This window comes from Zoogloea dura, from assembly GCF_012927165.1.
In the GTDB taxonomy this organism is placed as follows: domain Bacteria; phylum Pseudomonadota; class Gammaproteobacteria; order Burkholderiales; family Rhodocyclaceae; genus Zoogloea; species Zoogloea dura.
The window spans coordinates 230,256-287,191 of sequence record NZ_JABBGA010000003.1; the positions used below are offsets into that span (position 1 = coordinate 230,256).

At 66.1% G+C, this 56,936-nt stretch carries 49 protein-coding genes and 1 tRNA gene (2 of these 50 cut by a window edge); 33 read left to right on the forward strand and 17 right to left on the reverse strand.

The annotated features are described in order from the left end of the window. The 4 genes from HHL15_RS05570 to HHL15_RS05585 all read left to right on the forward strand — a co-directional run. Nucleotides 1–2,950, forward strand: the 3' portion of a protein-coding gene (locus HHL15_RS05570; protein WP_169144841.1) for a response regulator. 581 nt of this gene lie to the left of the window's left edge; 2,950 of the gene's 3,531 nt are visible here — the last part of the coding sequence; the start codon falls outside the window, past its left edge; its stop codon occupies nt 2,948–2,950. Between the two features lie 145 nt (nt 2,951–3,095). After that, nucleotides 3,096–3,695, forward strand: coding sequence for a response regulator transcription factor (locus tag HHL15_RS05575; protein WP_169144842.1), 600 nt, complete (start codon nt 3,096–3,098; stop codon nt 3,693–3,695). Between the two features lie 27 nt (nt 3,696–3,722). After that, nucleotides 3,723–5,096, forward strand: a complete 1,374-nt coding sequence (locus tag HHL15_RS05580) for a sigma-54-dependent transcriptional regulator (RefSeq protein ID WP_169144843.1) — start codon at nt 3,723–3,725, stop codon at nt 5,094–5,096. Between the two features lie 16 nt (nt 5,097–5,112). After that, nucleotides 5,113–7,203, forward strand: coding sequence for a sensor histidine kinase (locus HHL15_RS05585; protein ID WP_169144844.1), 2,091 nt, complete (start codon nt 5,113–5,115; stop codon nt 7,201–7,203). Between the two features lie 92 nt (nt 7,204–7,295). Here HHL15_RS05585 and phnE read toward each other — a convergent pair whose 3' ends face one another. Genes phnE through HHL15_RS05605 form a run of 4 tightly spaced genes read right to left on the reverse strand, consistent with a single transcriptional unit; the run spans nt 7,296 to nt 10,647 of the window. Then, entirely contained in the window at nt 7,296–8,069 is a 774-nt protein-coding gene (phnE, locus tag HHL15_RS05590) for a phosphonate ABC transporter, permease protein PhnE (RefSeq protein ID WP_169144845.1), read from the reverse strand. Further along, the gene (locus HHL15_RS05595; protein WP_169144846.1) at nt 8,066–8,887 is read right to left on the reverse strand and encodes a PhnE/PtxC family ABC transporter permease; all 822 of its coding nucleotides are present in this window, start codon (nt 8,885–8,887) and stop codon (nt 8,066–8,068) included. Before HHL15_RS05595 ends, phnE begins: the two co-directional genes overlap by 4 nt. Further along, complete coding sequence (locus HHL15_RS05600; RefSeq protein ID WP_169144847.1) at nt 8,884–9,708, reverse strand: phosphonate ABC transporter ATP-binding protein; 825 nt, start codon at nt 9,706–9,708, stop codon at nt 8,884–8,886. The genes HHL15_RS05595 and HHL15_RS05600 overlap by 4 nt, the downstream gene beginning before the upstream one ends. A 57-nt stretch (nt 9,709–9,765) precedes the next feature. Then, nucleotides 9,766–10,647 carry a putative selenate ABC transporter substrate-binding protein gene (locus HHL15_RS05605; RefSeq protein ID WP_169144848.1) on the reverse strand — a complete coding sequence of 294 codons (882 nt, stop codon included), beginning with the start codon at nt 10,645–10,647 and terminating at the stop codon, nt 9,766–9,768. Between the two features lie 367 nt (nt 10,648–11,014). Here HHL15_RS05605 and fdnG point away from each other — a divergent pair, with 367 nt between their 5' ends. The 11 genes from fdnG to HHL15_RS05660 all read left to right on the forward strand — a co-directional run bounded on the left by fdnG (nt 11,015) and on the right by HHL15_RS05660 (nt 22,442). Further along, entirely contained in the window at nt 11,015–14,086 is a 3,072-nt protein-coding gene (gene fdnG / locus HHL15_RS05610; protein ID WP_169144849.1) for a formate dehydrogenase-N subunit alpha, read from the forward strand. Between the two features lie 14 nt (nt 14,087–14,100). Beyond that, nucleotides 14,101–14,997 carry a formate dehydrogenase subunit beta gene (gene fdxH, locus HHL15_RS05615; RefSeq protein ID WP_169144850.1) on the forward strand — a complete coding sequence of 299 codons (897 nt, stop codon included), beginning with the start codon at nt 14,101–14,103 and terminating at the stop codon, nt 14,995–14,997. Then, the gene (locus HHL15_RS05620; RefSeq protein WP_169144851.1) at nt 14,994–15,620 is read left to right on the forward strand and encodes a formate dehydrogenase subunit gamma; all 627 of its coding nucleotides are present in this window, start codon (nt 14,994–14,996) and stop codon (nt 15,618–15,620) included. The genes fdxH and HHL15_RS05620 overlap by 4 nt, the downstream gene beginning before the upstream one ends. A gap of 118 nt (nt 15,621–15,738) precedes the next feature. After that, entirely contained in the window at nt 15,739–16,671 is a 933-nt protein-coding gene (fdhE, locus tag HHL15_RS05625; RefSeq protein ID WP_169144852.1) for a formate dehydrogenase accessory protein FdhE, read from the forward strand. Nucleotides 16,672–16,684: 13 nt separating this feature from the next. Beyond that, nucleotides 16,685–18,112, forward strand: coding sequence for an L-seryl-tRNA(Sec) selenium transferase (selA, locus tag HHL15_RS05630; protein WP_235943242.1), 1,428 nt, complete (start codon nt 16,685–16,687; stop codon nt 18,110–18,112). After that, entirely contained in the window at nt 18,106–20,040 is a 1,935-nt protein-coding gene (selB, locus tag HHL15_RS05635) for a selenocysteine-specific translation elongation factor (RefSeq protein WP_169144853.1), read from the forward strand. The genes selA and selB overlap by 7 nt, the downstream gene beginning before the upstream one ends. Nucleotides 20,041–20,082: 42 nt before the next feature. Beyond that, nucleotides 20,083–20,179 (forward strand) — tRNA-Sec (locus HHL15_RS05640). 33 nt (nt 20,180–20,212) lie between these two features. Continuing rightward, nucleotides 20,213–20,689, forward strand: coding sequence for a glycine cleavage system protein H (locus HHL15_RS05645; RefSeq protein ID WP_169144854.1), 477 nt, complete (start codon nt 20,213–20,215; stop codon nt 20,687–20,689). Then, nucleotides 20,679–21,071, forward strand: coding sequence for a DsrE family protein (locus HHL15_RS05650; RefSeq protein WP_206198609.1), 393 nt, complete (start codon nt 20,679–20,681; stop codon nt 21,069–21,071). Before HHL15_RS05645 ends, HHL15_RS05650 begins: the two co-directional genes overlap by 11 nt. Nucleotides 21,072–21,084: 13 nt before the next feature. Then, on the forward strand, nt 21,085–21,681 hold the full coding sequence (mobA, locus tag HHL15_RS05655; RefSeq protein WP_169144856.1) for a molybdenum cofactor guanylyltransferase MobA: 597 nt from the start codon (nt 21,085–21,087) through the stop codon (nt 21,679–21,681). Nucleotides 21,682–21,824: 143 nt separating this feature from the next. Next, a complete protein-coding gene (locus tag HHL15_RS05660; protein WP_169144857.1) occupies nt 21,825–22,442 on the forward strand; it encodes a glutathione S-transferase family protein in 618 nt (205 codons plus the stop codon). Here HHL15_RS05660 and HHL15_RS05665 read toward each other — a convergent pair. The 4 genes from HHL15_RS05665 to HHL15_RS05680 all read right to left on the reverse strand — a co-directional run bounded on the left by HHL15_RS05665 (nt 22,430) and on the right by HHL15_RS05680 (nt 27,086). Then, complete coding sequence (locus HHL15_RS05665) at nt 22,430–23,338, reverse strand: DMT family transporter (protein ID WP_169144858.1); 909 nt, start codon at nt 23,336–23,338, stop codon at nt 22,430–22,432. The genes HHL15_RS05660 and HHL15_RS05665 overlap by 13 nt on opposite strands. Before the next feature lie 102 nt (nt 23,339–23,440). Further along, nucleotides 23,441–24,856: an NYN domain-containing protein gene (locus HHL15_RS05670; RefSeq protein WP_169144859.1), complete on the reverse strand. Its 1,416-nt coding sequence runs from the start codon at nt 24,854–24,856 to the stop codon at nt 23,441–23,443. Nucleotides 24,857–24,977: 121 nt separating this feature from the next. Next, complete coding sequence (locus HHL15_RS05675) at nt 24,978–26,786, reverse strand: GspE/PulE family protein (RefSeq protein ID WP_169144860.1); 1,809 nt, start codon at nt 26,784–26,786, stop codon at nt 24,978–24,980. A gap of 105 nt (nt 26,787–26,891) precedes the next feature. After that, nucleotides 26,892–27,086, reverse strand: coding sequence for a hypothetical protein (locus HHL15_RS05680; protein WP_169144667.1), 195 nt, complete (start codon nt 27,084–27,086; stop codon nt 26,892–26,894). Between the two features lie 156 nt (nt 27,087–27,242). Here HHL15_RS05680 and HHL15_RS05685 point away from each other — a divergent pair, with 156 nt between their 5' ends. The 5 genes from HHL15_RS05685 (at nt 27,243) to pbpC (ending at nt 36,362) form a co-directional block, all read left to right on the forward strand. Continuing rightward, nucleotides 27,243–27,506, forward strand: a complete 264-nt coding sequence (locus tag HHL15_RS05685; protein ID WP_169144861.1) for a ComEA family DNA-binding protein — start codon at nt 27,243–27,245, stop codon at nt 27,504–27,506. Nucleotides 27,507–27,598: 92 nt separating this feature from the next. Next, nucleotides 27,599–27,868: a hypothetical protein gene (locus HHL15_RS05690; protein ID WP_169144862.1), complete on the forward strand. Its 270-nt coding sequence runs from the start codon at nt 27,599–27,601 to the stop codon at nt 27,866–27,868. 101 nt (nt 27,869–27,969) lie between these two features. Next, on the forward strand, nt 27,970–33,108 hold the full coding sequence (locus HHL15_RS05695) for an alpha-2-macroglobulin family protein (RefSeq protein WP_328824994.1): 5,139 nt from the start codon (nt 27,970–27,972) through the stop codon (nt 33,106–33,108). 14 nt (nt 33,109–33,122) lie between these two features. Continuing rightward, entirely contained in the window at nt 33,123–33,998 is an 876-nt protein-coding gene (locus HHL15_RS05700) for a CPBP family intramembrane glutamic endopeptidase (protein ID WP_169144864.1), read from the forward strand. Nucleotides 33,999–34,040: 42 nt separating this feature from the next. Next, a complete protein-coding gene (gene pbpC, locus HHL15_RS05705; protein ID WP_169144865.1) occupies nt 34,041–36,362 on the forward strand; it encodes a penicillin-binding protein 1C in 2,322 nt (773 codons plus the stop codon). 37 nt (nt 36,363–36,399) lie between these two features. Here pbpC and HHL15_RS05710 read toward each other — a convergent pair whose 3' ends face one another. From HHL15_RS05710 to HHL15_RS05720, 3 genes are read right to left on the reverse strand one after another with little or no spacing between them, the layout of a single operon-like run. Next, nucleotides 36,400–37,533, reverse strand: coding sequence for a pyridoxal-phosphate-dependent aminotransferase family protein (locus HHL15_RS05710; RefSeq protein WP_169144866.1), 1,134 nt, complete (start codon nt 37,531–37,533; stop codon nt 36,400–36,402). A 54-nt stretch (nt 37,534–37,587) separates the two neighbouring features. Then, on the reverse strand, nt 37,588–38,061 hold the full coding sequence (locus HHL15_RS05715) for an SRPBCC family protein (protein ID WP_169144867.1): 474 nt from the start codon (nt 38,059–38,061) through the stop codon (nt 37,588–37,590). 28 nt (nt 38,062–38,089) lie between these two features. Beyond that, on the reverse strand, nt 38,090–38,995 hold the full coding sequence (locus tag HHL15_RS05720; protein WP_206198610.1) for a DMT family transporter: 906 nt from the start codon (nt 38,993–38,995) through the stop codon (nt 38,090–38,092). Between the two features lie 735 nt (nt 38,996–39,730). On the opposite strand from HHL15_RS05720, the gene earP reads away from it, so the two are divergent. From earP to HHL15_RS05745, 5 genes are all read left to right on the forward strand, one after another. Then, nucleotides 39,731–40,885 carry an elongation factor P maturation arginine rhamnosyltransferase EarP gene (gene earP, locus HHL15_RS05725; RefSeq protein ID WP_169144868.1) on the forward strand — a complete coding sequence of 385 codons (1,155 nt, stop codon included), beginning with the start codon at nt 39,731–39,733 and terminating at the stop codon, nt 40,883–40,885. 57 nt (nt 40,886–40,942) lie between these two features. Beyond that, nucleotides 40,943–41,503, forward strand: coding sequence for an elongation factor P (gene efp / locus HHL15_RS05730; RefSeq protein ID WP_169144869.1), 561 nt, complete (start codon nt 40,943–40,945; stop codon nt 41,501–41,503). A 179-nt stretch (nt 41,504–41,682) separates the two neighbouring features. Then, the gene (locus HHL15_RS05735; RefSeq protein ID WP_169144870.1) at nt 41,683–42,042 is read left to right on the forward strand and encodes a hypothetical protein; all 360 of its coding nucleotides are present in this window, start codon (nt 41,683–41,685) and stop codon (nt 42,040–42,042) included. 67 nt (nt 42,043–42,109) lie between these two features. Continuing rightward, nucleotides 42,110–42,655: a YaeQ family protein gene (locus tag HHL15_RS05740; RefSeq protein WP_169144871.1), complete on the forward strand. Its 546-nt coding sequence runs from the start codon at nt 42,110–42,112 to the stop codon at nt 42,653–42,655. Between the two features lie 110 nt (nt 42,656–42,765). After that, nucleotides 42,766–43,479: a superoxide dismutase gene (locus tag HHL15_RS05745; protein ID WP_169144872.1), complete on the forward strand. Its 714-nt coding sequence runs from the start codon at nt 42,766–42,768 to the stop codon at nt 43,477–43,479. 48 nt (nt 43,480–43,527) lie between these two features. On the opposite strand, the gene HHL15_RS05750 is transcribed toward HHL15_RS05745, so the two are convergent. Genes HHL15_RS05750 through HHL15_RS05775 form a run of 6 tightly spaced genes read right to left on the reverse strand, consistent with a single transcriptional unit; the run spans nt 43,528 to nt 50,499 of the window. Beyond that, on the reverse strand, nt 43,528–45,408 hold the full coding sequence (locus HHL15_RS05750; RefSeq protein ID WP_169144873.1) for an MFS transporter: 1,881 nt from the start codon (nt 45,406–45,408) through the stop codon (nt 43,528–43,530). Next, a complete protein-coding gene (locus HHL15_RS05755) occupies nt 45,405–46,637 on the reverse strand; it encodes an amidohydrolase family protein (RefSeq protein WP_169144874.1) in 1,233 nt (410 codons plus the stop codon). The genes HHL15_RS05750 and HHL15_RS05755 overlap by 4 nt, the downstream gene beginning before the upstream one ends. Next, nucleotides 46,634–47,182: a rhombosortase gene (gene rrtA / locus HHL15_RS05760; RefSeq protein ID WP_169144875.1), complete on the reverse strand. Its 549-nt coding sequence runs from the start codon at nt 47,180–47,182 to the stop codon at nt 46,634–46,636. The genes HHL15_RS05755 and rrtA overlap by 4 nt, the downstream gene beginning before the upstream one ends. Continuing rightward, nucleotides 47,172–48,005: a rhombotarget lipoprotein gene (gene rhlP, locus HHL15_RS05765; RefSeq protein WP_169144876.1), complete on the reverse strand. Its 834-nt coding sequence runs from the start codon at nt 48,003–48,005 to the stop codon at nt 47,172–47,174. Before rhlP ends, rrtA begins: the two co-directional genes overlap by 11 nt. 17 nt (nt 48,006–48,022) lie before the next feature. After that, nucleotides 48,023–50,164 (reverse strand): bifunctional acyl-ACP--phospholipid O-acyltransferase/long-chain-fatty-acid--ACP ligase, encoded by a 2,142-nt coding sequence (gene aas / locus HHL15_RS05770; protein WP_169144877.1) that lies wholly within the window; start codon nt 50,162–50,164, stop codon nt 48,023–48,025. Between the two features lie 23 nt (nt 50,165–50,187). Beyond that, nucleotides 50,188–50,499, reverse strand: a complete 312-nt coding sequence (locus tag HHL15_RS05775) for an ArsR/SmtB family transcription factor (protein WP_206198611.1) — start codon at nt 50,497–50,499, stop codon at nt 50,188–50,190. 176 nt (nt 50,500–50,675) lie between these two features. On the opposite strand from HHL15_RS05775, the gene HHL15_RS05780 reads away from it, so the two are divergent. From HHL15_RS05780 to atpD, 8 genes are all read left to right on the forward strand, one after another. Then, the gene (locus tag HHL15_RS05780) at nt 50,676–51,017 is read left to right on the forward strand and encodes an ATP synthase subunit I (RefSeq protein ID WP_169144879.1); all 342 of its coding nucleotides are present in this window, start codon (nt 50,676–50,678) and stop codon (nt 51,015–51,017) included. Between the two features lie 2 nt (nt 51,018–51,019). After that, nucleotides 51,020–51,856 carry a F0F1 ATP synthase subunit A gene (gene atpB, locus HHL15_RS05785; protein ID WP_169144880.1) on the forward strand — a complete coding sequence of 279 codons (837 nt, stop codon included), beginning with the start codon at nt 51,020–51,022 and terminating at the stop codon, nt 51,854–51,856. 69 nt (nt 51,857–51,925) lie between these two features. Continuing rightward, the gene (atpE, locus tag HHL15_RS05790; RefSeq protein ID WP_079434620.1) at nt 51,926–52,171 is read left to right on the forward strand and encodes a F0F1 ATP synthase subunit C; all 246 of its coding nucleotides are present in this window, start codon (nt 51,926–51,928) and stop codon (nt 52,169–52,171) included. Between the two features lie 35 nt (nt 52,172–52,206). Then, complete coding sequence (locus HHL15_RS05795; protein ID WP_169144881.1) at nt 52,207–52,680, forward strand: F0F1 ATP synthase subunit B; 474 nt, start codon at nt 52,207–52,209, stop codon at nt 52,678–52,680. Between the two features lie 3 nt (nt 52,681–52,683). Then, nucleotides 52,684–53,220, forward strand: coding sequence for a F0F1 ATP synthase subunit delta (locus HHL15_RS05800; protein ID WP_169144882.1), 537 nt, complete (start codon nt 52,684–52,686; stop codon nt 53,218–53,220). 11 nt (nt 53,221–53,231) lie between these two features. Further along, on the forward strand, nt 53,232–54,770 hold the full coding sequence (gene atpA / locus HHL15_RS05805; RefSeq protein WP_169144883.1) for a F0F1 ATP synthase subunit alpha: 1,539 nt from the start codon (nt 53,232–53,234) through the stop codon (nt 54,768–54,770). Nucleotides 54,771–54,791: 21 nt separating this feature from the next. After that, nucleotides 54,792–55,661: a F0F1 ATP synthase subunit gamma gene (gene atpG / locus HHL15_RS05810; RefSeq protein WP_169144884.1), complete on the forward strand. Its 870-nt coding sequence runs from the start codon at nt 54,792–54,794 to the stop codon at nt 55,659–55,661. Between the two features lie 27 nt (nt 55,662–55,688). Further along, nucleotides 55,689–56,936 carry the 5' portion of a F0F1 ATP synthase subunit beta gene (gene atpD, locus HHL15_RS05815; RefSeq protein ID WP_169144885.1) on the forward strand. The gene runs 129 nt beyond the window's last position, so the window shows 1,248 of its 1,377 coding nt (coding positions 1–1,248); it begins with the start codon at nt 55,689–55,691; its stop codon lies beyond the right edge, outside the window.

The following is a 56,936-nucleotide window of genomic DNA, read 5'->3' on the forward strand; positions in this document are numbered from 1 at the left end:
GTGCCTGCGCATCGACCCCTATTCAAAGCTCTACCGCATCCTCGAAGCCAGCCGCAACGGCGAGACCGGCGAAGCCTACATCGTTGGCGAAAGAGGCCTGCTCCTCTCACCCAGCCGCTTCGAAAGCAGCTTCGAAGGCGGTCCGAAACCCCTCCCGGGATGGAGCCTGTTCCGGCTCTATGCACGCATCCCGCCCCCCAACTGGATCAAGTCGGGCGGCCTCTCTCCTGCAACGATCGAGCACCCCCCTACGCGGGCGCTCGAGAACATCGAAAAGCATGGAGACAGCGTGTGGGTCGAGGAGGACTACCCTGGCTACCGCGGACGCAAGGTCATCGGCGCCGGCTTGTGGCTGCCCGAAAACCGGATGGGCATCGTGGTGGAGCAGGACATGGACGAAGCCTTCCGCTCATCGCGGATCGTGCGCCGGATCATCATTGCCCTGTTGGCGGGCAGTGCCCTGCTGATCGGCATCCTGTCCATCGTCGAATGGCGCTCGCGCCGGTCCGTCAGCCGCAGCGAGAAGCAGTTCGCGGCTTTCGCCGAGAACCTTCCCGCCGGCCTCTCGATGCGCTCCCGGGAAGGGCGCTACATGATCGCCAACCCGCTCTTCTATGCGATGTTCGACCTCCACGAGGGCCCCCTGACCGGCAGGCTCGACGCCGAGATCTTTCCCGCCGAACTGGCCCGCCGCCACGAAGCCGAGCTGGAGGAAGTCCTGCGCAGTGGACGCGCCTGCTCATCCACCAGCACCCGCCGCAATGGCAACCGTGAAGAAGCGGTGTTCACCTCCGTCCGCTTCCCGATCCGGGACGACCCGATGGGCCAGATCATCGCCGTGGGCACCATTGACACCGATGTCACCCAGTTGGTGAAGACCCAGAAGAACCTCGAGGCCCTGACCCGCCAGCTGGAACAGCGGGTCGACGACCGGACCCGCGAACTGCTCGCCGCGCGGGACCAGGCCGAGCAGGCCGCCACCGCCAAGGCCGACTTCCTGGCCAACATGAGCCACGAGATCCGCACCCCGCTGAACGCCATCATCGGCATGACCCACCTGGCCGAACACCTGGAGACCACGCCCAAGGTCGGCCACTACCTGAGCCGCATCCAGTCGTCGAGCCGCCACCTTCTGGGGCTGGTGAACAACATCCTCGACCTGTCCAAGATCGAGGCCGGCAAGCTCAAGGTCGAACACAGCGAATTCAGCCTCGATCTCCTGATGGACCACGTCAGCAGCATGGTCGGCAACACCGCCGAGGCCAAGGGCCTTGAGCTGCTCATCGATATCGAACCCGACATGCCCGACCAACTGGTCGGCGATGCCCTGCGGATAGGCCAGATCCTCATCAATTTCGCCAGCAATGCTGTCAAGTTCACCGAACGCGGCACCGTCTGCCTGCGGGTCAGGGCTGGCGAACGCCATGGCAGGCAGTTGCGCACCCGCTTCGAGGTCGAGGATGATGGCATCGGCATTGCCGCCGACGACATCGCCAGGCTGTTCGCCCCCTTCCAGCAGCTGGAGGACCCGCTCTCCAAGCGCTTCGAGGGCACCGGACTGGGTCTGGCGATCAGCCACAACCTGGCGCAGCTGATGGGCGGGCAGGTCGGCGTGGCGAGCAGCAAGGGGCTCGGCAGCACCTTCTCCTTCGAGCTCGACCTGGGGATCGGCGAACCTGCGGCGGCCCCCGACGAAGCGCCACGGCGCATCCTGGTGGTGGACGACCACCCGGAAGCCCGTCACATCCTCGCCCGTATCCTGCGGGGACTGGCAGCCGAAGTCACCGAAGCTGCCGGCGGCCAGGCAGCCATCCCCCTGGTCAGCGCGGCCGCCGCCCGGGGCCAGCCCTTTGACGCGATCTTCATCGACCTGCGCATGCCAGGCATGTCCGGCACCGAAACCGCCGCCGCGCTCGACGCCCTGACCCCGCCCGCATTCCGCGTCCCCCGCGTACTGCTCTTCACCGGCGGGCTGGACGCCACCTACGGCACTGAAGGTGCCGCCTTCGACGCGATCATGCGCAAGCCCGCCACATCCTCGACGGTCCGCGAAACACTCCATGGCCTGAGTCATCCCCGCGAACGCATCACCGCCAACCACGCCGGAGAGCGCTTCAGCGTGCTCCGGGGCCGGCACCTGCTGGTGGTCGAGGACAATCCGGTAAACCAGGAGGTCATCAAGGATCTCCTGGAAGCCGTCGGCGCCATCGCGAGCCTCGCCTCCAGCGGCGAAAAGGCCATCGAACTATTGACCCAACAGCCCTTCGATGCGGTGTTGATGGACATCCACATGCCCGGCAAGAACGGCTTGCAGACCACCGCCGAAATCCGCCAGATCCCCGCGCTGGCGGGCCTGCCGATCATCGCGCTGACCGCCAGCGCCCTCGAAGGCAACCGGGAATACTGCCTGTCCATGGGAATGAACGGCTACGTCTCCAAGCCCATCGATCCGAACGCCCTCTTCGCCACTCTTGCAGGCCACCTCACCGATCTGTCGCTGCCGTTGCCAGGCGCCCCGCACCCCGGACCGTCCCCCGCCATGCCGCCTCCGCCCGCATCCTGCCAGGCCCTCCGGTCGATTCCCGGCCTGGACCTCGACGCCGGCCTCGCCAACACCATGGGGCGGGAAGACATCTACCTCCGCCTGATCGCCAAGGTCCTTGCCGAACGCAGTGATATCGACGACCGGATCGCGGCGGCGCTGGCCGCCGGAAACCACGAGGCGGTGATCCATATCGCCCACGGCATGCGCGCCGTCCTGGGCACCCTGGGCGCCCGGCAACTGGAATCCCTGGCCATCGAAATCGAGGAGCAGGCCGTGCCCGGGCCGGCCATGGACGAACTCCTGGCCAGCTTCCGGACAGGTTACGCGAGCCTGCTGCTCGCCCTGCAGGGCGCCACGGCCACCGATCCACCGCCAGACAAGCCCATCCCGGCGGGGCCAGGCTGAGTCGAAAACAGCACTTTCGTGCAACTTGTCCATGCAAGCCGCGCCCGCACAGGCCATGATGCAAGAAGAAGCCCCCGCGACACGGCAGCATGAGTGCCGCGTGGAGCAGGCTGGACAGAGCACCCACCGCAACAGAGACACCCACATGAGCTTCGACACACCCATCATCTACATCATCGACGACGACGAGATCTCCCTGTGGATGCTCAAGGAGTTCGTGCAGGGGATCGGGGCGGATGTCCGCACCTACAGTTCCGCCATCGCCTTCCTCAAGTCCTACCGGCCCGGCCCTCACGAGTGCCTGATCTGCGACCTTCGCATGCCTGAGCTGGGCGGCCTTGATGTCCAGCGCCAGTTACTCGAAAAGGGCGACGCCCTGCCCATCCTCTTCGTCTCGGCCTACCCCGAGGTGCACGCCGCCGTGCAGGCCATCAAGCGGGGCGCCGTCGACTTCCTGCAGAAACCGGTGAACGGCAGCGTGCTGCTGCAGAAGGCGCAAAGCGCCCTGGCCTACAGCCGCGAGCTGCACTCGGCACGCCTCGCCCGCATCACCCGGGAGGCACGCCTCTCGCTACTCACGCCCAAGGAAAGGCAGATCGCCGAAATGGTGGTGGACGGCAAGTCCAGCCCACGGATCGCCGAGGAGCTGCAGATCAGCGTCCGCACCGTCGAGAATCACCGTGCCCGCCTGATGGACAAACTTCACGCGGGCACAGTGGTGGAGCTGGTGAAGCTGTTTCTCTGATTCCGGCCGCGTGGTTAAATCCGGCGCATGACGTCGCCCCCCACCGGTTCCACCGCCACCGCCCCCACCTCCCGCGAAGCCATCTGGTCCGACTACGCCGTGCTGGTGGTCGATGACGAAGCCGGAGTACGCAACTTCCTCGAACGTGCCCTGCGCGGCCGCGGCTGCCGGGTGGACGTGGCCGGATCCTCCGAAGAAGGCGCCGAGCGGCTGCGTGAGCACCACTTCGACGCCATCGTGCTCGACATCGCCCTGCCGGGCCGCTCCGGCATGGAATGGCTGCGCAGCCTGCGCAACCAGGGTTTCGCCGGCGATGTGATCCTGATCACCGCCTTTGCCGACATCGAGACCGCCATTGACGCCCTGCGCGCCGGCGCCTCCGATTTCGTGCTCAAGCCCTTCCGGGTCGACCAGATCATCAATTCCCTGCGCCGCTGCTTCGAAAGAGCCCGGCTGGACCGCGAGAACTTTGTCCTGCAGCGCCAGGTGGCCGGCCTGGGCGGCGAAGTCGATGGCCTGATCGGCCACTCGGCGCCGATGCGCGCCCTCTGCGACCTGATCCGGCGGGTCGCACCAACCCCCTCCACCGTGCTGATCCTGGGTGAATCGGGAGTGGGCAAGGAAGTCACCGCCCGGGCCCTGCACCAGATGAGCCCGCGCGCCGAGCGCTCCTTTGTTGCCCTCAACTGCGCCGCCGTCTCGCCCGAACTCATCGAGAGCGAGCTCTTCGGACACGTCCGGGGCGCCTTCACCGGCGCCCGCGACGCCCGCCGTGGCCTGTTCCACTACGCCAACGGCGGCACCCTGTTCCTCGACGAGATCGGCGAGTTGCCCCTGGCCATGCAGACCAAGCTGCTGCGCGCCCTGGAAGCACGCCGGATCCGCCCGGTCGGCAGCGAGACCGAGGTGCCCGTGGATGTCCGCATCGTCGCCGCCACCAACCGCGACCTGCGTGCCGAGGTTGCCGCCGGGCGCTTCCGCCAGGATCTCTTCTACCGCATCGAGGTGGTCACCCTGGTGATCCCGCCCCTGCGCGAACGCCAGGAAGACGTCGCCGAACTGATCACGCACTTCAACGCCCAGCTGGCCACCCACCTCGGCCTGCCCCCGCTCGAGATCACCCAGCTGGACCTCGCCCGCCTGGCCGCCTACGCCTGGCCGGGCAACGTGCGCGAACTGCGCAACCTGATCGAGCGCTCGCTGATCCTCGGCAGCCTGCCCCGCCACGACCAGGCCCAGGGCATGGCCGACCCGCTGCCCCTCAGCCTGGCGGAAGTCGAGAAGCGCCACATCCTGGCCGTCCTGGAGCAATGCGGTGGCAACAAGACACGCGCGGCGACCCTGCTCGGCGTATCGCGCAAGACCCTCGACCGCAAGGCCGTGGAGTGGAGCCTGGCTTGAGCCGGCCGGCACCACGATGATCGCCCGCCTCCTCGCCCGCCTCGGGCATTCCGTGCGAGCCAAGCTGCTCGCCATGGTGCTCGCCCCGCTGCTGCTGGGCGTCCCCATCCTGCTCACCCTGGTGTGGGTGTCAGGCAACGAGGGCTACCAGCGACTGGTCAGCTACAAGGTCGGCTCCGACCTGGTCACCGCCCACGAGTACTTCGCCCGCATGCGCCAGAACGTGGCTGTGGACATCGCCGCCCTGGCTGACAGCCAGCGCCTCGCCCGGGCCCTGGCCGAGACATCGCGGGACAGCCTGCCGGCCTACCTCGAGGCCGCCCGCCGCCAGGCCCGGCTCGATTTTCTCTACCTGCTCGACCCCCAGGGCAGGCTGCAGATGCTCAGCCTGCCGCCGGACAGCCCTCATGCCGACCGGACCCACTGGCCGGTGGTCAGGGCCGCCCTCACCGGCGAAGCGTCCGAAGGCATCGATGTGTTCGATGCGGCGCAGCTGGAAGCCATCGATCCCGCCCTGCGCCAGCGCGCCCGCCTGCCTCTGGTGAGCACGCCCAATGCCGTTCCCGACCCGCGCCGGGAGGAAACCCGCGGCCTGCTCATCCATGCAGCCCTGCCGGTGCGCGACGACAGCGGCCGCCTGATCGCCGTGCTGGAAGGCGGGGTACTGCTCAATGGCAACAGCGAGATGGTGGATCGCATCAACGCCATCATCTACCGGGACGGCACCCTGCCACTGGGCAGCCGCGGCACCGCCACCCTGTTCCTCAACGACACCCGCATCGCCACCAACGTGCGCCTGTTCGAAGGCGAACGGGCCCTCGGCACCCGCGTCTCGGCGGCCGTGCGCAACCACGTGCTGGAGGAGGGGAAGGTCTGGCTGGGCACAGCCTTCGTGGTCAATGACGACTACGTGTCCGGCTACGAACCCGTCCAGGACAGCTTTGGCGAGCGGGTCGGGATGCTCTACGTGGGCTTTCTCGAAGCCCCCTTCAAGGCGGCCATGCACAACGCCCTGTACATCCTGTTCGGGGTCTTCCTGGCGGTCAGCCTGCTCGGCAGCGTGTTGTCCCTGCGCTGGGCCCGCAGCATCTTCAAGCCGCTGGAAAAGGTGGGCGCCACCATCAGGCGGATCCGCGAGGGTGAGACCGAGGCGCGGGTCGGCCCGGTGGCCAGCCGTGACGAGATCGGCCAGCTGGCAGCCGCCTTCGACGGACTGCTCGGCAACCTGGCCGACCGGCGCGCAGAGCTGCAGCGCTGGGGTGACGAGCTCGACCGCAAGGTGGCGGAGCGCACCCTCGAGCTGCAGCACGCCCTCGCCACCCTGGAGCAGGCCCGCCGCCATCTCGCCATGACCGAGAAGCTGGCCGCCATCGGCGAGCTGACCGCCGGCGTCGCCCACGAGATCAACAACCCGGTGGCGGTGATCCAGGGCAACCTCGACGTAATGAAGGAGATCCTGGGGCCAGCGGCCGATCCGGTGCGGGAGGAAATGCGCCTGATCCATGAGCAGACCCACCGGATCTGGCTGATCGTCACCAAGCTGCTGCAGTTTGCGCGGCCTGGCGAATTCGCCGGCTACGCCGAAGCCATCGATCCCAACACGGTGATCGCCGACTGCCTGGTGCTGACCCGCCACAACCTCGACCGCCGCAACATCAACGTCAGCGTGACGCCCGAAGCCACCCGGCGGGTCGAGGTCAATCCCAGCGAGCTCCAGCAGGTGCTGATCAACCTCATCGTCAACGCCATCCAAGCCATGCCCGGCGGCGGCTCACTGCGCATCCACAGCACCGACTGGCAGATCGACGGCGAAACCGTCGGCGCGGTGATCGAAGTGTGCGACACCGGCGAAGGCATTGCCGAGGAAGACCTGTCGCGGATCTTCGACCCCTTCTTCACCACCAAGAAAGGCTCAGGCACCGGGCTCGGGCTGTCCATCAGTTATGCCATCATCGAACGCTACGGCGGCCACATCGCCGTCAGCAGCCGCGCTGGCGAAGGCGCCTGCTTCAGCGTGAGCCTGCGCAGCGAGGCCGTCTATAGCGCCGCGCCGAGTGCCCCCGGCTTCACCGCCCTGCGGATCGAGCCGGGTCGCGGCGCACAATGAAAGATGCCCCCACGCTCCCCGCTGGCGCGGCTCGCTGCCCCCCAAGGGGGCGCCTTTCATCTTGGGGCGGCCCGGCGATGAAACAGGCCTGATCAGCCCGCCATGCGCTGGCGCAACCAGGCGCTGGCCCCATCCACCGCGATGGCCATCGCCAGCATGGCCAGGATCACCGTGCTGGCCTCCGCCTCGTGGAACAGGGACAGGCTGTAATAAAGCAGCGCACCCAGCCCGCCGGCCCCGACGAAGCCGAGGATCGCCGCCATCCGGATGTTCATCTCCCAGCGATACAGGGCATAGGCCAGCCACTGCGGCGCCACCAGGGGCAGCACCGCGTAGAGAAAGGCCGCCAGGGGGCCGGCCCCCAGCCCCGTCACGGCCTGTGCCGGAGCACGCGGGGTGTTCTCCAGGGCCTCGGCGAAGAGCCGGCCGAGCACCCCGGTGGTGTGCAGGGCCAGGGCCAGGGTTCCGGCAAAGGGGCCAAGCCCGGCCGCCAGCACCATCAAGGTCGCCCATACCAGTTCCGGCACCGAGCGCAGCAGGTTGAGCACGAAGCGCGCCGCCTGGCGGGCCAGCGGCCCCTGCCGGCCCGCCGCGGGCAGCGCCAGGGTAACGCCGCCCAGCACCGCCAGCAAGGTGCTGAGCAGGGAGATCGCCAGGGTTTCCAGGGCTGCCCAGCCCACCTTGGCGAGAAAGGCCGGATCCGTCTCGGGAGGGATGAAGCGCCCCACGAAGGCCACCGCCTCGCGCGCCGCGGAGCCGGTGAACAAGGCCCCCAGCGGCATCTCCAGGAAGGCGAAGCTGCCGGCCGCCGCCGCCGCCAGCAGCACCAGGCCAAACACGCCGGCGGGGCTGATGCCGGCCCTCATGCCAACCTCCGGCGCAGGAACTCCGACAGGCCGTCGGCCGCCAGCACGAGGAGCAGGAAAGTCAGCAGGATGCTTGCCGCCTCGCCGCCATTGAGCATTTTCATGGACTGGTCCATCAACTGCCCGAGGCCGCCCGCGCCGACAAAACCCATCACAACCGAGGCGCGCACCGCACATTCCCAGCGATACACCGTGTAGGACACCAGCTCGCCGCCGGCATGCGGCAGGAGACCATAGAACAGGGCCGCCACCCGCCCGCTGCCGGCCTCCAGCAGGCCCCGGGCCGTGCGGCCATCGGTGGACTCGAGGATCTCCCCATACACCTTGCCGAGCATGCCGCCATAGGTGATGCCCAGGGCCAGCACACCGGCGCTCGCCCCCAGGCCGAAGACCCGCACGAACAGCAGGGCCCAGACCAGCTCGGGAACGCCGCGCAGCACCGCCAGCAGCGCCCGCACCAGGGCCCGCACCAGGGTTCCGATCCAGGCCCGGCGGCCGGGGCCGATGCGCGAGACGGACAGGCCCCGCGTCATCGCCAGGCCCAGGGGCACCGCCAACAGCAGCGACAGGGCGATACCGGCCGTCGCCATGGCCAACGTCTCGACCATGGCCTTGCCGAGCAAGGCCATGAAATCGTGGGACGTCTCCATCGGCAGGAAGCCGCGGATGAAGTGGCCCATGGCCCGCAGATTGCCCTCATCCAACAAGCGTACAGGCTCGAAATCGGCCAGCCGCAGCAGCGGCCACAGCAGCACCAGGGCGGCCAGGGTCCATCCCAGGCGGGGCAAGGCGGCGGGATCGCGGGGCACGGCGCTCATGCGCAGCGCAGGGGAGGCGGCGCCGCGGCGGCGGGCTGGCCGGCGTCCGGCAGCACGGCCAGGCCGGCCATCGGCACACTGCCCTCGGCGGCATAGAGCTCACGCAGCTGGGCCTCCCGCACCTGGCCGGCGGGCAAGTCGAACAGGACCTGCCCCTCCTTGACACCGATGACCCGGGGGAAATGGCGCAACGCCAGATCCACCGCATGCAGGCTGGCCACCAGGGTCACGCCGCGGCGGCTGGCTTCTTCGTTGAGCAGCGCGACGGTCAGCTCCGACAGGGCCGGGTCCATGGCCGACACCGGCTCATCGGCCAGGAACAGATCCGGCTGCTGGTACAGCACGCGGGCCAGGGCGACGCGCTGCAGCTGGCCGCCGGAGAGGCGGTCGCAACGTTCGTAGAGACGCTCGCCCAGGTCCAGGCGGGCCAGCTGGTGGCGGGCTCCTTCCGGGTCGAGGGGATACAGCAGCGAGGCCAGGGATTTCCACAGCGGCCACTGGCCCAGCCGGCCGGCCAGCACCGCCGTCACCACGCGCTGGCGCGGCGGGATGGGCGGCGCCTGATGCACCAGGCCGATACGCGCCCGCAGGCGGCGCAAGGTGGCCGGTGAGGCGTCCCAGGGATCGGTGCCGAGCAGCGAGAGCCGCCCCGTGTCCGGACGCAGGGCCGCCGCCAAGACCCGCAGCAGGGTGGTCTTGCCGGCACCCGAGGCGCCCACCAGCGCCACCCGCTCACCGCAGGCCACGCGCAGGTCCACGTCACGCAGCGCGCGAAAACCGTTGGCGTGGGTCAGCCCGACGCCCTTCAGGGAAAAACCCATGATGATCCTTGTCTTTGCCGGACGGCCCTACAAGCGGCCATCCGGCAGATGGCCGTGCTACTTCAGCAGGCCGGCGGCCTGGGCGGCCGTTTCGATGCCCTTGTAGTTCTCCGCCTTGGTGGGGATGAACTTGCTGGCGCGCTGCAGGGCCATGATCTCCTTGTGCGCCGGGTTGGCCGGATCGAGCTTCAGGAAAGCCTGGGTCAGCTTGGCCTGGATCTTCGGATCCAGGTCGCCACGCACCGTCCAGTTGTAATCGAAGTACGACGGGGTGGTGGCGAACACGCGCACCTTGGCCGGATCCACCTTCTTCTGTTCGACCAGCTTGTCCCACACCGAGGCGTTCAGCACCCCTGCATCGACCTTGCCCGCCTGCACAAAGGCCACGGTGGCGTCGTGGGCGCCGGAGAAGGCCACGTTCTTGAAGTCCTTGTCCGGATTGAGCCCTTCCTGGCCCAGGAAGTAGCGCGGCATCAGGTGGCCGGAGGTGGAGGAGGGCGCGCCGAAGGCGAAGGTCTTGCCCTTCAGGTCGGCAAAGCCCTTGATACCGTCGTTCGCAGTGATGAACTTCGAGGTGAACTTCGCGTCCTCGGCCCGCTGCACCAGGGGCACCGCGGTGCCGTTGGTGCGGATCTTCGCCTGCACGAAGGTGAAGCCACCCAGCCAGGCCATGTCGATCTTGCGGGTGGCCAGGGCCTCCACCACGGCCGCGTAATCGGTCACCGGCACGAAGTTGACCTTCATGCCGGTCTCGGCCTCCAGGTAGGCGCCGAGGGGGGCGAACTTGCGCTGCAGCTCGGTGGGCGCTTCGTCGGGAATGGCGGAGACCCGCAGCACATCCTCCGCCTGGGCAGCGAGGGGCAGGGCGCCGAGGCCAGCCAGGGTGGAAACAACACAGGCGCGCAGCAGCGCGCGCCGGGAGAACGGCACGGTAGTCATCGATTGCTCCTCAAAAGGCGCCGCAAGGCACCAGCCGCCGGGACGAGGGAGGACGGCCCCGGCTTGATATCGGCGCCGGAATCGACCGGCCCCGCAGAAAGTGCATCCAGGCAGTACGCAGACTGCGGGGCGGACTATAACGAGGGAGAAAGCAGGCGTGAAGGCCCATCTGTCACGGTTCCCCGACGTCATGGTGCGTCGGGGCATGCCACCGGGACATTTTGTCCACGTGAAAGACAAATTGTCCCGACCACCTCCCCGCAAGACGCGTTAAAGCCTTGATTTCGCATGGCCGCACCCTTGGCGCGGGCCTTGCTGGGCAGAACAACGCTGTCTTTTCATAACAACCGGAGGAGGAAGAGTCACCATGCAACTCTCCAGGCGCCAGTTCTTCAAGGTGGCCGCCGGAGGTTTGACCGGGTCGAGTCTGGTCGCGATGGGCTTCTCGCCCACCGCGGCCCTCGCCGAAGTTCGAACCTTCAAGCTCGCGCGCACCACGGAAACCCGCAACACCTGTCCGTACTGTTCGGTCGGCTGCGGCATCATCATGTACAGCCTGGGCGACCGGGCCAAGAATGCCCACGCCGAGATCATCCACATCGAAGGCGACCCCGATCACCCGGTCAATCGCGGCACCCTGTGCCCGAAGGGTGCCGGTCTGCTCGACTTCGTGCACAGCAAGAACCGGCTCAAGTACCCGGAAGTGCGCGAACCCGGCAGCAAGGAATGGAAGCGCATCGGCTGGGACGAGGCCTTCGGCCGCATCGCCAAGCTGATGAAGGAAGACCGCGACGCCAACTTCGTCGCCAAGAACGCCGACGGCGTGACGGTGAACCGCTGGCTGACCACGGGTTTCCTGGCCGCCTCCGCCTCCAGCAACGAATCCGGCTACATCACCCACAAGGTGGTGCGCAGCCTGGGGATGCTCGCATTCGATAACCAAGCGCGTGTCTGACACGGCCCGACGGTGGCAAGTCTTGCCCCGACGTATGGCCGTGGCGCCATGACCAATCACTGGACCGACATCAAGAATGCGGACGTGATCCTGATCATGGGCGGCAACGCTGCCGAAGCCCACCCCTGCGGCTTCAAATGGGTGACCGAAGCGAAGGCCAAGAACAAGGCCCGCCTGGTCGTCGTGGATCCGCGCTTCACGCGGTCCGCCGCGCTGGCCGACCTTTATGCGCCCATCCGCACCGGCACCGACATCGCCTTCCTGGGCGGGGTGATCCATTACCTGATCACCAACAACAAGGTGCACATGGACTACATCAAGTCCTACACCGACATGACTTACCTCGTGAAGGAGGAGTTCGCCTTTGCGGACGGCTTCTTCAGCGGCTATGACCCCGAGAAGCGCAAGTACGACAAATCGACCTGGGAATACCAGATCGGCGAGGACGGCTACGTCAAGACCGACCCCAGCCTGGAGAATCCGCGCTGCGTTTGGAACCTGATGAAGGCCCACTTCAGCCGCTACACCCCGGAAGTGGTCGAGAACATCTGCGGCACGCCCAAGGACAAGTTCCTGCAGGTCGCCGAGGTACTGGCTTCCAGCCACACCCCCGACCGGGTGATGACCATGCTCTACGCCCTGGGCTGGACCCAGCACAGCGTCGGCTCGCAGATCATCCGCACGGCGGCGATGGTGCAGCTCCTGCTCGGCAACATCGGGCGGGCCGGCGGCGGCGTGAACGCCCTGCGCGGTCACTCCAACATCCAGGGCCTCACCGACCTGGGACTGCTGTCCAACCTGCTGCCGGGCTACATGACCCTGCCGGGCGAGAAGGAAACCGACTACGAGCAGTACATCGCCAGGCGCGCCCCCAAGCCGATGCGGCCGGGTCAGCTCTCCTACTGGCAGAACTACGGCAAGTTCCACGTCAGTCTGATGAAGGCCTGGTACGGCGCTGCCGCCACCAAGGAGAACAACTGGGCCTTCGACTACCTGCCCAAGCTCGACAAGACCTACGACGTATTGCAGGTTTTCGAGCTGATGCACCAGGGCAAGATGAACGGTTACGTGGCCCAGGGCTTCAACCCGCTCAACTCCTTCCCCAACAAAGCGAAGGTCGGTGCGGCACTGGGCAAGCTCAAGTACCTGGTCATCATCGACCCGCTGGCCACCGAGACCTCCGAGTTCTGGCAGAACTACGGCGAATTCAACGACGTGGACCCGGCCAAGATCCAGACCACGGTGTTCCGCTTGCCGTCCACCTGCTTTGCCGAGGAAGACGGGGCCATCATCAACTCAGGGCGCTGGATGCAGTGGCACTGGAAGGGCGCCGAGCCCCCCGGCGAAGCCAAGTCCGACCCGGAGATCATGGCCGGCATCTTCCTGCGCCTGCGGGAGATGTACAAAAAGGATGGCGGCGCCTTCCCCGACCCCGTCCTCAACCTGACCTGGGCCCACAAGGTCCCCTTCGAACCCTCGTCCGAGGAGCTGGCCAAGGAGTACAACGGCAAGACCCTGGCCGACCAGACCGATCCGAAGGACCCCACCAAGGTCCTCAAGAAGGCCGGCGAGCTGCTCGACGGCTTCGCCCAGCTCAAGGACGACGGCTCCACCGCCTGCGGCTGCTGGATCTTCTCCGGCGCGTGGACCGAGAAGGGCAACATGATGGCCCGGCGCGACAACGCCGACCCCTATCACAACGGCCAGACCCTCGGCTGGGCCTTCGCCTGGCCGGCCAACCGGCGCATTCTCTACAACCGCGCCGCGGCCGATCCGGCCGGCAAGCCATGGGATCCCAAGCGCAAGCAGGTGTGGTGGGATGCGGCAGGCGGCAAGTGGGTGGGTTCCGACGTGCCCGACTTCAAGGTGGACTCCGCCCCCGAGGACGGAATGGGTCCCTTCATCATGAACCCGGAGGGCATCGCCCGCTTCTTCGCCCGGGGCATGATGAACGAAGGGCCCTTCCCCGAGCACTACGAGCCCTTCGAGACCCCCATCGGCGTCAATCCGATGCACCGCAACAACCCCAAGGCCACATCCAACCCGGCCGCCCGGGTGTTCAAGGGCGACATGGAAGCCTTCGGCACGGCCAAGGAGTTCCCCTACGCGGCCACCACCTACCGGCTCACCGAGCACTTCCACTACTGGACCAAGCACGTCGAGTCCAACGCCATCATCCAGCCCGAGCAGTTCGTCGAGATCGGCGAGGCGCTGGCGGCGGAGAAGGGCATCAAGGCCGGCGACAAGGTCAAGGTCAGCTCCAACCGGGGCTATATCAAGGCGGTGGCAGTGGTCACCAAGCGCATCAAACCCCTCAAGGTCGACGGAAAGACGGTCCACCACGTCGGGATTCCGCTCCACTGGGGCTTCAAGGGGGTGGCGAAGAACGGCTTCATCACCAACACCCTGACGCCCTTCGTCGGTGACGGAAACACCCAGACACCGGAGTTCAAGTCCTTCCTGGTCAACGTCGAGAAAGCCTGAGGAGAGAGATCGCCATGGCACTGCAATCACTGGATATCGCCAAGCGCTCGGCCACCACGACCGAGCCCCCCCAGGCGCGCAAGACCCTCGAGGTCGCCAAGCTCATCGACGTCTCCAAGTGCATCGGCTGCAAGGCCTGCCAGGTGGCGTGCATGCAGTGGAACGACCTGCGGGACGAAGTGGGGACTTGCGGCGGCACCTACGACAACCCGACCGACATGACCGACCAGAGCTGGACGGTGATGCGCTACGCCGAGGTCGAATCGGAGGAAAAGGGCCTCGAGTGGCTGATCCGCAAGGACGGCTGCATGCACTGCGAGGACCCGGGCTGCCTCAAGGCCTGCCCGGCGCCGGGCGCCATCATCAAGTACGCCAACGGGATCGTGGATTTCCACCAGGAAAACTGCATCGGCTGCGGCTACTGCGTGACTGGCTGCCCCTTCAACGTACCGCGCATCTCCAAGAAGGACAGCAAGGCCTACAAGTGCACGCTCTGCTCCGACCGCGTCGCGGTCGGCCTGGAGCCGGCCTGCGTCAAGGTCTGCCCCACCGGCAGCATCAGCTTCGGCTCCAAGGAGGACATGAAGGAGCTGGCCGAGGAGCGGGTCACCGAGCTGAAGGAGCGCGGCTTCAAGAACGCCGGCCTGTACGACCCGGCCGGGGTGGGCGGCACGCACGTCATGTACGTGCTCAACCACGCCGACAAGCCGAGCCTGTACAGCGGCCTGCCCGACGACCCGACGATCGCGCCCACCGTCTCCCTGTGGAAGGGCTTCGCCAAACCCCTCGCCATGGCCGGCATCGCCGCCGCGGCGCTGGGAGGCCTCTTCCACTATGTGATGAAGGGCCCGAACGAAGTGTCCAAAGAGGTTGAAGCCGAAGTCGAAAAGGAACTGGAGGCCGAAAAATGATCCGCGATCCGTCCGACCTGCAACGCTACAACGCGTCCGAAAGGGCCAACCACTGGGTCGTGGGCATCTGCTTCATCCTCCTCGCCCTGTCCGGCCTGGCGCTCTTCCACCCGGCCCTGTTTCCCCTCACCGGCCTGTTCGGCGGCGGGGTGTGGACGCGCATCCTGCACCCCTTCGTCGGGGTGGTCATGATGCTGTTCTTCGTGCTCATGTTCTTCCGCTTCAAGCACCTCAACCAGATGGGCGACACCGACTGGGAATGGGTCAAGCGAGCGAAGGAGATGGTGGACGGCGACGACCACAACATGCCGGAGATGGGCAAGTACAACGGGGGCCAGAAGCTGCTGTTCTGGTTCCTCGGCCTGGCCATGCTGGTGCTCTTCGTCTCGGGCATCATCATCTGGCGGGCGTACTTCTCCCACTACTTCCCGATCGGCGTGATCCGCCTCGGCGCGGTCTTGCATGCGGCCTTCGCAGCGGTGATGATCATCGCCATCATCGTGCACGTGTATGCCGCCATCTGGGTCCGCGGCACCATCCGGGCCATGCTCTATGGCACCGTGACCCGCGCCTGGGCCAAGCAGCATCACCGGGCCTGGTATCGCCAGGTGACCGGCAAGTAGCACAATCCGGGGATCCCCCGCCTGCGCCGGCCCGGCGCGGGCGGGTGCCTCACCCGATCGATTCCCGATCACCGGTTCATCGGGGCCGCATGACGGCCCCGGCCCTTTTTGGAACGCCATGCAACCCTTGCTCTCCCCGGAAGAAATCGCCACCCAGGCCCCCGGCGATGTCAGCCCCAACCGCCTGCCCGCCGGGCGCGTCTTCAGCCAGCGGGCCGAACGCCTGCGCGCCCTGGCCGGCGGCCATGCCATGGGTGACTTCCTGCTCTTCTGCGCGCGCATCGCTGATGCCCAGCAACAGGAGCTCGAGCGCCTCATCCCGCTTGCGCCCCGCCCCGACGCAGACACCCTCAAGCGCTGCCGCCAGCATGGCATGCCGCCCCTCGACGCCCAGGGCGCCGAACTGCCCGAGGCCTGGTTCGATGCTTTCACCCAACTCGTCGCCCGCCTGGAACCCTGGTCGCCGCCAGTCCTCCAGTCCGCCCTGATGAGCGTGCCGGGCCTCGGCCGCAGCGCCCTCGACGACCTGGCCCGTGGCATCCTGCGCTGCGACGAGAACCCCGACACCGTCATCGAACTGGCCCTCGCCCCGCTGGTGGGTGCGGCCCTGCAGGTCACCTGGACGGCCCGCGCCCTGGCCCTTGCCGAACACGACATCCCGGCCGGCTTCGAAGACAGCCTGTGCCCGGCCTGCGGCTCCCACCCGGTGGCCTCCATCGTGCGCATCGGCGAAGCCGGCCACGGCGTGCGCTACGCCACCTGCAGCCTGTGCGCCTGCGAATGGCACGTGACCCGGATCAAGTGCGTGCTCTGCCACAACACCAAGGGCATCGCCTACCAGGCCCTGGAAGGCGAGGAGGGCGCCCTCAATCCGGGGGTCAAGGCCGAGACCTGCCCCGAATGCCACGCCAGCCTCAAGATCGTGTCGATGGAGAAGGATCCCTTCGTGGACGCCTTCGCCGACGACCTGGCCACCCTCACCCTCGACATGCTGGTGGATGAAGCCGGCTTCCACCGCGCCGGTCGCAACCTCTTCCTGTTCACCCCCTAGGAGACTCCCCACGATGGCGTCCATGGTCCATGGCACCACGTCCGACGACAGCACCGCCTACCGCGCCCTGCCCAGTCTAGACCGCCTGCTCGCTGCCGCTCCCGGCCTGATCGAAAGCCACGGGCGGAGCGAAGCCACGCAGGCCCTGCGCCAGGTGCTGGCCGAGGCCCGCAGCGGCATCGGCGAGGGCCGACCGGCTCCTGACAGCCAAGCCCTTCTCGCCGCCGCCGAAAGTCACCTGGCGGCCCGCGCCAGCCCGCGGCTCAAGCGTGTCTTCAACCTCACCGGCACCGTGCTGCACACCAACCTCGGCCGCGCCGTGCTGCCCGAAGAAGCCATCGCCGCCATGGTGGCCGCCGCCCGCTCCCCCTGCGCACTGGAATACGACGTGGATACGGGCGGCCGCGGCGACCGGGACGACGTGGTCAATGCCCTGCTGCAGGAGCTCACCGGCGCCGAGGCCGCCACCGTGGTCAACAACAACGCCGCCGCCGTCTTCCTGCTCCTCAACACCCTGGCCCAGCGCAAGGAGGTCATCGTCTCGCGCGGCGAACTGGTCGAGATCGGCGGCGCCTTCCGGGTCCCCGACATCATGAAGCGGGCCGGCGCCCGCCTGGTCGAAGTCGGCTGCACCAACCGCACCCACCCCCGGGACTTCGAGGACGCCATCGGGCCGCGAACCGGCCTGCTGATGAAGATCCACACCAGCAACTACGCCATCGAAGGCTTCACCGCCAGCGTCGCCCAGGCCGACATGGCACGCATCGCCCATGCCCGCGGCCTGCCCTTCGTCGAAGACCTGGGCAGCGGCACCCTCACCGACCTGGAGCGCTGGGGCCTGCCCCATGAGCCCACCCCCCGCGAAGCCATCGCCAACGGTGCCGACCTGGTCAGCTTCTCCTGCGACAAGCTGCTTGGCGGCCCCCAGGCCGGCATCCTGGTCGGCCGCAAGGACCTGATCGCCCGGATCAAGAAGAACCCCCTCAAGCGCGCCCTGCGCGTCGGCAAGATCACCCTGGCCGGCCTGGAGGCCGTGCTGCGCCTCTACCGGGACCCGGACACCCTGGCCGAGCGCCTCACCACCCTGCGCCTGCTGACCCGCCCCCGCGACGAGATGCTGGCCCAGGCCGAACGCCTGCAGGCCTGCGTCACCGCCGCCCTGGCCGGTTGGCCCCTCACGGTGAGCATCGAGCCCATGCTGTCGCAGATCGGCTCCGGCAGCCTGCCGGTGGACCGCCTGCCCTCCGCCGGGCTGGTGTTCCGCCCCCAGGGCCGCAAGAGCGGCGTGCTCAACAAGCTCGAGGCCGCCCTGCGCGGCCTGCCTGTACCGGTCATCGGGCGCATCGCCGACAACGCCCTGCACCTGGACCTGCGCTGCCTGCCGGCCGCCGACGAGGCCAGCTTCGCTGCCCAGTTGGCCCAGGGCTTCAAGCCATGCTGATCGGCACCGCCGGGCACATCGACCACGGCAAGACCACCCTGGTCCGCGCCCTCACCGGGGTGGACACCGACCGCCTGCCCGAGGAAAAGCGGCGCGGCATCACCATCGAGCTGGGCTACGCCTACCTGCCGCAGCCCGGGATGAACGATACACCGGAGCAGGTGATCGGCTTCGTCGATGTACCCGGCCACGAGAAGTTCGTGCCGACCATGCTGGCCGGCGCCAGCGGCGTGGATTTCGCCCTGCTGGTGGTGGCTGCCGACGACGGCCTCATGCCGCAGACCCGCGAGCACCTGCAGATCCTCGAGCTGCTCGGCCTGGGTCGCGGTGCCGTGGCCCTCACCAAGGCCGACCGGGCCAGCCCGGAACGGCTCGCCCGGGTAAGCCATGAAATCGCCGCGCTGCTGGCCCCGACGAACCTGGCCGGTGCCCCCATATTTCCGCTGTCGGCGATCACCGGAGAAGGCGTGGCTGTGCTGCGCGACCACCTCTTCGACGTTGCCCGCAGCCTGCCGCAGCCCGCCGGCGAGGGTGGGTTCCGCCTCGCCGTGGACCGGGTGTTCACCCTTCCCGGCGCCGGCACCATCGTCGCCGGCAGTGTGCATGCGGGGCAGATTGCAGTGGGCGACACCGTCATCGTCGCCCCCGCCGGCACCACCGCCCGGGTGCGCAGCCTGCATGTGCAGAACCGCAAGGCCGAACAGGGCAGGGCGGGGCAGCGCTGTGCCCTGAACCTGGCCGGCCTGTCGGTGGACCAGGTGAAACGCGGCGACTGGCTCAGCGGGGCGGGCCAGGTGCTGCCCGTCACCCGGCTGGACATCGACCTGCAGCTGGCCATCGATGCCCCCAGGGCTCTGGCCCACGGCGCGGTGGTGCAGATCCACCATGGCACCCGCCACCTGCCCGGCCGCGTCGCCCTGCTCGATGCCAGCCTCGAGAAGAGCGGCCTGCCGCCGGGCAGGCGCAGCCTGGCCCAGGTGGTGGCCGACGCACCCCTGCACGCCTGCCGCGGCGACCTGGTCGTGCTGCGGGACAGCCACGGCCGCCACACCCTGGGCGGCGGACGCATCCTCGACCCCTTCGGCCCGACGCGCCAGCGCCGCCACCCGGAGCGCCTCGCCATCCTGGCCGCCCAGGCCCTGACCGACCCGGCCGGGCGCCTGCAGGCGCTGCTCGGGCAGGCCCCCCTCGGCCTCGATCTGGCTCAGCTGGCCGTCGCAGAGAACCGCCGCAGCGCCGATCTGCTCGCCCTGCTGCCCGCTGGCGCCTTCCACCTGACCGACAGGGCCGACTGGCTGATCGGCCACCAGCCGCTGCTCATCCTGGCCCGCCGCGTCACCGCCCGCCTGGCCGAACATCACGCCCAGCACGGCGACGAACCGGGCCTGGAGCGGGACCGCCTGCGCCGCATGGTCGCCCCTCAGGCTCCCGCTGCCGCCTTCACCGACTGGCTTGCACGATGGCTCGGCGAAGGCTTGCTGGCGCGTAGTGGCAGCGCCTGGCACCTGCCCGACCACAAGGTCGAACTCGACGCCCGCGACCGCCGGCTGGCCGACACCCTGCTGCCCTGGCTGCAGGACGCCGGCTTCGAGCCCCCCTGGGTGCGCGACATCGCCACCCGCCTGGGCCAACCCGAGGCCCTCACCCGCGACCTGCTCAAACGCCTGGCCACCCGCGGCGAAACCTGCCAGGTGGTGCGCGACCTGTTCTATACACCCGCGGCGGTCCGCCGCCTGGGCACCATCGCCAACGAGCTGATGGCCGAACACGGCGCCATCCGGGCCGCCGACTTCCGCGACCGCACAGGCCTGGGCCGCAAGCGGGCGATCCAGATCCTCGAATATTTCGACCGGGTCGGCTTTACTCGCAAACTGGGCCACGGCCATGGTGAGCAACACCGGATAAGAGGCGAACTCCCGGTTAATTGACAACAAATGCGTTAAAATACGCTAAACGTGCATTTATTTAACGGAAGGGACACGACCCCCGGTGGGGCGACTGGTCTTCAAAACCAGGAGGGGCCGTCAAACGGTTCCTGGTGGGTTCGACTCCCATTCTCTTCCGCCACCTTCTTTTGCCACCTCTCCTGCAGAGCACCCCATGGCCCAGCTGCGCGGCTGCGAATTCCCGGACGACCTGCTCTACCACCCGGACAGCCACCTGTGGTTCGCTCCCCTGGATGACGGGCGTTACCGGGTTGGTGTAACCCGCTTCGGCATCGCCCTGTCCGGCGAGATCCTGCTGTTCACTCCCAAACCCTGCGGTGTCGAACTGGACGCCGGACGCGGTTTCGGCCTGCTGGAAGCCGGCAAGACCGTGTTCCCGGTCAAGACGCCCTTCGCCGCCCGCCTGGTGCAGGCCAATGCCGGCCTCGACCCCTCGGCCCGGGCCATGAACCGCGCCCCCTTTGCGGCCTGGCTGGTCGAACTGCAGGCCTTGCAGCCACCGGCCCCTGAGCTCCTGCTGCCGTGGCCGCAAGCTGCCGGCCCGCTCACCGCGATCATGGAGCGCTACGCCTTCCGCGACCTGGCCGACTTCTCGGCCCCGCTGTTCCACGAGGATGATCGTGACTTCTGAAGCCCGCGCCGAAAAGCTGGCCATCCTCGTCTGGGCGGCCGACCCGGGCCGACCGGAGCTATGCGCCACACCTTTCTATTTCGCCGCCGCGGCCGCCGCCATGGATGTGGAGGTGGAGATGTACTTCACGGCCCGCTCAGTGGAGCTGCTGCGCCAGGGTGTGGCCGAGGGCATCGAGGCCGCCGCCGGCAGCGGCAAGTCGGTAGCCGACTTCCGCCGCGAGGCGCTGGCCTTCGGCGTTCGGCTCTACGCCTGCCCGACAGCCCTGGCCGCCCACAGCATTGCGGGCGACGCCCTGATCCCCGGCCTCGCCGGCCAGGCCGGCGCCGCCGCCTATCTGGGCCGCACGCTCGACCCGGCCTGGCGCACCCTGAGCTTCTGAACGGAGTCCCCCAATGGCAAACCCGTCCATCACCGGACTCATCCTCGCCGGCGGTCTCGGCACCCGCATGGGCGGACAGGACAAGGGCCTCGTCGCCCTCGCCGGGCGGCCAATGGTCGAGCACGTACTGGCCCGCCTGGCTCCCCAGGTCGGCCGCGTGATGATCAACGCCAACCGCAATGCCGATGTCTATGCGCACTTCGGTCTGCCGGTGCTGGCCGACCGTTTGCCGGGTTTCGTCGGGCCGCTGGCCGGCCTGGACGCCGCCCTGCACGCCCCCGGGACAGAGGGCGAATGGGTGCTGACCTGCCCCTGCGACTCCCCCTTCCTGCCCCTCGACCTGGCCCCACGCATGCTCGCCGCAGCCCTGTCGACCAATGCCGATGTGGCCATGGCCAGCGCCGGCGGCCAGCCAGAACCGGCCTTCCTCCTCGCCCACCTGCGCGTCGCCCCGCAGCTGGCCGCCTTCCTCGACGGCGGGGGGCGGCAGATCCGCCGCTGGGTCGGGGAAACCCGCCACGTGGTGGTGGACTTCTCCGATTGCCCGGACGCCTTCTCCAACATCAACACACCGGAAGAACTGGCCCGCCAGACACCGGGCCCGTCCTGAAGGGCGGAAAGCCGACAACAAGGCCGACAAAACCGCCCTGCCATCGGGCCACCCGGGCAGCGGAACGCGCCGTTCAAGCCACTGCCAGCCTGGTCCCTGTCTTGCTTCCCGGAGAGTCACTCCCCATCCAGGACGACGCTCCCATGAAGTTCTACATGACCCCCGGTTCCTGTTCCACCGGCATCCACATCCTGCTCGAAGAGGTCGGCGCCGTCTTCGAGGCCTACATCGTCAATCTACCGGCTGGCGACCACCTCAAGCCCGACTATCTGGCGATCAACCCCAAGTCGACGATTCCCACCCTGGTCCTCGACGATGGCTACCCGATCACCGAATTTCAGGCCATCGCCTGGTGGCTGGCCCGCCAGTATCCGCGACGCAAGCTGCTCCCCGAAGATTCTGGCGGCGAGGTGAGGGTACTGGAATGGATGGATTACGCCGTCGGGACGATCCACGGCCAGGGCTTCACGCGCATCTTCACCACCTCCACCTTCACGCCGAACGGCGCCGACCACGAAGCGGTGCAGGCCCGCGGCCGGGAGATCGTGGCGCGGGGCTTCGAGGTGGTGGATGCCCAGCTCGACGGGCGCGACTACCTGGCGGACCGCTTCTCGATTGCCGACGCGGCGCTCTTCTACACGGAGTTCTGGGCCGAGCACCTGAAGATGACCCTGCCGCCCAACTGCAGGGCCCACTACCTGCGCATGCTCGAGCGGCCCGCCGTGCGGCAGGTGCTGGCGGAGGAGGGCTACCGGATCTGAGCCGCCCGCCGGCTCGACAGCCAGCCGAACAGGGAGAGCAGGGTCAGGCCGCCGCCGATCAGCAGGATGCCCGCGACTTCGCTGCTCTTGAACTCCTCACCAAGGGCCAGCCGCGACGACAGGATGGCCACCACCGGGGTGCCCAGCACCGACAGGCTGGCCTCCCAGGCCGGCACCCGATCGAGGATCCACACCCACAGCCACCAGCACAGGGCCACGCTGGCCACCGACAGGAAGCTGAGGATGGCGATGTAGTGGCCGGTCCACTCGGTGCTGCGCCCCGGCACCAGCTCAGCCAGCAACAGCAGCGGCACCGAACCGATGATCATCTGCCAGGTGGTCAGCACCACCAGGTCCACCGGCTCGCGGCTGCGCAGGCGCTTGATCAGGATGGTGCTGACGGCCCAGCACATGGCAGCACCGATGCCCAGCATCTTGCTGAACAGGCTGGAATGCATGTTCCATGGCTCGATGATCAGCAGCAGCCCCCCCAGGGTGAAGGCCGCCGCCAGCCACTGCTTGCCACGGACCCGCTCGCCGAGGATCGGCCAGGCCATCAGCAGCGTCCAGATCGGCATGGTGAAGATCAGCACCGCCGTCTTGCCGGGGCCCCCTTCCACCAGCGCCCAGGTCTGCAGGGCCACGAAGCCGGTGATCTGGACCAGGCCCAGCACCACGGTTTCCCACGGCGCCACCAGGCGCATCGACTTGCCCATCAGCCTGACGGCCACCAGCAGCGCCAGCGCGCCGCCCACGCAGCGCTGCGCGGCCAGGGCCAGCGGCGAGGCATACATCAGGCCCTGTTTTAGCAGGACCCAGGTGTAACCCCAGGTACAGGACAGGACTACGAGGGCAAGGGCAGGGACCCAGCGGGCTGACGAAGTGGGGGAAGACATGGGGAAACCGCCGGACGGACGGAGAGCAGGGCAAAGGTGACTGACTGGCGGGCAGAAGGGAAGTTCAGCCCGCCGGTGTCACAAACCGTCAAGGTGACGGATTCAGGCCTCGCCGGTTTTCCTGGAGCGGGGAGTGCGACTCGGCTTCTTGCGCCGCGTCTCGACATTCTCGGCTGGCGCCGCTGGCGGCTCGAGGGAGGCGGGAGCGGCTTCCTGCACCGCCTCGGCCTTTTTGCGCGGGCTGCGCTTGCGTGGCTTGGCGGTGGTTTCGGCCTTGCTGTCGACATCAGCAGCGGCCGGGCTTTCGGGCTGGGTCGCGATGGCAGGCGGGGGAGCGTCCACGACCGGCGCGGCGGCAGGCACCGGCTCGGCGCTGGATTCGATCACCGGTTCGGCAGGTTTGCGCCGGCCGCGCCCTTTGCGCCCCGTCTCCCGGGCAGACGCCTTTGCTGATTCCAGGGACTCTGCCACCTCGTCGAGGATGCGGGTTTCGATGGCCTCGGAAGAATCGTCCGCCTGAAGCTGGAGCTCATCGATCGGCAGCTCGGCCTGTCCCTTGCGGGGGCCACGGCCACTGCGCCGCGACGGCCGGCGCGGCTCGGCAGGCTGCAACTGGAAACCCTCACTGCCTGCCGGCGCTTCGGCGGAATCGGAGGCAAGCAGAATTGCCTCGCTGCGGCTGCTCACCAGACCGGCAGACTGGCTGCGGGTCACCCAGGTGCCGGACTTTTCATCCCGCCCCACCTCGAGCAAACCACGGGCCTGGGCTTCCTCGAGGAGATTGCCGAAAGCCTTGAAGCCGTAGCGGGTTTCGCTGAAATCCGGTTTGCGGCGCTTGATCGCCTCTTTCAGCACAGACGCCCAGATCTTCCCGGTATCGCCTCTTTCGGCCAGCAGGGCGTCAAAGGTCTCGGCCACGATGTCCACCGCGCGGCTGCGCCTGGCATCGGTTTCCTCCTTGCGGCGCTTCTCCTCCTCGGGGCTGCGCCGGGGTGCCTGCTGGGCTTCCCTGGGTTCCCGCCGGGCGGCCGCATGGCGGGTCTCGCGGACCAGGTCGTCGTAGAAGATGAACTCGTCGCAATTGGCGATGAGCAGGTCGGAGGTGGATTGCTTGACCCCCACGCCGATCACCTGCTTGGCGTTCTCGCGCAGCTTGGAGACCAGCGGCGAAAAATCCGAATCGCCGCTGATGATCACGAAGGTGTCCACGTGGCTCTTGGTGTAGCAGAGGTCCAACGCGTCCACCACGAGGCGGATGTCGGCGGAATTCTTGCCCGACTGGCGCACGTGGGGAATCTCGATCAGTTCGAAATTGGCCTCGTGCATGCCGGCCTTGAAGCCCTTGTAGCGCTCCCAGTCGCAGTAGGCCTTCTTGACCACGATGCTGCCCTTGAGAAGGAGGCGCTCGAGCACCAGCTTGATATCGAATTTTTCGTACTTGGCATCGCGTACGCCGAGGGCGACGTTCTCGAAGTCACAGAACAGGGCCATGCTGACGCTGTCGGGGGATGCGGCCATGGAAGGCTCCTGATGACGGGGCAAGGCCCCTGAATGGCGCCGATTGTAGTCTGCCACCACGCGATGCGTGAAGAAGGATGGATAAGGCTGGATAAGGCCGGGATGCGTGCAGCGGCGAACGTCAGCGGCCTTCTTCGTTCTCCGCCGGCGGCGCGACCTTGACCACTTCCTCCAGCGTGGTGATACCGGCCGCCACCTTGAGGGCCCCGGACAGGCGCAGCGGCTTCATGCCCTCACGGATCGCCAGGTCGCGTATGCGCGCGATATCCACCTCGCCGCCCACAGCCCGGCGAACCTCGGGCGACATCAGCAGGATCTCATAGAGGCCGATGCGCCCCATGTAGCCGGTCATGCGGCATTCGATGCACCCCGTCGCCCGGTGGATGCGGGCCGGCCGCGGGGCCTTCCAGGGGGTCACCAGGTGATCCCAGATGGCCTCCTGCTCCGGCGTCATCGGATGCGCCTGCTTGCAATGAGGGCACAGGATGCGCACCAGGCGCTGGGCCATGATGCCCAGCAGGGTGGCGTTGAGCAGATAGGCCGGTACGCCGAGGTCGAGCATCCGCGTCACGGCCGACGGGGCGTCGTTGGTATGCAGGGTGGACAGCACCAGGTGGCCGGTGAGGGCTGCCTGGATGGCCATCTCGGCCGTTTCCAGATCGCGGATCTCGCCCACCATGATGATGTCCGGGTCCTGCCGCATCAGTGCCCGCACGCCCTCGGCAAAACCCAGCTCGATCGACTGCTGGACCTGCATCTGGTTGAAGGCCGGCTCCACCATCTCGATCGGGTCCTCGATGGTGCACACGTTCACTTCCGGCGTGGCCAGCTGCTTGAGGGTCGAGTACAGCGTGGTGGTCTTGCCCGAGCCGGTCGGTCCGGTCACCAGGATGATGCCATTGGGGCGGGACGAGATGGACTTCCAGCGCGCCTCGTCCTGCTCCGAAAAGCCCAGCTCCACCATGTTGCGGACCAGCACCTCCGGGTCGAAGATGCGCATCACCAGCTTTTCGCCGAAGGCCGTGGGCAGGGTGGACAGGCGCAGCTCCACCTCCTTGCCGCTCGCCACCCGGGTCTTGATGCGGCCGTCCTGTGGGCGGCGCTTTTCGACCACGTCCATGCGGCCGAGGATCTTGATGCGGCTGGTCATGGCCACCAGCACCGGCATCGGCATCTGGTACACCTGGTGCAGCACCCCGTCGATGCGGAAGCGCACCAGGCCCATGTCGCGCCGCGGCTCGATGTGGATGTCGCTGGCGCGCTGCTCGAAGGCGTACTGCCACAACCAGTCCACGATATTGACGATGTGGCGGTCGTTGGCATCGAACTGGCGGTTGCCCTGGCCCAGCTCCACCAACTGCTCGAAGGACGACAGGTGGCTACCCGAGTGGCCGCTGCTCTGGGCCGCGTTCTTCACCGAACGGGCCAGGTTGTAGAACTCCACCAGGTAGCGGGCCACGTCGGCCGGGTTGGCCATGACCCGCCGGATCTCCTTCTTGAGGATGCCGGACACCTCCCTCTCCCATTCCCGCAGGAAGGGCTGGGAAGTCGCCACCACCACCTCGCGCAAGCCCACCTGCACCGGCAGCACGCCGAAACGGGTGGCGTAGGCCGAGGACATCACGGCGGTGACGGCTGCAAAATCGATCTTCAGCGGGTCGATGCGGAAGTAATCCAGCTCCAGCTTGCCGGCCAGCCACTCGGTGAGCTCCTCGAGGCCCAGCACCCGGTGCGGCGCCTGGCGCGACACCCACTTCTGCCCGGCGATGACGACCAGCGGGTGGGTATCGCCGGATTTCAGCCCCTGGGCCAGGCGCAGCGCATCCGCATCCGCCGGATCCACCAAGTGATCGAGCATCAGCAGGTCGAGCACCTCGGCCAGGGTCAGGCGGTGTTCGTGGGTTGGAACGGAACGCAGGGCAGACGGCATCGGACAGGTATGGCACGCCCGCATCGGGCATGCCCGCGGAAGGGTTGTTCGCAGGCGACGAGCATAAGCCCAAACCCCTCCGGCGGCCGCAACTTTTACGCAGGCTTACCAGCCCCGGCGATCCCAGCCACGGCCGTAGCCCGGCCCAGGGCCATAACCCGGGCGGGGCGCCGGCACCACCACCGCCGGCGGAGGCGCGTCGTAGTGGCGATGGCCATGGCGATACCCGTGTCCCACCGGCAGGACGACACAGCCTACGAGCAGAGTGGCGGGCAGGAGCAGCAAGAGCAGGGTCTTCATGGAAGGACTCCAGGGGTGGATGCGTACCCGATTAACGCCCGGTGACCAAAGCGGTGCGCATGGAATCATCTCCGGATGTTTCCAACCCCCTTGAAAATGCTTTATGCATTTAGTTAAATGACATCTCCACTACAACCAGAAGCACAAGGAGACATCATGAAGCGCCTGCGTACCTTCCTCTTCCTCGCCCTTGCCGGCATCCACAGCGCCTTCGGGGCGGTCAACCTCAACACCGCCACGGTGGCCGAGCTGGACAGCGTCAAGGGTATAGGCCCGTCCAAAGCCCAGGCCATCGTGGATTACCGGACCAAGAACGGCCCCTTCAAGAGCCTCGACGACCTGAAGAACATCAAGGGTTTTGGCGACAAGAGCATCGCCCGCATGAAGGACGAGCTCACCGTGGGACCCGCCAAGAAATAAGGCTCCACCCATTGCTGGCGGGGCATGACGGAAGGCGCCACACGCGCTAGTGTGTGGATGAATCCCGTCATGTCCTGCCACAAGGAGCCACCATGCCTGCCTCTCTCCCTGCCTCCATCCGCCTATCTCACCTATCCCACCTATCCCGCGTCATCCGTCCAACCCTGCTGGCAGCATTACTGGTCCCCCTCGCCGGCTGTGGCCTCGGCGATGCAGGCAGCAGCGCCGCCACAGCTGCCAAGCTCAAAGCCCACGAGGCTGAACAGGCCCAGGCCACCAGGGCGCGCATCGAAACCCAGCTCGATGCGGCCAACCAGCAGGCCGAGCAGCGCCGCAAGGAGGCCGAAGCCGCCAATCGCTGAAAGCCAAGCCTTCTCGGGCGACTCGGGCTCGGGTACATTGCCCGTCACATTGCTCCGTCATGCTCGCTGGCCAGCCTCAGGCTGTGCCTGAAAGGACGCCCGTGATTTCCCCTGTCCGCCACCGGGGCCTGGCCCTGGTTTCCGTCCTGGTGATGTTCGTCGCCGCCGTGGCCGCCGGTCTCTACCTCACCCGCAACGGGGCCGACGCCGGGCCGGCCGAAGACGGCACCGACGGCCCTTTCCGGATCATCGAGCTGGCCAACCGGGATCTCGACGGATCGCCAGCCCTGGCCCTGACCTTCAGCCAGCCCCTCGACGCCAGACGTGGCTACGACCCGGAGATCCAGGTCTTCGAGATGCCGCCGGAAGCCGGCGCAACGACAGACAAGCAGGCACAGCAGGAAGAGGACAGCGGAGACGGGGATGGCGAAGGCGGCCCCGACCCCGACAGCAAGGCCACCGCGGTCGCCAGCACCGCACCCGCCGACATCGCCACCGACGGCGGCACCCTGGTCAAAGGCGCCTGGACCGTCGGCGACAATCCGCGCCTGCTCTTCTTCCCCCACATCAAGCCGCGCACCCGCTACGTGGTCCGCATCGCTGCCGGACTCCCCGCCAGGAGTGGCCAGAAGCTGGACGCCGAGGCCCGCTATTCGATCCGCACGGCCACGGTCTCACCGGCCTATTACTTCGCCAGCCAGGGCGCCGTGCTGCCCGCCCGTCAGAACGGCGGCCTGCCGGTGGTCACCGTCAATGTGCCGGAGGTGGACATCCAGTTCCTGCGGGTCAAACCCGACCAGCTGCCGCGTTTCCTCGACCGCATCATCAGCCCCGCCCGGCAGCCCCGCGACGCCAGCCCCAGGGATGAAGACGACGGGGAAGGCGACGATTACGACTACGCCAACCGCCGCCTCAAGCTGCGCGGCGCCATCGGCAACTGGGAGCTGGACAGCCTGCACGGGCTCACCGACAGCGTCTATGCCGGCCGCTTCCTGACCGAACAGAAGAGCAACCGGCGCAGCGTCACCTTCATTCCCGTGGAGGACATCAAGGCCCTCCAGGAACCCGGCGTCTACATCGCCGTGATGAGCCAGCCCAACCGCTTCCGCTACGACTACCAGGTGAGCTGGTTCTACGTGAGCGATCTGGGTCTCCACCTGCGCCTGTTCGACAAGAGTGCCGACGCCTATGTCAGCTCCCTGACCGACGGCAAGGGCCTCAAGGGGGTCGAGATCAGCTGGATCGACGAAGCGGGCAAGATGCTGATCCGCGGTGAGACCGACGCGGACGGCCGCGCCAGTTTTGCAGAACGCCCCGCCAGCGCCCGGGTCGTGATGGCCCGCAAGGGGCAGCAGATGTCCCTGATCGCCACCCGCGAGCCGGCCCTGGACCTGTCCGAATTCGACATTGCCGGTCTGCCCGGGCGGGCGGTGCGCCTGTTCGCCTGGTCCGGCCGCAACCTCTACCGGCCTGGCGAGCGCTTCGACCTGTCGGTACTGGCGCGGGATGCCGACGGCCGCCCCGTCCCGCCCCAGCCGCTGCAGGCGATCCTCAAGCGTCCCGACGGCAAGGCCCAGTTCACGGCCACCTGGCAGGCCGACGCCGGCCATGCCGGCTACTACCGCCGCCCCATCGAGCTCCCGGCCGACGCGCCGACCGGGGCCTGGGTGCTCGAGCTGCGCGCCGACCCGGCCGACAAGCTGCCCACCAACACCTACCGCTTCCAGGTGGAGGAATTCCTGCCCGAGCGCATGAAGTTGACGCTCACGCCCGCTCACCCCAGCCTGGACAAGGACCACCCCTTCCACCTGGAGGTGCAGGGCAGCTACCTCTACGGTGCCCCGGCCTCCGGCAACCGGCTCCTCGGCGTCGTCCAGTACGAGCGCAACAAGAACCCCCTGGGCCAGAGCCTGCCCGGTTTCGAGTTCGGTGACACCAACGAGGACAGCGCCCGCAGCCGTGCCGAACTGAACGAGGCGACCCTCGACGAAGCCGGCAAGGCCGCCTTCGACATCGACCTGGAGCCCGCCTCCAGCCGCCAGTCCCCTTTCACGATCCGCAGCACCCTGAGCCTGCTCGAAAGCGGCGGCCGCCCAGTGGTCCGTTCGGTCGAGCGGGTGTTCTGGCCCGCCCCCGTGCTGGTCGGTGTGCGCCCGCTGTTCCAGGGGGACTACGCCCGTGAAAACGCCCCCGCGCGCTTCGAAGTCGTCCGCGCCGACCGGGACGGCAAGCTGCGCGGTGCGAGCCTGCCGGTCCGCCTGTTCCGTGAGAACCGGGACTACTACTGGCGCTTCGACGACCAGCGCGGCTGGCATTCGGGCTTCACCGAGACCGACGAGCTGGTCGCCACCCGCAGCGTTGCCATCACCGCCACCCAGCGCGGCCAGCTGGAGGTGCCGGTCAAGTACGGCCGCTACCGCCTCGAGATCAGTGATCCGGAAACCGGCAAGGCCCTCAAATACCGCTTCTACGCCGGCTGGAGCGCCAAGGGTGACGAAGAGCAGGGGCTGCGCCCCGACCGGGTGGCCCTCAAGCTCGACAAGCCCGCCTACAAGGATGGCGACAGCGCCCGCCTGAGCATCACCCCGCCCCACGGCGGCCAGGCGCTGGTCAGCGTCGAAGGCGACAAGACCCTGTGGGTCAAACGTCTCGCCATGCCCGCCGAGGGCACGACCGTGGACATCCCTCTCGATCCCGCCTGGCGCCGCCACGACCTGCACGTCAGCGTGCTGGTCCTGCGTCCAGGCAGCGAGGGCGACCGGATCACCCCGGCGCGGGCCGTCGGCCTCATCCACCTGCCCCTCGAACGGGGTGACCGGAAGCTGGCGGTCAGCCTCGAGGCCCCGAAGAAGATGCTCCCCGAGACCCCCCTCAAGGTGAAGGTCAGGGTGCCCGCGGCCAAAGGCCAGAAAGCCATGCTGACCCTGTCGGCGGTCGACGTGGGCATCCTCAACATCACCCGCTTCCCCAGCCCCGATCCGCACGGGCATTTCTTCGGCAAGTTGCGCTACGGCGCCGACCTGTACGACGTGTATGGCCGGCTGATCGAGAAGATGGCCGGGCGCAAGGGCAAGCTCAAGTGGGGGGGCGACGCGGCGCCCAAGCCCACCCAGAGCCTGCCGAAGAAAGTCCGCCTGGTGGACCTCTTCTCCGGCCCGGTCAGCCTGGACGAGCAGGGCGAGGCGGAAATCAGCCTGCCGGTGCCCGACTTCAACGGCAGCCTGCGCCTGATGGCGGTGGTGGCGAGCCCCGACAGCTTCGGCAGCGCCGAGGCCGAAGTGGTGGTGGCCGCCCCCCTGGTTGCCGAGTTGTCCACACCCCGCTTCCTCACCGTCGGAGACAGCGCCACCGTCGCCCTGGACCTGCACAACCTGTCCGGCGCCGAGCAGAAGCTGAAGGTGGAGATCAGCTCACCCGACGGCCTGCGCATCCAGAACGCCAGCCAGACCCTCAGCCTCGCCGATCAGCGCCGGCAGACCCTGCGCTTCCCGGTCGAGGCCGGCAGCGCTTTCGGCCTTGCCGCCGTCAGGGTCCAGGTCAGCGGCAGCCTTGCCCTGAAGCGGGAATTCGCCCTGCAGGTCCAGGCTCCCACACCACAGCAACAGTACAGCCGCCGCTTCACGCTGGCACCGGATGAGACCCTCGTGATCAAGGATGCCGAGCTGGGCGGCTTCCTGCGACATTCCGTGGAAGCCCACCTGAGTGTCTCCAACCAGCCGCCCATCGACGTGCGCAGCGCCATCCAGGGCCTGCTGGTCTATCCCTATGGCTGCGCCGAGCAGACCACCAGCACCGCCTATCCGCATGTCTTCGTCGATGAAGACGCGGCCCGGCGCTTCGGGCTCAAGCCCTTCAGCCGCGAGCAGCGGGCGGCCATGCTCGAGAAGTCGATCGCCCGGCTCGGCGCCATGCAGGCCCCCAACGGCGGTTTCAGCCTGTGGGGCAATGTCTCGGAGTACGAATACTGGCTGTCGGCCTATGTCACCCACTTCCTGCTGGATGCCCGTGAGCAGGGCTTCAACGTACCGCCGGCAGTGCAGCAGAAAGCCACCGATTTCCTGTTGCGCGCCCTGCAGGAAGGCGTCGCCGGCCTCCCCACGGCCAAGCCGGCCTACAACGAGAGCAGCATCTGGGCCGACCGCCGCTACGCCGGCAGCGGCCGTTTTGGCGTGCTGGCCTACGGCGCCTACGTGCTGGCCCGCGAATCGAAGGCCCCGCTGGCCACCCTGCGCCAGCTCCACGAACTGCGCGCCCAGGCCCATTCGGGCCTGGCCCTGGTGCAGCTCGGCATCGCCCTCAAGCTGATGGGCGATGAAGCCCGGGCCAGGGTGGCCATCGCCGAGGGTATCGCCAAGCCCCGCGACAGCGGCTACTGGTGGGGCGACTATGGCAGCCCGCTGCGCGATGCGGCCTTGTCCTACGCGCTGATCCAGCGTCACCGCATCCAGGCGGATGGCAGCGCCGCGCTGGTGACCCTGGCCGCCGCCGAACTCGACCGCAACCGGTGGACCAGCACCCAGGAGAAGTTCGCCCTGTTCCTGATCGGCCGCGAGCTGGGCAACCCGGAGAAGGGTGCTGCCTGGCGTGCCGAGCTGTCCTCGGGCGGCGACAAGCCCCAGCCCCTGAGCGGCCCGGGCAACCAGGTGAGCAGCCTCGCCGCAGACAGACTCACGGCCGGCGCAAAGCTGCGCAATACCCACAGCGACAAACTCTTCGTTGAACTCGGGGTGAGCGGCCACCCCGCGAGGATGCCGGCCGAGCGCAGCGACGCCATCGCCCTAGAACGGAAACTCTTCGACAGCCAGGGCAAACCCCTTGGCGAGCGCCCCCTGCGGGTCGGCGAAAGCGTGCTGTTGCGGGTCCTGGTCAAGCCCAAGGTGCATATCGCCAATGCCCTGGTGGTGGACCGCATCCCCGCCGGGCTGGAGATCGAAAACCTCAACCTGGTCCAGGGCGAGGCAATGGGTTCGGTGACCCTCGACGGCATCGATCCAGCCGCCGCCATGGCCGACCGGCGCATCCAGCACGTGGAGTTCCGCGACGACCGCTTTGCCGCGGCCCTGCGCCTGGACGGCCCGATCCAGCTGTTCTACCGGGCCCGGGTGGTCACCCCCGGCAAGTTCGTGATCCCGCCTGTGTTTGCCGAGGACATGTACCGGCCCGACACCTACGGGCTGGCCGATGGCGGCCGCACGCTGACGGTGGTGGATGGCAAGGAGAAGGACAAGTCCGCTCCCTGAACGGCTTACCGACAATGGCATTGCTGCCGGCCGCGCCTTTCCTTCCCCTGCCCGTGGCGGCCTTCGCTTGCCTGGGCCTGGCCATCATCGCCGCGGCCCTCCCCATCCAGGGCCGGGCGAGGTGGGGGTGGAGCCTGTTCTTCCTGGCCGCCTGCGGCCTCGGCGTGGCCGGGGACACCCTCGCGCCTCCCGCCCTCGCCAGCCTCGCCGCCCTGGGCCTGGCCTGCGCGGCCAGTCAGCACGCCCGGCTATCAGCCGCGGCGCAGTGGCTGGCGGGCACCTTGACCCTGCTGCTGGCCCTGCACCTTGTCCCCGGTTTCCAGCCTCTGCTGCTGGCGGATGGCCTGAGCCTGAGTCCGGGGGCCACCCCCTTCACCCTGCGTGCCGGCTTCGACAAGGCTGCTGCCGGCCTGCTCCTGCTGGCCTGCTTTGCCCCCCGCTGCAGGCGCTTCGATGAACTCGGCCAAAGCCTGCGAGACATCCTTCCGCTGGCCATCCTGACCGTGGTGCTGACCCTCGCCGCGGCCTGGCTGAACGGGCGAGTGGTGCCGGATCCAAAATGGCCGGCCGTCGCGCCCACCTTCCTGGCCATCAACCTGCTGTTCACCTGCGTCGCCGAAGAGGCCTTCTTCCGCGGCCTCATCCAGGAAGGCCTGCACCGCCGCTTTGCCAGCCTCGGCCCGGCCCTGCCGGTAGGCCTGAGTACCGTGCTTTTTGCCGCTGCCCACCTGGGAGGAGGCGTCCTTCATGCCGTCATCGCCGGGCTGGCGGGACTGGGTTACGCCCTGGTCCATGCCCGCAGCCGACGCATCGAAGCCGCGATCCTGACCCACTTCGCGGTCAACGCCGTGCACTTCCTCGGCTTCACCTATCCCGGACTGGCTCCCTGAAGCACACTGGAGCCCACCAGAGCCCGTTCAGGCCCACGCACCATGCCCTCCAGCTGGCTCCCCACCTTCCACCCCCTGCGCCACACGCTGGCGGCCCTGCTGCTGGGCCTGCTGATCATCGACCAGCTACTGCCGCCACCCCTACCGGGGCGCGACTCACCGCAGGCGCTGCTGGTGGTGGCACAGGATGGAACGCCCCTGCGGGCCTTTCCCGACCGGGATCACGTCTGGCGCCATCCGGTGACCCTCGAAGAGGTCTCGCCCCTGTACCGGGAGGCCTTGCTGGCCTACGAGGATCGCTACTTCCGCTGGCATCCCGGCGTCAATCCGGCCGCCCTGCTGCGCGCCGCCGGGCAGTGGATCCGCCATGGCCGCATCGTCTCCGGCGGATCAACCCTGACCATGCAGGTGGCACGCATCCTCGAGCCGGTGCCGCGCAGCCTACCGGGAAAACTGCGCCAGATCCTGCGTGCACTGCAGCTCGAGGCGCGCCTGTCCAAGGACGAGATCCTCACCCTCTATCTCAACTACGCCCCCATGGGCGGCGTGCTGGAAGGCGTCGAAGCGGCCAGCCGGGCCTACCTGGGCAAGCCGGCGCGCCGCCTGAGCCATGCCGAAGCGGCCCTGCTGGTCGTGCTGCCCCAGGCGCCATCGCTGCTGCGCCCCGACCGCCACGCCGATGCAGCCCGCCAGGCCCGCGACAAGGTCCTGCAGCGCCTGCAGGGGCGCTGGCCGGACGCCGCGATCGCCGATGCCCTGCAGGAACCCGCATACGCCCAGACCCTGCGCGAACCCCTGCTGGCGCCCTTGCTGGCCGAGAGGCTGCGGGCCGGCGCAGCGGGGCGGACACGCATCGATACCTTCATCGACGCCCAGGCCCAGCAGACCGTCGAACTCCTCCTGGCAGACCGCCTCGCCGCGCTGCCGGCACGGGTTTCCATGGCCGCGCTGGTGGTGGACAACGCCAGGCTGGAGGTGCGCGCCTATGCCGGCTCGGCCGACTTCACGGACAAGCAGCGCTTCAGCCATGTGGACATGGTGCGGGCTTCCCGCTCTCCCGGCTCCACCCTCAAGCCCTTTCTCTACGGCCTGGCCCTGGATGAAGGCCTGATCCACTCCGAATCCCTGCTGGCCGACGTGCCCCAGTCCTTCGGCGGCTACCAGCCGGGCAACTTCCAGCAATCCTTCCACGGCCCGGTCAGCGTCTCCGAAGCCCTCACCAAGTCGCTCAACGTGCCGGCCGTCGAGGTGCTGGAACGCCTCGACCCGGTGCGCTTCGTGTCCCTGCTGCGGCGGGGCGGGCTGAAACTGGATTTTCCGAAGGGGGGCGCCCCCAATCTCGCGGTGATCCTCGGCGGTGCCGGTACCAGCCTGGAACAGCTGGTCGGTGCCTACAGCGCCTTCGCCCGCGGCGGCATTGCCGGCAAGCCGCGCTACACGCCGGACGCGCCTGTGGAGGAGCAACGCATGCTGTCGGCAGGAGCGGCCTTCATCATCCGCGATCTGCTGGAATCCGGCGGCCCCACCGGCCGGGCTGTCGAAAGCGGCGCCGGCGTCCGGCGCGGCATCGCGTGGAAGACCGGCACCAGCTTCGGCTTCCGCGACGCCTGGTCGATCGGGGTCTCGGACCGGCTGACCATCGGCGTGTGGGTGGGGCGCCCCGACGGTACCCCCAATCCGGGCTTCTTCGGCGCCAACATCGCCGCCCCACTGCTGGTGGATCTGTTCAACGCCCTGGATGGCAGCCCACCCACCCGGCGGGAAGCACCGCCCGGCGTCCGCCAGCAACGCATCTGCTGGCCTCTCGGTACCGCGGCCCCGGACGGGGATGATGACCCCACCTGCCAGCAGCGCCGCCTGGCCTGGACCCTGGACGGGGCCAGCCCGCCCACCTTCCCGGACCGCCTGCGCGGCGGCGAGGCACGCTATCGCATCCTGGTGGATCCGCAATCCGGGCAACGTGCCTTGCCCGAGTGCTTCCGGGGCCCCCTGGAGAGCCGGGAGATGGCCCGCTGGCCCGCCGTTCTGGAACCCTGGCTGGGCAGCGAGCTGCGTCAGCGGGTCCTACCTCCGCCGTGGCTGAAGGCCTGTGCCGACCTGGCCCAGCCCGAAAGCGGTCTGCGCATCGTCGGCGCCAGCAACGGTGATGTGCTGCGCCGGGCCGGCGCCACGCCACCGCTGCTGCACCTGGAAGTGCGCGGAACGGCTGACGGCGATGTGATCTGGCTGGTCAACGGCCAGCCAGCCGGTCGAAAGCCGGCCGCCGCAGGATTCGAGAAACGGATGGATGAGCCTGGCCGATACGACATCACGGTCCTGGACGACCAGGGTCGCTACGACCGGATCAGCCTGAGCGTGCGTTGAAAACCCGGGGCTCACAAGCCCCGGGAAACGGAAGGAATCAGCCCTTGATCACTGTTTCCAGCGCACTCAGACACAGGGCAATGTTGGCGGCCCGGCTGGAATGCCCCATCAAGCCGATACGCCAGACCCGGCCAGCCAGCGCGCCCAGGCCGGCACCGATCTCCAGGCCGAACTCCTGGAGCAGGCGGGTACGCGCCGCCGCTTCGTCCACACCTTCCGGCACCCACACGGTGTTGAGCTGAGGCAGGCGGGCGTCCTCCCGCACCACGAAACGCAGGCCCATGGCTTCCAGGCCGGCGCGCAGGCGCAGGTGGTTGTCACGGTGGCGCTGCCAGGCGTTCTCGAGGCCTTCCTCGGCCAGCATCACCAGGGATTCGTGCAGCCCGTAGAGCGGATTGACCGGCGCCGTGTGGTGGTAGGTGCGCTTGGCACCACTCCAGTAGCCCAGCACCAGGCTCAAGTCCTGGAACCAGCTGGGGCAGGGCGTCTTGCGGTTACGGATGCGCTCCACCGCGGCGGCCGAGAAGCTCACCGGCGACAGGCCCGGGGTGCAGGACAGGCATTTCTGGCTGCCCGAGTAGGCCGCATCAATGCCCCACTCGTCCAGCAACACCGGCACGCCGCCCAGCGAGGTGACGCAGTCCATGATCGTGAGCGCCCCATGGCGGCGGGCGATGGCTGCCAGGGTGGCCGCGTCGGAGAGGGCGCCCGTGGAGGTTTCCGCATGCACGAAAGCGAAGATCGCGGTGTCCGGGTTGGCGGCAAAGGCCTCTTCCACCTTGGCCGGGTCCACCGGCTCGCCCCATGGATCCTCGACGATCACCGGCACACCGCCCACCCGGCGGACATTCTCGGCCATACGCTGGCCGAACACGCCGTTGATGCAGACGATGACCTTGTCGCCCGGCATCACCAGGTTCACGAAACAGGTTTCCATGCCCACCGAACCGGGCGCCGAAACCGGGAAAGTCAGCTCGTTGTCGGTCTGGAAAGCGTAACGCAGCAGGCCCTTCAACTCGTCCATCATGCCCACGAAGACCGGGTCCAGGTGGCCGACAGTAGGACGGGCGAGGGCGGCCAGCACCCGCGGCGGCACATCGGAGGGGCCAGGGCCCATCAGGGTACGGACGGGCGGCTGGAAGGAAGTGATCCCGGGATTGGCGACCTTCATGGATGAATCTCCTGGTCTTGTCGTGGTGTCAGGATGAAAACAGGGGGCCGGCCTTCACTGGGGAAGGCCGCCGGTGGCGATCAGGCGGATGACCCGGACAGTGTCCAGGTCGGATTCCCGGTAGGCCGACTTGACGAACTCGGACACTTTCACGCCCTCATCGGAGCTCAGGCCATCCGGCAGCGAGGTTTCGTAGGTGAAGCGTAGGAACAGCCGCAACGCGTCAGGCTGTTCGATACGGATGGTCAGGCTGCCCCCCGCATGCTCGGCGGTAGCCGCGGATTCGAAGCGTACCCACTCCCCCGGCTCGAAGGTGACGGTGTCGCGGATCCGGGCCTGGCCGAAATGCAGCAGGCGCTCGAGCTGCTGCCCTTCACGGAAGAGGATCTCGCAGCGGTCCAGCCCCGGCAGGAAGGCCGTGGGATCCTCGACCCGGTACATCAGGCCGGCCCACACCTGCTCCAGGCTCAGGCTTTCGATCAGGGGGTTGAGGGGATCGTTGATTTCGATCAGGTGTTCAAAACGCAAGGGGTGCTCCCGGATTAGGGGTGGGAGTCTAGCCTTTCTTGAAACCTGTCGTCAGCCAGATTCCACTCAGGATCAGTGCAATACCCAAAAAATGATAGGTCCGGGGGATCTCGCCGAGGAAGACGGTGGCCAGGATGGTGCTGAAGGCAGGCATCAGATGGATGAACAGCCCGCCCCTCGAGGCTCCCACCTCGCCCACCGCCCGGTTGTAGAACACGTAGCCCAGGAAGGCCGGAAAGATCCCGGTATAAGCCACCCCGGCCAGGGACATGGGGCTGAGATGCAGCTGCGCACCGTGGGAGAGCTCCCACCACGCCAGCGGCACCAGCACCACCAGGCCGATCACCGTCAGCACCGCCAGCAAGGCCATCGGGTGCAAGCCAGCGGGCCGCCAGCGCAGGCCGATGGTGTACAGCGCCCACGACAGCACCGCACCGAGCATCCACAGATCGCCCACGTTCAGGCTCAACCCCGCCAGCACGGCCAGATCTCCCCGCCCGATGATGGTCATGACGCCACCGAAGGAGACGGCCACCCCGATCGACTCGAGCAGGGTGGCCCGATGTCCCATGAACCAGGTGATGGCGATGATGGCGATCGGGATGAAGGAATTCAACAGGGCGGCGTTGGTCGCGGTGGTATGCACCAGGGCCAGGTAGGCCAGGGTGTTGTAGGCCCCTATCCCCAGCACCCCGAGCACCAGCAGGACGCCCCACTTGCCGCGGGACAGGCCGCGCAGGGTGTGAAGGTGTGGCCAGGCGAAGGGCAGGGTCAGCAGCAGGGCCAGCACCCAGCGGGCCAGGGCCAGGCTCATGGGCGGCACGGCTTCCCTCAGGCCCCGTCCCACCACCATGTTGCCAGACCAGAACAGCACGGTGAGCGTCAGCAACAGGTAGGGATGGGTCAGGCTGCGGGGCAATCGCGACAAGGGCATGGCGGCATTTTGCGGACTGATCGGTCGGGAATTATCGGTGACCAATGGTTTTCCTGCGCTTGGGATCTACCCCTATGTCTTTCCGGAGGGCTGCCCCTGCTGAAGACAGGATGTTCTTATAAGGTTTTGTATACATATAAGTACACGTTAACTATGCTCGGCCTGTTTCTGTGGATAACCGTGTTAACCCTTTAATAATCATTGCTTTGATCCGTGAAAAAAGCTCTGGAAACAGGGCGGGACAGGATCTGGACAGTTTGGGGATGGTTTACCGGCTTGTGCGTCTTTCAGGGGTTGTGCACATTTTCTACGTGTGTTAACACGGTAGTTGTGCACATGGCTGATGTGGACAACCTGGAATGAGGGGCCTCAAGGGCTTTCCTTGGAGCCGAGTCGAATACATCAGGACCTGGATGAAGCGGAGTCCTGTTGATCGATCCAGGAGTGTGAAGAACCGGTTTTGTACTGCAGTCGGCCTTTCCTGTTCGAAAAGGTCTGGGCATAAGTTGTTTACAGTTTTTAGATATATATAAGTACTGTTAACAATAATGCTCGGCCCGTTTCTGTGGAAAACTACAAAAAATTCAGTTTTTTCAGTTTGTTGCGGCGTTGATAAGCCTGTAGGCGAAGCCCTTGTTGTCGTGTGGGTCGATTGTTGAGGAAATTTGGCCGCGCACCCGCCATGGGCTTTGTGCACAATTTGACTGGTGTCCTTCCCAAGGTTTGTCCCCAGATTTGGATCCTTCCGCTCTTCTCCGTGCTCCCGAGGACCACTGGGACATCTTTTGTCCGGTGGTGGATAACTACGGCGATGTCGGTGTGTGCTGGCGTCTGGCCCGCCAGCTCGTCACCGAACACGGAATCGCCGTCCGCCTGTGGATCGATGACCTGAGCAGCGCGCGGCGCCTGATTCCTTCCCTCGACCCAAGCCTGGACGGGCAGACCGTGCGTGGTGTGGATATCCGGGCGTGGACCAGTACGTTCCCCGATGCACCGGTGGGGGCGGTGGTCATCGCGGCTTTTGCCGCATCCCTGCCCGAATCCTTCCTGGAGGCGATGGCCCAGCGTTCGCCGCGTCCGGCCTGGATCAACCTGGAGTATCTGAGCGCTGAAGACTGGGTCGCCGGCTGCCACCGCCTGCCTTCGCCGCACCCCCGTCTGCCCCTGGTCCAGCACTTCTTCTTTCCGGGGCTGGACGCCCGGACCGGTGGCTTGTTGCGGGAGGCCGACTACGCCGCCCGGCGCCGGGCGTTTTCCAGGGAGGCCTTCAGGCAGGCCCTGGAGCTGCCTCCGGAACAGCCCGGGGAGCGCATGGTGTCCCTGTTCACCTACGAGAATCCGGCCCTGCCCGAGTTGCTCGAGCTGTGGAGCAAGTCGCCTTTGCCGGTCTGTTGCCTGGTGCCGGAAGGGCGGGTCCTGCCTGGATTGGCGGCCCATCTTGGGCTGAGCGGCTTGCGCGCGGGCGACAAGATCCTGCACGAGGCGTTGACGGTCTGTGTCCTGCCTTTTGTCGAACAGACCGGCTACGACGAGCTGCTGTGGGCTTGTGACCTGAATTTCGTGCGCGGGGAGGACTCCTTTGTGCGGGCCCAGTGGGCCGAGCTGCCCTTCGTGTGGCACATCTACGCGCAGGAGGAGGACGCCCATTTGGTGAAACTGCAGGCCTTCATCACGCGCTACCTGGATGGCGTCGAACCGGCGGTGGAACTCGCCCTTAGGGATTTCTGGCTGGCCTGGAACCGGGGTGAAGGCGTGGCCGCCGCCTGGCCGTCCTTCGCGGCTTGCCTGCCGCTGCTCAAGCTTCACGGACCTGCCTGGTCGGCCTGCCTGCAGGAAACAGGCGACCTCGCTGCGAATCTGGTGCGTTTCTGTAAAGTTGAGATAGAATAATAAGTTACCTATTTACCGTGGCCCGTGCCGCGCAATCTTCAGCAAGCAGGAAACAGCATGAAAACCGCAATGGAACTCCGCTCCGGCAACGTGATCATGGTGGGCAGCGACGCCCTCGTGGTTCAGAAGGCCGAGTACAACAAGTCCGGCCGCAACGCCGCCGTCGTCAAGATGAAGCTCAAGAACCTGCTCACCGGCGCGCCGTCCGAGTCGGTGTACAAGGCGGACGACAAGTTCGAAATTGTGGTGCTCGACCGCAAGGAAGTGACCTTCTCCTACTTTGCTGATCCGATGTACGTGTTCATGGACGCCGAGTACGAACAGTACGAAGTGGAAGCCGAGAACATGACCGACGCGCTGAAGTACCTGGTGGACGGCATGCCCTGTGAAGTGGTGTTCTACAACGGCAAGGCCATCTCCGTGGAACTGCCCACCACCGTGGTGCGTGAAGTGGAATACACCGAGCCCGCCGTCAAGGGCGACACTTCGGGCAAGGTGCTGAAGCCTGCCCGCATCGCTCCCAGCGGCTACGAGCTGGCGGTGCCGGCCTTTGTCGAAATCGGTGACAAGATCGAAATCGACACCCGTACCGACGAGTACCGCAACCGGGTGAAGTGATTCCCCGTGGCAAAATGACAACAAGGTCCTGAGGGACCTTGTTTCATTTTGTGGCGCCAGTCATCCTCCTGACCTGATTCTGCGTTAATTTTCCGTGCGTTAGTGAATTCGAATCCATACCGGGTCCGTTACCTGTCCGATTCCGGATCCCCTTTTGATCCAACCCAGGAGAATTTCATATGAATACCCGTGCCCTCGCTCTTGCTGCCCTGATCGCCCTTGGCCTGAACGCTTGCTCCAAGAAGGAAGAGGCGCCTGCACAGGCTCCCGCGCCGGTGGTCGATGCCGCCAAGGAGGCCGCTGTCAAGGCTGAAGAGGCTGCCAAGCAGGCCGCCGAAGCAACCAAGGATGCGGCAGGTGCCGTGAAGGAAGCCGGTAAGGACGCGGTTGATGCGACCAAGGAAGCTGCCAAGGATGCCGTGGCCGCCGCGAAGGATGCCGCCGGTGCCGCCAAGGAAGCGGGCAAGGAAGCCGTCGCCGCGACCGCGGATGCCACCAAGGAAGCGGCCGACAAGGCCAAGGCTGCCGTCGGCAAGTAAAATCCGGCCAGCCTGTTGCGTGACCGGGCCTCTGGCCCGGTTTTTTGTTTACTGTCTCCGATCCATCATGGCCCTCAAATCCACCATCTTCCGAGCCACGCTCACTGTTTCCGACCTCGATCGGGGATATTTCGGCGAACACATCCTGACCCTCGCCCGCCACCCCTCGGAAACCGACGAGCGGATGATGGTGCGGGTCCTGGCCTTTGCCCTCAATGCCGATGAGCGCCTGGAGTTCGGGCGTGGCATTTCGACCGATGATGAACCAGCCTTGTGGCGCAAGGACGATACGGGGCGGATCCTCCAGTGGATTGAAGTGGGGCTGCCGGACGAACGATTGCTGCGCCGGGCTGCTGGCCGGGCCGATGAGGTGATCGTGTTGGCCTATGGCGGCCGCACGGTGGATCTGTGGTGGCAGAAGGACGTTGCCACCTTGGGCAAGCTGTCCAACCTGCGGGTGCTCACCCTGCCCCAGGACGAGTCACGTGCCCTGGCGGCCCTGGCATCCAGGAACATGTCGCTGACCTGCACCATCCAGGACGGGCAGATCTGGTTTTCCGCTGGAGAAACGGTATTGAGCCTGACGCCCGGCAGCCTTCATCCAGCAGTTTGAGGTTGTTGCGACACACTTGATGACAAAAGCGTGCCGGACTGGCTAATAATGGGCGGCCCGATCATCACTCCGATGGCCGGATCCAGCGAACCTGATACAGGAGAGTCCGCATGAAGCTTCCCCAACACGCCAACGTTTCGTCCGGTGTCGATCGTCGCCACTTTCTGGGTGCTTCCCTTGGCCTGATCGCCGCGACTTCCCTCGGCGGCCTGGCCCGCCCGGCAAGCGCCGCCAGCCCGATTCTGTTGCCGCCGCTGCCTTATGCTGACAGTGCCCTGGCGCCGGTCATCTCGGCCAACACCATCGGTTTCCACTACGGAAAGCACCACAAGGGCTATGTGGATAACCTCAACCGCCTGCTGGCCGGCTCCGACCTGGCCGATCTGCCTCTCGAGAAGATCGTTGCCGCGGTGACCGGCAAGGCCGACAAGACCGCCATCTTCAACAACGCGGCGCAGATCTGGAATCACACCTTCTACTGGAACAGCCTGCGTCCCAACGGCGGTGGCGAGCCGCCTGTGGCGCTGAAGCAGAAGATCGAGGCATCTTTTGGCAGCGTCGATGCGCTCAAGAAGGAACTGGCCACCGCGGCCCTGGGGCAGTTCGGCAGCGGTTGGGCCTGGCTGGTGGCCGATGGTGACAAGCTCAAGGTGGTCAAGACCGGCAATGCCGATTTGCCGGCCGCCGGTCTCAAGCCGCTCCTGACCATTGACGTGTGGGAACACGCCTATTACCTCGACTACCAGAATCGCCGCGCCGATTACGTAAATGCGTTACTCGACAAGCTGATCAACTGGGAATTCGCCCTGAAGAACCTGGGCTGAGCCTGTCTGTTCGTCACCTTCCTGCTGGCTGGTCCTGGCGGGGCCAGCCTAACGCCAGTCGCCCCGCAGCTCTGCCACCTGGAGCTGGAGTGATGGGAGGCTGACCGTTTCCGGAGCCTGGGCTTCACCCGCCACCAGTTCGATACGGCTGAACAGGCCGCGTCGCAGCGGCCGGCTGAGCACAGGACCATCCTTGCGCGAGAACATGCTGCCCCACAATCCGCGCAGAGCCATCGGGACCACCGGTACCGGGTTGGCCTGGAGAATGCGGGTGATGCCCGGACGGAAAGGGCACAGTTCCCCATCGCCGGTGATCCTGCCTTCAGGGAACAGACCTATGAGTTCGCCGGCCGCCAGGGCTTGCGATACTTCCGCGAAGGCGGATTCCATCATGGCCGGATCTTCCTTGGCCGGCGCGATCGGAATCGCCCGGCTGTGGCGGAACACGAAGGACAGTACCGGCCAGCGGAAGATGCGGTGATCCATCACGAAACGGATCGGACGACGGCTGGCGGCGGCAATCACCAGGGCATCCACGAAGCTCACGTGGTTGCACACGATCACGGCAGGCCCCTCTTCGGGGATGTGCTGGAGGCCTTCCGTACGCAGGCGGTATACCGTGTGGACCAGCAGCCAGATGATGAAGCGCAGCAGGAATTCCGGTACCAGCTTGTAGATGTAGATCGCCACGGCGGCATTCATGATCGCCGCCACGCCGAACAACACCGGGATCGACAGCCCTGCGCCGAGCAGGCTGCCCGCGGCCAGGGCGCCAGCCACCATGAACAGCGCGTTGAGGATGTTGTTGGCTGCGATGATGCGTGCCCGCTGGGCCGGCGCGGAGCGGCTCTGCAGCATGGCGTAGAGGGGCACGATGAAAAAGCCGCCGAACACGCCCAACATCATGAGTGCCAGTAATACCCGCAGCATGCCGGGTTGTGTCAGGACCTCACCAATGGCCAGCGGCGCACCTGGCGGCAGCACCGCTGGTGAGGCAAAGGCCAGGTCCAGTCCGAAGAGGGTGAGGCCGATGGAGCCAAAGGGCACCAGACCGATCTCGACGTGGCCGCCGGACAGTTTTTCGCACAACAGGGAGCCCAGCCCGATACCGATCGTGAAGGTGGCCAGGAGCAGGGTGACGGTACCTTCCCCACCGCCCAGAACGCCTTTTGCATAGGCCGGAAACTGGGCCAGGAAGAGGGCGCCGTAGAGCCAGAACCAGGAGATGCCCATGATGGCCAGGAACACCGTCTGGTTCTGTCGGGCGAAACCGATGTTGCGCCAGGTTTCGGTGAAGGGATTGGGATTGATCCGCAAGTCGGGGGCGGGCGCAGGTGCTGGCGGAATGCCGCGGCTGGTGAGGTAGCCGACCACTGCGACGATCAGGCCTCCGCCGGCGATCCACACATCGCCGTTGTCGAGGCCGGCGAGCAGGCCGCCCACCAGGGTGCCGATCAGGATGGCGACAAAGGTGCCGGCCTCCACCAGGGCATTGCCGCCGACCAGTTCTTCCTCGTGCAGGTGCTGGGGCAGCAGCGCGTACTTCACAGGTCCGAACAGCGTCGAATGACAACCCAGCAGGAACAGGGCGCTGAACAGCACGGTCAGGCTGTGCAGCAGGAAGCCGGCCAGCGCGACCAGCATGATGGCCATCTCCAGCACTTTCACCAGGCGGGTCAGCCGGGCCTTGTCGTACTTGTCGGCAAGCTGCCCGGCACTGGCTGAGAAGAGGAAGAAGGGCAGGATGAAGATGCCCGCGGCCAGGTTGGAGAGCAGGGCTGGTGAGAGAGTGGTCCAGCTGGCGGTCTGGAAGGTCAGCAGCACGACCAGTGCGTTCTTGAACAGGTTGTCGTTGAAGGCACCCAGGAACTGGGTCAGGAAGAATGGCCGGAAGCGCCGTTCGCCGAGAAGATGGAATTGGGAGCTCATGCAGGCGTCCGATCAAAGAAGGGGCGGGTTTCGAAGACCCGGTCGGCAAAGCGTGCCGGGCCCGCGCGCAGATGGCGCTTGAGTACGAAGTCGAAGAGCAGCGGATTATGCTCGCGGAGAGTTTCCAGCACCGGTACGGCGGCAGGCGCCAGCAGCCCTTCGCGGACCAGTTGCCGTGGTGAGATCAGGGGCAGGATGCCGGGCAGGGGATAGTCCGTGCCGAAGAGCAGACGGGAATGCCAGTCGTCCCGCTGGATCAAGGTCCGCAGGGTGGATATCTCGCGGTTGCGCAGGGTGATGGCCGAGATATCCCCGAACAGCTTCCCTTCATGGCGGCGCTCTGACATCAGACGCGCGAACAGGCTGAAGCTCGGGACCTTCCTGCCCTGCCGGCCGGCATCTTCGTCCTGGTCCTGGCCCAGGCTGGCGCAATGGGCCACCACCACCCGCACACCCTGGTCGAGGGCCCGGCGCAGACGCAGGGGGTTGCCCCATTCGGGACGCCCGGCCCCATGCACGGCCTTCTCTTCACCGGCATGGGTGATCAGAGGCAGATCAAGTCGGGCCAGAGCGGCATAGAAGCGGTCGCACCGGGGGGATGCCGGATCGATTCCCATAGCCGGCGGCAGCCATTTGACCGCCCGGGCGCCGTCGCGGACCGCTGCCTCCAGGGCATCCACGCAGTCTTCCCGCCAGGGGTGGATCGAGCAGGCCCATTCGAAGAAGGTCGGATGGGCGCGGGCCAGATTGCGCGCGTAGTCGTCGGGTACATGAAAGGCGGTGAGGTCCGGGCGGGGACGACCGTCGCCGTCGTGGGTGCGCTCGAAGGCAAAGAGCAGCAGCTTGAAGCCGCCCTGCATGCCGTCTGCCAGGTTGTGCAGGCGCTCGACGTAGCTCTGGTCTACCTTGCCCGGTGCTTCGTGGGCGCAGCCGGCGTTTAGGTAAAAGAGCCGCTGGAAATACTCGGCCGGATGCAGCGGGCTCAGCATGCGCGGGTTGATCGTGATGCCGCTGCCGCCGTCACCCAGGCCGGCCAGATGGGCATGACAATCCCAGACCTGGGCCGGATCGAGACCTTCCCAGGCGGACCGGATCAGATCATGGCTGGCGATCGGGGGCGGCAGGGAGGCACGGCAGGGATTCCACAGATTGCGCCGGGCCAGGGCCTGGCCGCCGGCGGTGGCGAGCGCAAGGCTGGCAGCCCCGGCCAGGAAGCGGCGCCGGTTCATGATCCGGATAGCCTCCCGGCACGCCGGTAGCGGAGGGCCGCCGCGGTGGCGATGCCCAGCAGGATGCCGCCCAGGTGGGCCTGCCAGGTGGTGGAGATGCCTTCCGGCAGCAAGGGCGAGCTGCCTCCGCGCATGGCATCGAAGCCCAGCTTGGCCAGGTAGGCCAGACCCAGCAGCCGGCCGATGGCACCACCTTCGAGCGCTGCGCCGACGATCAGGGCACCGACCAGTCCGGAGAGGCCCCGGTAATGCGTCAGGGCCGGAGCTGCTGCCAGCAGGAAGAGCGACAGGAGGGGCGCGAGCAGCGGCAGGGCGCTCAGCCAGCGCTGGATCCGTCTTCCGGTGATCAGGGCAATTGCGCCAACTGCTGCCAGGTTGCCGGCCAGATGGAGCGCCGACCAATGGCAGAACTGCCCGGTCCACAAGCGCCACCACTGCCCCTCACCGAAGGCCTCGCGGTTCCACTCCATCGCTTCGCCAGGGAGCAGGTTGGCCGCGGCAAGGAGCACGACCAGTGTTGCCAGCAGCATGCGTTCAACCGGCATGGCGCTTCTTGAGCATGGCCAGCGCGGCAAGCGTCCCGAGCAGGCCCAGGGTAGCCAGGTCGACACTACCGCTGCCCCGGTTGTAGCCCGGTTTCTCGACGATACGGGCGACCTTCTCTTCCTTCACCCGGACCCGGAAGGCTTCCAGCTGAGTATTGAGCCTGGGAATCAGGTCATCGACGGCCTGCCGGTAGCCCTCGCCGCGCGCTTCCCGCGATGCTTCGGCAAACTTCACCAGCGGCGAGCTGCCCTTGATCTGGCTGGTGCCCGGCGCGCGGAACAGCAGGCTGCGGGTCGTCATGTCGAAGACCGCAGCATCGACCAGGGTGTTGACGTCATATTGGCTGCCGTTGATGAAATACCCGCCGACGATGGTCCAGTAGAAGATGGACAGGCGGTTGCTGTCACTGAACTGGACCTGGTCGTAGGAGAGCAGGGCGACCACATCCACATTGAACATGCGGGCGGCCTGCTGCAGGTTGTCGAAGCCGCCCCGCGGGCGCAGGTAGGTGCTGGGGATGACTTCGATGGCGGCGATGTATGGCCGGTTGGCGAAAGCGTCCCGCACCCGCTTCAGCAACAGCTCCCTTTCGGTTTCGGGCAGTTCTCCGAGGGTGTTGTTGCCCGGTACGAAGGCGATGCCGACGCGCAGGGGCAGGCGCAGCTCGGGCACGGTTGGCGTCAGCGTGGGTTGCTCACCCTTCGGGTAAAGGTAGTCGACCACCGAGCCGCGGTGAATCTGCCCGCCCCTGTCGAACCAGGTGGCGCAGCCGCTCAGAACGAGGGTGGCGAGCAGGAGAGTCGTGATCATCTTGCCGTTCATGGGAGGTGCTCCGGCTGTCAGGCCTGTTCGGCCCATTGTTTGAGGGTGACGTAGTCGATCTTGCCGGTGCCGAGCAGCGGCAGCGTTTCTACCAGGATGAGTCGTCGCGGTACTGCAATTTCCGGCCAACCTCCATCGCGTGCTGCGGTTTGCAGCTGTTCGCGACTGAGCTTCGGATCCGTGGTGAACAGCAGGATCGCTTCGCCACGGGTCGGGTCCGCCTGGGTGGAGGCCGCGTGGGCGGCGCCCGGCGAGGCGGCGGCGGCCAGCTTCTCGACGGATTCCAGCGACACCATCTCGCCGGCCACCTTGGCGAAGCGCTTGACCCGGCCGACGATCTTGACGAAGCCCTCGGCGTCGATCTCCACGACGTCGCCGGTTTCGTACCAGCCTTCGCCAGCGGGGGAGACGGGGGGCTGCAGGACGCCGGGGTTTTCGAAACGCAGGTAGCCGGACATCAGGTTGGGGCCCTTCACGTGCAGCATGCCGCCATCCGGAATACCGGGGACCGGGATCAGGCGCGACTCGATGCCGGGCAGGAACTGCCCCACTGTGCCGCTGCGGAAGGCCATGCGGGTGTTCACCGCCAGCACGGGCGCGGTCTCGGTGGCGCCGTAGCCTTCAAAAATACGGATGCCGAACTTCTCGAACCACAGGTCGCGTACCGGTGCGGCCAGCTTCTCGGCCCCGGCGATCACGTAGCGCAGCCGGTAGAAGTCGTAGGGATGGGCGAACTTGGCGTAGTTGCCAAGGAAGGTGCTGGTCCCCAGCAAGACGGTGCAGTTGCGGTCATAGGCCACCTCCGGGATGACCCGGTAGTGGAGCGGAGACGGGTAGAGGAAGACCCGGGCACCGGTGAGGACCGGCAGCAGGCCGCCGGCGGTGAGGCCGAAGGAGTGGAACAGGGGCAGGGCGTTGAGGATCTTGTCGTCGATGGAGAAATCCACCACGGCACGGATCTGCGCCACATTGGCGAGCAGGGCGCGATGGGACAGCACGACGCCCTTGGGCTTGCCTTCCGATCCGGATGTGAACAACACCACCGCCGGATCTTCCGGGGAGGCGCTGGCGGGCAGGGCGAGGCGGGGAAACGGCGAGGCCCACAGCAGCAGCCACAGCTTGTCACCCAGGCCGATCTGCTCGCGCAGATCTTCCAGGTGGAGGATGCGGACGTCGCGCAGCGCAGCCAGCTTGTCGCCGAGCTTGGCCTGGTCGACGAAGGCGCGGGAGGTGATGATGGTGCGGATCTGCGCAGCGGTGCAGGCCGACTGCATGCTGTCGACGCCAGCCGTGTAGTTGAGCATGGCGGCGACGCGGCCATGGGCCGACAGGCCGAAGAGCAATCCCAGGGTTGGCGCCAGGTTGGGCAGCAACAGGCCGACCTTCTCGCCCGGACTGCTCTCGCGGGCGGCCAGGCGACCAAGTGCCAGGGCCATGCGGGTCAGGTCGCGATAGCTGTACTCGATCTGCTTGAGATCCTCCACCAGGCGATGTCCGCTGCCCTGAATCGCAGAGGCTTCGAGGAGGGCACCGAACAGTGTCTGCTCCGGCCGGGTGGCAAAGATCATCTCCTGCATCACGCGGCGCATGCCTTCGCCCGCCAGGCGGCGGCGCTGGCGCGCGGTGGGGGCCTCGGGCATCGGAATCCGGGTCGGCTCCAGGATGGACAGGCTGATCTTCGGGAACAGGCGTCGCGGCACGTGGGAGGCCAGGCGGGAGAAATAGGTGCGCGCGGCACCATCGATGCGGACCGGGAGAACCGTGGCTCCGGTCTTGGCGGCCACGAAGGCCGGCCCCTCGTAGGTCTTCATCAGGCTGCCGGTGGTGGTGATGCGGCCCTCCGGAAAGATCACCACCGGCCGGCCGGCTTCGAGCAGGCGGATCACCTTCTTCATGGCCATCGGGCTGGTCGGGTCCACCGCCAGGTAATCGACCAAGCACAGCAGCAGCCGGAAGGCTGGGTTGGCCGCCACGCCGGTATGCACGACAAACACCGGGTCGAGAGGCAGGAAAAGGCCGAGCAGAAGACCATCCAGAAAGGACTCGTGATTGGCGATGATCAGCAGCCGCTCACCGTCGGAAGGTGTCTGCCCCTTCAGGCGCACACGGAACAGCAGGCGGGTCACGATGCGCAGAAGCGCCTTGAGCAGGGTTCGCATAAATGTGTGAAAGAAACAGGAGATCAGAGATAAGCCGCCAAATAACTGGTGACCCGGCCGAAGGATGTCTCGAGGAAGGTTTTATTGACCCGGAAATAAATTTCCTTTCCTTCCCGTTCGGAAATCAGCACCCCGGCCTCACGCAGGACCTTGAGGTGGTGTGACACTGTGGAGCGGGCCAGGGTGGACACCTCCGCGATCTGGCCCACGTTGAGTCGCTCGCCAGGCTCGAAACTCAGCAGGATGCGTTGCCGGTGTTCATCGCCGAGAGCCGCGAAAATAGCGGAGATGTCGCGCCAGGCTGTCGGAATCGTTCGCGAGTAGTCTTTGTTCATGTCGATAATCATCGACATGTTCGTTGTATGTGTCAAGTTGGAGCACATCCCGAAATGCCCGGAAATCCTGGTGTTGCACCGCGACAATGATTGACTTTCATGCGGTTAACCCCTACCATCCACATGTTTTTCGTACGGCGGACGGCGCACTACCCGACGTGCCACGCAGAGAGCCAATGTTAAAAGCGGTATTCCTGCAGATAGGCGCGACAATACTGGCAGCATTGATTGCCGGATTGATTTTAGGGACGCGCGGTGCGTTGTCGGCGGCGTTGGGAGGCGCAGCCTGTGTTCTTCCCAATTTGTTTTTCGCCCTGCGCCTGAGTTTGGTTTCCAAGCGATCGGCCGCGTCGTACCCGCTTGAGTTTTTTGTTGGCGAGTTTTTCAAGATCGCGTCAACCGTAGGATTGTTGGCGACCGTTCAACTCGTGTATCCAGACGTCCATTGGTTGACGTTGTTCATCGGGTTGGTCGTGGCGCTTAAGGCGAATTTGTTTGCATTTTTGGTGAAGACCTGACCATGAGTACAGAAGCGCACGGCCCTACCGCGGGCGAATACATCGTCCACCACCTGACCCACTTCAACTCCACCGGTCACGCTCAAAGCGCGATCATCGACTGGAGCGTGTGGAACCTCGACACCCTGTTCTTTTCGGTCGGCCTCGGCATCGTCACGCTGCTGATCCTGATCAAGGCTGCAGGCGCCGCCACCTCCGGCGTGCCGGGGCGTTTCCAGGCCGCCATCGAGATCCTCGTCGAAATGGTCGCCGACCAGGCCAAGGGCATCGTGCATAGCGCCGAGTCCCGCAAGTTCGTGGCTCCCGTGGCTCTGACCGTGTTCTTCTGGATCTTCCTGATGAACTCCATGGACTTCCTGCCGGTTGATCTGCTGCCCAAGATCTGGGCCCTGATTTCTGGTGACGAGCACGCCTACCTCCGCGTCGTGCCGACCGCCGACCTGAACGGCACCCTGGGCATGTCCATCGGCGTACTGCTCATCTGTATTTACTACAACATCAAGATCAAGGGCTTCGGTGGCTGGGTGCATGAACTCTTCACCGCCCCCTTCGGTTCCCACCCGCTGCTGTACCCGATCAACTTCCTGATGCAGATGATCGAGTTCCTCGCCAAGACCGTGTCCCACGGCATGCGGTTGTTCGGCAACATGTATGCTGGCGAGCTGGTCTTCATGCTGATCGCCCTGATGGGCGGTACCGCCACCGTCTTCGGTTTCCTCGGCCATGTGGTTGCCGGTTCCATCTGGGCCGTGTTCCACATCCTGATCGTCGCCCTGCAGGCCTTCATCTTCATGATGCTGACCCTGGTGTATATCGGTCAGGCCCACGAGAGCCACTAAGTTTCAGTTTCAAGCAGTCTGTTTCGGTTTCAAGTTTCAATTTAAATCATCTCAACTAAAGGAGTAGTCATGGAACACGTTCTTGGTTTTGTTGCTCTGGCCGCCGGTCTGATCATTGGTCTGGGTGCTATCGGTGCCTGTATCGGTATTGGCATCATGGGTAGCAAGTACCTGGAAGCTTCCGCTCGCCAACCCGAGCTGATGAACGCCCTGCAGACCAAGATGTTCCTGCTGGCCGGTCTGATCGACGCTGCCTTCCTGATCGGTGTCGGTATCGCCATGATGTTTGCGTTCGCCAACCCGTTCAAGATCTGAGTTTCGCGGTTCAACCTGACTAAAGGAAGATTACCGTGAATCTGAACGCAACCCTGGTAGCCCAGCTCGTTGTGTTCTTCATTCTGGCGTGGGTCACGATGAAGTTCGTGTGGCCCCCCATTGTGAAGGCACTCGACGAGCGTGCGAAGAAGATCGCCGACGGGCTGGCGGCTGCGGACAAGGCGAAGAGTGATCTCGCGCATGCCGAGAAGAAGGTCGTCGAAGAACTGCGCAAGGCCCGCGAGTCCGCTACGGACGTGCGTGCCTCTGCTGAAAAGCAGGCTGCAGTGTTCCTCGATGAAGCGCGCGCCGAAGCCGCCCGTATCATTGCCCAGGCCCGTGAAGCCGCTGAAGCCGAAGCCGGCGTCGCAGCCCAACGTGCCAAGGAAGCCCTGCGCGATCAGGTCGCCCAACTCGCTGTCGCCGGTGCCGAGAAGATTCTCCGCAAGGAAATCAACGCTCAGGCCCATGCCGACCTGCTGGCCAACCTGAAACAGGAACTTCAATAAGCCATGGCCGAGAACGTCACCATCGCACGCCCCTATGCTGAAGCGGCATTTCAGCTCGCTTCCGCGGGCAATGCGCTGGGGCCTTGGTCGGAAGCACTTGATCGGCTGGCCGCTGTCGCCACCGATTCGCAAATGAGGGATTGCATCACCGATCCCAAGCTCGCGCCGCAACAGCTGGCCGGGCTTTTCCTCGATGTCGCCGGGACCGGACTTTCTGCCGAACAGCAGAACTATGTCCGCGTCCTGGTCGAGAACGAGCGTCTGCAAGTGCTTCCCGAGATCCGTGACCTGTTCGTTGCCCTCAAGAACGAACATGAAGGCGTCAAGGAGGCCAATATCGCCTCCGCCTTCCCGATGGACGATTCCACGCTGAAGACACTCGTTGGCGACCTTGAAGCCCGCTTCAAGGCCAAGCTCAACGTCACCGTCAGCGTCGACCCCGAACTGATTGGTGGGGTCAAGATCGCCGTTGGGGATGAAGTCATCGACGCCTCGGTCCGCGGCAAGCTCGCGAACATGGCCGCCGCGCTAAAGAACTAGGAGCATAAGCTATGCAACTCAACCCCTCTGAAATCAGTGACCTGATCAAGAGTCGGATTCAGAACCTGCAGCTGTCCGCGAATGCCCGCACCGAGGGTACCGTGGTTTCAGTGACCGACGGTATCTGCCGTATTCACGGCCTCTCCGATGCCATGCAGGGCGAAATGCTGGAATTCCCCGGCAACGTGTTCGGCCTCGCAATGAACCTCGAGCGCGACTCTGTCGGCTCCGTGGTGCTGGGTGAGTACGAAGGCATTTCCGAAGGCGACACCGTCAAGTGCACGGGCCGCATTCTGGAAGTCCCGGTCGGCCCCGAGCTGATCGGCCGCGTTGTCAACTCCCTGGGCCAGCCGATCGACGGCAAGGGTCCGATCAACGCCAAGCTCTCCGAGCCGATCGAAAAGGTCGCTCCGGGCGTGATCTGGCGTAAGTCGGTGTCCCAGCCGGTGCAGACCGGTCTGAAGTCCGTCGATGCCATGGTGCCCGTCGGTCGTGGTCAGCGCGAGCTGATCATCGGCGACCGTCAGACCGGTAAGACTGCCGTTGCGGTTGATGCGATCATCAACCAAAAGGGCGAAAACATGATCTGTATCTACGTTGCGATCGGTCAGAAGGCTTCGACCATTGCCAACGTGGTGCGCAAGCTCGAAGAGCATGGCGCGATGGAATACACCATCGTCGTCGCTGCTACCGCTTCCGAGTCCGCCGCGATGCAGTACATCGCTCCGTACTCTGGTTGCACCATGGGCGAATACTTCCGCGACCGCGGTCAAGATGCCCTGATCGTCTATGACGATCTGACCAAGCAAGCCTGGGCCTACCGTCAGGTTTCCCTGCTGCTGCGTCGTCCTCCCGGCCGTGAAGCCTACCCCGGCGACGTGTTCTACCTGCACTCCCGTCTGCTTGAGCGCGCAGCCCGCGTGTCCGAGGAGTACGTCGAGCAATACACCAAGGGTGAAGTCAAGGGCAAGACCGGTTCGCTGACCGCTCTCCCCGTGATCGAAACCCAGGCCGGCGACGTGTCCGCGTTCGTTCCGACCAACGTGATCTCGATTACCGACGGCCAGATCTTCCTGGAAACCGACCTCTTCAACGCTGGTATCCGTCCCGCCATCAACGCGGGTATCTCGGTGTCCCGCGTGGGTGGTGCTGCCCAGACCAAGATCATCAAGAAGCTCGGCGGCGGTGTGCGTCTGGCCCTTGCCCAGTACCGTGAGCTGGCTGCCTTTGCGCAGTTCGCTTCCGACCTGGACGAAGCCACCCGCAAGCAGCTCGAGCGCGGTCGTCTCGTGACGGAACTGATGAAGCAGCAGCAGTACGCGCCGCTCAAGGTTTCCGAAATGGCGATCACTCTGTTCGCTGTCGAGAAGGGCGCTTTCGACGATGTCGATGTCAAGCGTGCCCTCGCTTGCGAAGCCGCGATGCACCAGTACGTGAAGACCAAGGCTGCCGATCTGGTTGCCAAGATCGAATCGACCAAGGACCTCGACGCCGAAGGCAACAAGCAACTCGCCGCCGTCATCGAAGAGTTCAAGAAGAGCTGGGCTTAACGCGGGCATACGGAGAGCAATATGGCTAGCGGCAAAGAGATCCGTAACAAGATCAAGAGTGTCCAGAACACTAAAAAGATCACCAAGGCCATGGAGATGGTCGCAGCGTCCAAAATGCGCAAGGCGCAGGAACGCATGCGTGCAGCCCGTCCCTATGCCGAGAAGATCCGCCGTCTCGCCGCGAATCTGTCTGCAGCCAACATCACCGACTACAAGCATCCGTTCCTCATCAAGAAGGACAATGCCAAGCGTGTGGGGCTGATCGTCGTCACGACCGACAAGGGTCTGTGCGGCGGCCTCAACACCAACACTCTGCGTGTCGGGTTGAACACGCTCAAGGAATGGGAAAGCAAGGGTGTCTCCGACATCCGCGTGACCGCCATTGGCAACAAGGGGCTGGGTTTCATGCAGCGCCTTGGTGCCAAGGTGGTTTCTCACGTTACCCAGCTCGGGGATACCCCCCATCTGGAAAAGCTGATCGGGCCCGTCAAGGTCATGATCGATGCTTTCCAGAATGGTGAGCTGGATGAAGTGCACATTGTTTATTCCCGCTTCATCAACACGATGAAGCAGGAACCCCAGCTTGAGCAGCTTCTCCCGCTGACCGGCGAGCGTCTCGGTACCCCGGAAGGGAACTGGGACTACCTCTATGAGCCGGATGCGCAGGTGGTGATCGACGAACTCCTGGTGCGCTATGTCGAAGCGCTGGTGTACCAGGCCGTCGCCGAGAACATGGCGTCCGAACAGAGTGCCCGGATGGTGGCGATGAAGGCAGCCTCCGACAATGCAGGGAGCGTGATCGGCGAATTGCAACTGGTCTACAACAAGACCCGTCAGGCCGCGATCACGAAGGAACTGTCCGAAATTGTCGGCGGCGCAGCCGCGGTGTAACGGTTTAACAAGTTTGGGGAAACGACGATGAGTCAAGGAACGATCGTTCAATGCATCGGCGCCGTGGTGGATGTGCAGTTCCCGCGCGACGCGATGCCCAAGATTTACGACGCCCTCGAGTTGGCAGGTTCTGAACTGGTTCTCGAAGTTCAGCAACAGCTCGGTGATGGCGTTGTGCGTACCATTGCGCTGGGGTCTTCGGACGGCCTGCGTCGTGGCATGCAGGTTTCGAACACCGGCAAGGGTATTTCCGTGCCGGTGGGCCATGGCACCCTGGGCCGCATCATGGACGTGCTGGGTCGCCCGATCGACGAAGCCGGCCCGATCCAGTGTGACGAGCGCCGGACCATTCACCAGAAGGCTCCGAAGTTCGACGAGCTCTCTCCCTCCGTGGATCTGCTCGAAACCGGCATCAAGGTTATCGACCTGATCTGTCCGTTCGCAAAGGGCGGCAAGGTGGGTCTGTTCGGTGGTGCCGGTGTGGGCAAGACCGTGAACATGATGGAGCTCATCAACAACATCGCCAAGCAGCACAGCGGTCTGTCGGTGTTCGCCGGCGTGGGCGAGCGTACCCGTGAAGGGAACGACTTCTACCACGAAATGAAGGACTCCAACGTTCTCGACAAGGTTGCGATGGTGTTCGGTCAGATGAACGAACCCCCGGGCAACCGTCTGCGCGTGGCGCTGACCGGTCTGACCATGGCCGAGCGTTTCCGTGACGAAGGCCGGGACATCCTGTTCTTCGTGGATAACATCTACCGCTACACCCTGGCCGGTACCGAAGTGTCCGCGCTGCTGGGCCGTATGCCTTCTGCGGTGGGTTACCAGCCGACGCTGGCCGAAGAAATGGGCCGTCTGCAGGAGCGTATCACCTCCACCAAGGTGGGCTCGATCACCTCCATCCAGGCCGTGTATGTGCCTGCGGATGACTTGACCGACCCGTCCCCGGCGACCACCTTCCTCCACCTCGACTCGACCGTCGTGCTGTCCCGTGACATCGCCTCGCTGGGTATTTACCCCGCGGTCGATCCGCTCGACTCCACGTCCCGTCAGCTCGATCCGCTGGTGGTTGGCGAAGAGCACTACAACACCGCTCGCGGCGTTCAGCAGACCCTTCAGCGTTACAAGGAACTGCGCGACATCATCGCGATTCTGGGTATGGACGAACTGGCTCCGGAAGACAAGCTTCTGGTGTCCCGTGCTCGTAAGATCCAGCGTTTCCTGTCCCAGCCGTTCTTCGTGGCGGAAGTGTTTACCGGTTCCCCCGGCAAGTAC

What these genes read in the sequence shown, in the direction of transcription:
- HHL15_RS05580 (WP_169144843.1), top strand. Translation starts at nt 3,723, where the DNA reads ATGACGTCGCCCCCCACCGGTTCCACCGCCACCGCCCCCACCTCCCGC.
- HHL15_RS05775 (WP_206198611.1), bottom strand. Translation starts at nt 50,499, where the DNA reads ATGAACAAAGACTACTCGCGAACGATTCCGACAGCCTGGCGCGACATC.
- HHL15_RS05685 (WP_169144861.1), top strand. Translation starts at nt 27,243, where the DNA reads ATGAAGCGCCTGCGTACCTTCCTCTTCCTCGCCCTTGCCGGCATCCAC.
- HHL15_RS05605 (WP_169144848.1), bottom strand. Translation starts at nt 10,647, where the DNA reads ATGACTACCGTGCCGTTCTCCCGGCGCGCGCTGCTGCGCGCCTGTGTT.
- selA (WP_235943242.1), top strand. Translation starts at nt 16,685, where the DNA reads ATGGCGTCCATGGTCCATGGCACCACGTCCGACGACAGCACCGCCTAC.
- HHL15_RS05620 (WP_169144851.1), top strand. Translation starts at nt 14,994, where the DNA reads ATGATCCGCGATCCGTCCGACCTGCAACGCTACAACGCGTCCGAAAGG.
- atpG (WP_169144884.1), top strand. Translation starts at nt 54,792, where the DNA reads ATGGCTAGCGGCAAAGAGATCCGTAACAAGATCAAGAGTGTCCAGAAC.
- HHL15_RS05600 (WP_169144847.1), bottom strand. Translation starts at nt 9,708, where the DNA reads ATGGGTTTTTCCCTGAAGGGCGTCGGGCTGACCCACGCCAACGGTTTT.
- pbpC (WP_169144865.1), top strand. Translation starts at nt 34,041, where the DNA reads ATGCCCTCCAGCTGGCTCCCCACCTTCCACCCCCTGCGCCACACGCTG.
- HHL15_RS05720 (WP_206198610.1), bottom strand. Translation starts at nt 38,995, where the DNA reads ATGCCCTTGTCGCGATTGCCCCGCAGCCTGACCCATCCCTACCTGTTG.
- atpB (WP_169144880.1), top strand. Translation starts at nt 51,020, where the DNA reads ATGAGTACAGAAGCGCACGGCCCTACCGCGGGCGAATACATCGTCCAC.
- efp (WP_169144869.1), top strand. Translation starts at nt 40,943, where the DNA reads ATGAAAACCGCAATGGAACTCCGCTCCGGCAACGTGATCATGGTGGGC.
- selB (WP_169144853.1), top strand. Translation starts at nt 18,106, where the DNA reads ATGCTGATCGGCACCGCCGGGCACATCGACCACGGCAAGACCACCCTG.
- rhlP (WP_169144876.1), bottom strand. Translation starts at nt 48,005, where the DNA reads ATGAACGGCAAGATGATCACGACTCTCCTGCTCGCCACCCTCGTTCTG.
- HHL15_RS05735 (WP_169144870.1), top strand. Translation starts at nt 41,683, where the DNA reads ATGAATACCCGTGCCCTCGCTCTTGCTGCCCTGATCGCCCTTGGCCTG.
- mobA (WP_169144856.1), top strand. Translation starts at nt 21,085, where the DNA reads ATGGCAAACCCGTCCATCACCGGACTCATCCTCGCCGGCGGTCTCGGC.
- fdxH (WP_169144850.1), top strand. Translation starts at nt 14,101, where the DNA reads ATGGCACTGCAATCACTGGATATCGCCAAGCGCTCGGCCACCACGACC.
- phnE (WP_169144845.1), bottom strand. Translation starts at nt 8,069, where the DNA reads ATGAGGGCCGGCATCAGCCCCGCCGGCGTGTTTGGCCTGGTGCTGCTG.
- HHL15_RS05755 (WP_169144874.1), bottom strand. Translation starts at nt 46,637, where the DNA reads ATGAACCGGCGCCGCTTCCTGGCCGGGGCTGCCAGCCTTGCGCTCGCC.
- HHL15_RS05745 (WP_169144872.1), top strand. Translation starts at nt 42,766, where the DNA reads ATGAAGCTTCCCCAACACGCCAACGTTTCGTCCGGTGTCGATCGTCGC.
- HHL15_RS05690 (WP_169144862.1), top strand. Translation starts at nt 27,599, where the DNA reads ATGCCTGCCTCTCTCCCTGCCTCCATCCGCCTATCTCACCTATCCCAC.
- HHL15_RS05585 (WP_169144844.1), top strand. Translation starts at nt 5,113, where the DNA reads ATGATCGCCCGCCTCCTCGCCCGCCTCGGGCATTCCGTGCGAGCCAAG.
- HHL15_RS05670 (WP_169144859.1), bottom strand. Translation starts at nt 24,856, where the DNA reads ATGGCCGCATCCCCCGACAGCGTCAGCATGGCCCTGTTCTGTGACTTC.
- atpA (WP_169144883.1), top strand. Translation starts at nt 53,232, where the DNA reads ATGCAACTCAACCCCTCTGAAATCAGTGACCTGATCAAGAGTCGGATT.
- HHL15_RS05665 (WP_169144858.1), bottom strand. Translation starts at nt 23,338, where the DNA reads ATGTCTTCCCCCACTTCGTCAGCCCGCTGGGTCCCTGCCCTTGCCCTC.
- rrtA (WP_169144875.1), bottom strand. Translation starts at nt 47,182, where the DNA reads ATGCCGGTTGAACGCATGCTGCTGGCAACACTGGTCGTGCTCCTTGCC.
- HHL15_RS05800 (WP_169144882.1), top strand. Translation starts at nt 52,684, where the DNA reads ATGGCCGAGAACGTCACCATCGCACGCCCCTATGCTGAAGCGGCATTT.
- HHL15_RS05645 (WP_169144854.1), top strand. Translation starts at nt 20,213, where the DNA reads ATGGCCCAGCTGCGCGGCTGCGAATTCCCGGACGACCTGCTCTACCAC.
- HHL15_RS05700 (WP_169144864.1), top strand. Translation starts at nt 33,123, where the DNA reads ATGGCATTGCTGCCGGCCGCGCCTTTCCTTCCCCTGCCCGTGGCGGCC.
- HHL15_RS05750 (WP_169144873.1), bottom strand. Translation starts at nt 45,408, where the DNA reads ATGAGCTCCCAATTCCATCTTCTCGGCGAACGGCGCTTCCGGCCATTC.
- fdhE (WP_169144852.1), top strand. Translation starts at nt 15,739, where the DNA reads ATGCAACCCTTGCTCTCCCCGGAAGAAATCGCCACCCAGGCCCCCGGC.
- atpE (WP_079434620.1), top strand. Translation starts at nt 51,926, where the DNA reads ATGGAACACGTTCTTGGTTTTGTTGCTCTGGCCGCCGGTCTGATCATT.
- aas (WP_169144877.1), bottom strand. Translation starts at nt 50,164, where the DNA reads ATGCGAACCCTGCTCAAGGCGCTTCTGCGCATCGTGACCCGCCTGCTG.
- HHL15_RS05575 (WP_169144842.1), top strand. Translation starts at nt 3,096, where the DNA reads ATGAGCTTCGACACACCCATCATCTACATCATCGACGACGACGAGATC.
- HHL15_RS05780 (WP_169144879.1), top strand. Translation starts at nt 50,676, where the DNA reads ATGTTAAAAGCGGTATTCCTGCAGATAGGCGCGACAATACTGGCAGCA.
- HHL15_RS05710 (WP_169144866.1), bottom strand. Translation starts at nt 37,533, where the DNA reads ATGAAGGTCGCCAATCCCGGGATCACTTCCTTCCAGCCGCCCGTCCGT.
- HHL15_RS05660 (WP_169144857.1), top strand. Translation starts at nt 21,825, where the DNA reads ATGAAGTTCTACATGACCCCCGGTTCCTGTTCCACCGGCATCCACATC.
- HHL15_RS05680 (WP_169144667.1), bottom strand. Translation starts at nt 27,086, where the DNA reads ATGAAGACCCTGCTCTTGCTGCTCCTGCCCGCCACTCTGCTCGTAGGC.
- HHL15_RS05740 (WP_169144871.1), top strand. Translation starts at nt 42,110, where the DNA reads ATGGCCCTCAAATCCACCATCTTCCGAGCCACGCTCACTGTTTCCGAC.
- HHL15_RS05675 (WP_169144860.1), bottom strand. Translation starts at nt 26,786, where the DNA reads ATGCCGTCTGCCCTGCGTTCCGTTCCAACCCACGAACACCGCCTGACC.
- HHL15_RS05595 (WP_169144846.1), bottom strand. Translation starts at nt 8,887, where the DNA reads ATGAGCGCCGTGCCCCGCGATCCCGCCGCCTTGCCCCGCCTGGGATGG.